50 protein-coding genes and 1 riboswitch (1 of these 51 cut by a window edge) are annotated in these 57286 nt (G+C 71.8%); of the genes, 12 read left to right on the top strand and 38 right to left on the bottom strand.

The window, feature by feature from the left end; translation table 11 throughout:
• Both ABT154_RS28835 and ABT154_RS28830 read right to left on the bottom strand, forming a co-directional pair.
• Positions 1–2121 carry the 5' end (the start) of a SpvB/TcaC N-terminal domain-containing protein gene (locus tag ABT154_RS28835; RefSeq protein WP_351860556.1) on the bottom strand. 6690 nt of this gene lie to the left of the window's left edge, so only the first 2121 of its 8811 coding nucleotides appear in the window; its start codon is at positions 2119–2121; the stop codon falls past the left edge of the window.
• A 283-nt stretch (positions 2122–2404) separates the two neighbouring features.
• A complete protein-coding gene (locus ABT154_RS28830; protein ID WP_351860555.1) occupies positions 2405–3817 on the bottom strand; it encodes a C39 family peptidase in 1413 nt (470 codons plus the stop codon).
• Positions 3818–4095: 278 nt separating this feature from the next.
• Between ABT154_RS28830 and ABT154_RS28825 the strand changes: the two genes are divergently transcribed.
• The gene (locus ABT154_RS28825; RefSeq protein WP_351860553.1) at positions 4096–4725 is read left to right on the top strand and encodes a uridine kinase family protein; all 630 of its coding nucleotides are present in this window, start codon (positions 4096–4098) and stop codon (positions 4723–4725) included.
• Between the two features lie 331 nt (positions 4726–5056).
• Entirely contained in the window at positions 5057–6976 is a 1920-nt protein-coding gene (locus ABT154_RS28820) for an AAA family ATPase (protein ID WP_351860551.1), read from the top strand.
• A 108-nt stretch (positions 6977–7084) separates the two neighbouring features.
• Here ABT154_RS28820 and ABT154_RS28815 read toward each other — a convergent pair whose 3' ends face one another.
• The 10 genes from ABT154_RS28815 to ribD all read right to left on the bottom strand — a co-directional run bounded on the left by ABT154_RS28815 (position 7085) and on the right by ribD (position 15687).
• The gene (locus ABT154_RS28815; protein ID WP_351860549.1) at positions 7085–8161 is read right to left on the bottom strand and encodes a hemolysin family protein; all 1077 of its coding nucleotides are present in this window, start codon (positions 8159–8161) and stop codon (positions 7085–7087) included.
• A complete protein-coding gene (locus tag ABT154_RS28810) occupies positions 8158–9591 on the bottom strand; it encodes a hemolysin family protein (RefSeq protein ID WP_351860547.1) in 1434 nt (477 codons plus the stop codon). The genes ABT154_RS28815 and ABT154_RS28810 overlap by 4 nt, the downstream gene beginning before the upstream one ends.
• Before the next feature lie 254 nt (positions 9592–9845).
• The gene (locus tag ABT154_RS28805) at positions 9846–10295 is read right to left on the bottom strand and encodes a PH domain-containing protein (RefSeq protein WP_317875545.1); all 450 of its coding nucleotides are present in this window, start codon (positions 10293–10295) and stop codon (positions 9846–9848) included.
• A gap of 39 nt (positions 10296–10334) precedes the next feature.
• Positions 10335–11183 carry an ATP phosphoribosyltransferase gene (hisG, locus tag ABT154_RS28800; protein ID WP_030551962.1) on the bottom strand — a complete coding sequence of 283 codons (849 nt, stop codon included), beginning with the start codon at positions 11181–11183 and terminating at the stop codon, positions 10335–10337.
• Positions 11184–11233: 50 nt separating this feature from the next.
• Positions 11234–11515 (bottom strand): phosphoribosyl-ATP diphosphatase, encoded by a 282-nt coding sequence (locus tag ABT154_RS28795; RefSeq protein WP_056566882.1) that lies wholly within the window; start codon positions 11513–11515, stop codon positions 11234–11236.
• 35 nt (positions 11516–11550) lie between these two features.
• Positions 11551–12036, bottom strand: a complete 486-nt coding sequence (ribH, locus tag ABT154_RS28790; protein ID WP_024760819.1) for a 6,7-dimethyl-8-ribityllumazine synthase — start codon at positions 12034–12036, stop codon at positions 11551–11553.
• Positions 12037–12066: 30 nt separating this feature from the next.
• Positions 12067–13344: a bifunctional 3,4-dihydroxy-2-butanone-4-phosphate synthase/GTP cyclohydrolase II gene (locus tag ABT154_RS28785; protein WP_351860544.1), complete on the bottom strand. Its 1278-nt coding sequence runs from the start codon at positions 13342–13344 to the stop codon at positions 12067–12069.
• Positions 13341–13934: a nicotinamide mononucleotide transporter family protein gene (locus ABT154_RS28780; protein WP_351860643.1), complete on the bottom strand. Its 594-nt coding sequence runs from the start codon at positions 13932–13934 to the stop codon at positions 13341–13343. Before ABT154_RS28780 ends, ABT154_RS28785 begins: the two co-directional genes overlap by 4 nt.
• A 44-nt stretch (positions 13935–13978) precedes the next feature.
• Positions 13979–14611, bottom strand: coding sequence for a riboflavin synthase (locus ABT154_RS28775; protein ID WP_351860542.1), 633 nt, complete (start codon positions 14609–14611; stop codon positions 13979–13981).
• 2 nt (positions 14612–14613) lie between these two features.
• Positions 14614–15687: a bifunctional diaminohydroxyphosphoribosylaminopyrimidine deaminase/5-amino-6-(5-phosphoribosylamino)uracil reductase RibD gene (gene ribD / locus ABT154_RS28770; protein WP_351860540.1), complete on the bottom strand. Its 1074-nt coding sequence runs from the start codon at positions 15685–15687 to the stop codon at positions 14614–14616.
• A 175-nt stretch (positions 15688–15862) separates the two neighbouring features.
• Positions 15863–15993: riboswitch (FMN riboswitch) on the bottom strand.
• A 242-nt stretch (positions 15994–16235) separates the two neighbouring features.
• Between ribD and ABT154_RS28765 the strand changes: the two genes are divergently transcribed.
• From ABT154_RS28765 to ABT154_RS28755, 3 genes are all read left to right on the top strand, one after another.
• Positions 16236–18602, top strand: coding sequence for a chitinase C-terminal domain-containing protein (locus tag ABT154_RS28765; RefSeq protein WP_351860538.1), 2367 nt, complete (start codon positions 16236–16238; stop codon positions 18600–18602).
• Positions 18603–18767: 165 nt separating this feature from the next.
• Positions 18768–19529: an SDR family oxidoreductase gene (locus ABT154_RS28760; RefSeq protein ID WP_351860536.1), complete on the top strand. Its 762-nt coding sequence runs from the start codon at positions 18768–18770 to the stop codon at positions 19527–19529.
• A gap of 101 nt (positions 19530–19630) precedes the next feature.
• Complete coding sequence (locus tag ABT154_RS28755) at positions 19631–19999, top strand: hypothetical protein (protein ID WP_351860534.1); 369 nt, start codon at positions 19631–19633, stop codon at positions 19997–19999.
• A gap of 69 nt (positions 20000–20068) precedes the next feature.
• On the opposite strand, the gene ABT154_RS28750 is transcribed toward ABT154_RS28755, so the two are convergent.
• A complete protein-coding gene (locus ABT154_RS28750) occupies positions 20069–21193 on the bottom strand; it encodes an ROK family transcriptional regulator (RefSeq protein ID WP_351860532.1) in 1125 nt (374 codons plus the stop codon).
• 106 nt (positions 21194–21299) lie between these two features.
• Between ABT154_RS28750 and ABT154_RS28745 the strand changes: the two genes are divergently transcribed.
• From ABT154_RS28745 to ABT154_RS28735, 3 genes are all read left to right on the top strand, one after another.
• Positions 21300–22514, top strand: a complete 1215-nt coding sequence (locus ABT154_RS28745) for an MFS transporter (protein WP_351860530.1) — start codon at positions 21300–21302, stop codon at positions 22512–22514.
• 110 nt (positions 22515–22624) lie between these two features.
• Positions 22625–24025 carry a uracil-xanthine permease family protein gene (locus ABT154_RS28740; RefSeq protein WP_351860528.1) on the top strand — a complete coding sequence of 467 codons (1401 nt, stop codon included), beginning with the start codon at positions 22625–22627 and terminating at the stop codon, positions 24023–24025.
• Positions 24026–24098: 73 nt separating this feature from the next.
• Positions 24099–24836 carry a DUF5995 family protein gene (locus ABT154_RS28735; protein WP_351860526.1) on the top strand — a complete coding sequence of 246 codons (738 nt, stop codon included), beginning with the start codon at positions 24099–24101 and terminating at the stop codon, positions 24834–24836.
• A 64-nt stretch (positions 24837–24900) separates the two neighbouring features.
• Here the strand turns inward: ABT154_RS28735 and ABT154_RS28730 are convergent, their stop codons facing one another.
• Together ABT154_RS28730 and ABT154_RS28725 are read right to left on the bottom strand one after the other, a co-directional pair.
• Complete coding sequence (locus ABT154_RS28730; protein ID WP_351860524.1) at positions 24901–26598, bottom strand: flavin monoamine oxidase family protein; 1698 nt, start codon at positions 26596–26598, stop codon at positions 24901–24903.
• Between the two features lie 60 nt (positions 26599–26658).
• Positions 26659–27465: a carbon-nitrogen hydrolase family protein gene (locus ABT154_RS28725; RefSeq protein ID WP_351860522.1), complete on the bottom strand. Its 807-nt coding sequence runs from the start codon at positions 27463–27465 to the stop codon at positions 26659–26661.
• Between the two features lie 286 nt (positions 27466–27751).
• On the opposite strand from ABT154_RS28725, the gene ABT154_RS28720 reads away from it, so the two are divergent.
• A complete protein-coding gene (locus ABT154_RS28720; RefSeq protein ID WP_351860520.1) occupies positions 27752–28306 on the top strand; it encodes a Repetin in 555 nt (184 codons plus the stop codon).
• A gap of 102 nt (positions 28307–28408) precedes the next feature.
• On the opposite strand, the gene ABT154_RS28715 is transcribed toward ABT154_RS28720, so the two are convergent.
• Positions 28409–28864, bottom strand: coding sequence for an Lrp/AsnC family transcriptional regulator (locus tag ABT154_RS28715; protein ID WP_015032260.1), 456 nt, complete (start codon positions 28862–28864; stop codon positions 28409–28411).
• Positions 28865–28874: 10 nt separating this feature from the next.
• On the bottom strand, positions 28875–30365 hold the full coding sequence (locus ABT154_RS28710) for an amino acid permease (RefSeq protein ID WP_351860518.1): 1491 nt from the start codon (positions 30363–30365) through the stop codon (positions 28875–28877).
• Positions 30366–30722: 357 nt separating this feature from the next.
• Between ABT154_RS28710 and ABT154_RS28705 the strand changes: the two genes are divergently transcribed.
• Positions 30723–31736: a GDSL-type esterase/lipase family protein gene (locus tag ABT154_RS28705; RefSeq protein WP_351860642.1), complete on the top strand. Its 1014-nt coding sequence runs from the start codon at positions 30723–30725 to the stop codon at positions 31734–31736.
• 172 nt (positions 31737–31908) lie between these two features.
• Here ABT154_RS28705 and ABT154_RS28700 read toward each other — a convergent pair whose 3' ends face one another.
• The 7 genes from ABT154_RS28700 to fmt all read right to left on the bottom strand — a co-directional run bounded on the left by ABT154_RS28700 (position 31909) and on the right by fmt (position 38790).
• Positions 31909–33351: a GuaB1 family IMP dehydrogenase-related protein gene (locus tag ABT154_RS28700; RefSeq protein WP_351860516.1), complete on the bottom strand. Its 1443-nt coding sequence runs from the start codon at positions 33349–33351 to the stop codon at positions 31909–31911.
• Between the two features lie 101 nt (positions 33352–33452).
• Positions 33453–33788 carry a barstar family protein gene (locus ABT154_RS28695; protein WP_351860514.1) on the bottom strand — a complete coding sequence of 112 codons (336 nt, stop codon included), beginning with the start codon at positions 33786–33788 and terminating at the stop codon, positions 33453–33455.
• Positions 33778–34239, bottom strand: coding sequence for a guanyl-specific ribonuclease (locus tag ABT154_RS28690; protein WP_351860512.1), 462 nt, complete (start codon positions 34237–34239; stop codon positions 33778–33780). Before ABT154_RS28690 ends, ABT154_RS28695 begins: the two co-directional genes overlap by 11 nt.
• Before the next feature lie 74 nt (positions 34240–34313).
• Complete coding sequence (locus ABT154_RS28685; RefSeq protein ID WP_502969610.1) at positions 34314–35330, bottom strand: sugar-binding transcriptional regulator; 1017 nt, start codon at positions 35328–35330, stop codon at positions 34314–34316.
• Between the two features lie 174 nt (positions 35331–35504).
• On the bottom strand, positions 35505–36188 hold the full coding sequence (gene rpe / locus ABT154_RS28680; protein ID WP_351860510.1) for a ribulose-phosphate 3-epimerase: 684 nt from the start codon (positions 36186–36188) through the stop codon (positions 35505–35507).
• Between the two features lie 151 nt (positions 36189–36339).
• Positions 36340–37752 carry an RsmB/NOP family class I SAM-dependent RNA methyltransferase gene (locus ABT154_RS28675; RefSeq protein ID WP_351860508.1) on the bottom strand — a complete coding sequence of 471 codons (1413 nt, stop codon included), beginning with the start codon at positions 37750–37752 and terminating at the stop codon, positions 36340–36342.
• 105 nt (positions 37753–37857) lie between these two features.
• Entirely contained in the window at positions 37858–38790 is a 933-nt protein-coding gene (gene fmt, locus ABT154_RS28670) for a methionyl-tRNA formyltransferase (RefSeq protein WP_351860506.1), read from the bottom strand.
• A 227-nt stretch (positions 38791–39017) separates the two neighbouring features.
• Between fmt and ABT154_RS28665 the strand changes: the two genes are divergently transcribed.
• Positions 39018–39533, top strand: coding sequence for a hypothetical protein (locus ABT154_RS28665; RefSeq protein ID WP_351860504.1), 516 nt, complete (start codon positions 39018–39020; stop codon positions 39531–39533).
• A gap of 147 nt (positions 39534–39680) precedes the next feature.
• On the opposite strand, the gene ABT154_RS28660 is transcribed toward ABT154_RS28665, so the two are convergent.
• The 14 genes from ABT154_RS28660 to pyrR all read right to left on the bottom strand — a co-directional run bounded on the left by ABT154_RS28660 (position 39681) and on the right by pyrR (position 56323).
• Entirely contained in the window at positions 39681–41819 is a 2139-nt protein-coding gene (locus tag ABT154_RS28660; RefSeq protein ID WP_351860503.1) for a primosomal protein N', read from the bottom strand.
• Between the two features lie 93 nt (positions 41820–41912).
• Complete coding sequence (gene metK / locus ABT154_RS28655) at positions 41913–43136, bottom strand: methionine adenosyltransferase (RefSeq protein ID WP_351860501.1); 1224 nt, start codon at positions 43134–43136, stop codon at positions 41913–41915.
• Positions 43137–43374: 238 nt separating this feature from the next.
• Positions 43375–44631, bottom strand: a complete 1257-nt coding sequence (gene coaBC, locus ABT154_RS28650) for a bifunctional phosphopantothenoylcysteine decarboxylase/phosphopantothenate--cysteine ligase CoaBC (protein WP_351860499.1) — start codon at positions 44629–44631, stop codon at positions 43375–43377.
• Between the two features lie 59 nt (positions 44632–44690).
• On the bottom strand, positions 44691–44963 hold the full coding sequence (rpoZ, locus tag ABT154_RS28645; protein WP_017242218.1) for a DNA-directed RNA polymerase subunit omega: 273 nt from the start codon (positions 44961–44963) through the stop codon (positions 44691–44693).
• 29 nt (positions 44964–44992) lie between these two features.
• A complete protein-coding gene (gene gmk, locus ABT154_RS28640) occupies positions 44993–45556 on the bottom strand; it encodes a guanylate kinase (RefSeq protein ID WP_317875003.1) in 564 nt (187 codons plus the stop codon).
• Between the two features lie 73 nt (positions 45557–45629).
• Positions 45630–45953 carry an integration host factor gene (locus ABT154_RS28635; RefSeq protein WP_017242220.1) on the bottom strand — a complete coding sequence of 108 codons (324 nt, stop codon included), beginning with the start codon at positions 45951–45953 and terminating at the stop codon, positions 45630–45632.
• A gap of 342 nt (positions 45954–46295) precedes the next feature.
• Entirely contained in the window at positions 46296–47126 is an 831-nt protein-coding gene (gene pyrF / locus ABT154_RS28630) for an orotidine-5'-phosphate decarboxylase (RefSeq protein ID WP_351860638.1), read from the bottom strand.
• Between the two features lie 53 nt (positions 47127–47179).
• Complete coding sequence (locus ABT154_RS28625) at positions 47180–48289, bottom strand: quinone-dependent dihydroorotate dehydrogenase (protein ID WP_351860496.1); 1110 nt, start codon at positions 48287–48289, stop codon at positions 47180–47182.
• A gap of 73 nt (positions 48290–48362) precedes the next feature.
• Positions 48363–51671, bottom strand: coding sequence for a carbamoyl-phosphate synthase large subunit (gene carB / locus ABT154_RS28620; RefSeq protein WP_351860494.1), 3309 nt, complete (start codon positions 51669–51671; stop codon positions 48363–48365).
• Positions 51664–52806 carry a glutamine-hydrolyzing carbamoyl-phosphate synthase small subunit gene (gene carA / locus ABT154_RS28615; protein ID WP_351860492.1) on the bottom strand — a complete coding sequence of 381 codons (1143 nt, stop codon included), beginning with the start codon at positions 52804–52806 and terminating at the stop codon, positions 51664–51666. Before carA ends, carB begins: the two co-directional genes overlap by 8 nt.
• Entirely contained in the window at positions 52803–53375 is a 573-nt protein-coding gene (locus ABT154_RS28610; RefSeq protein ID WP_351860490.1) for a PH-like domain-containing protein, read from the bottom strand. Before ABT154_RS28610 ends, carA begins: the two co-directional genes overlap by 4 nt.
• Complete coding sequence (locus tag ABT154_RS28605; RefSeq protein ID WP_351860489.1) at positions 53372–54685, bottom strand: dihydroorotase; 1314 nt, start codon at positions 54683–54685, stop codon at positions 53372–53374. Before ABT154_RS28605 ends, ABT154_RS28610 begins: the two co-directional genes overlap by 4 nt.
• Positions 54686–54687: 2 nt before the next feature.
• Positions 54688–55668, bottom strand: coding sequence for an aspartate carbamoyltransferase catalytic subunit (locus ABT154_RS28600; protein ID WP_351860487.1), 981 nt, complete (start codon positions 55666–55668; stop codon positions 54688–54690).
• Between the two features lie 88 nt (positions 55669–55756).
• On the bottom strand, positions 55757–56323 hold the full coding sequence (pyrR, locus tag ABT154_RS28595; RefSeq protein ID WP_351860485.1) for a bifunctional pyr operon transcriptional regulator/uracil phosphoribosyltransferase PyrR: 567 nt from the start codon (positions 56321–56323) through the stop codon (positions 55757–55759).
• 246 nt (positions 56324–56569) lie between these two features.
• Here pyrR and bldD point away from each other — a divergent pair, with 246 nt between their 5' ends.
• On the top strand, positions 56570–57070 hold the full coding sequence (gene bldD, locus ABT154_RS28590) for a transcriptional regulator BldD (RefSeq protein ID WP_015032294.1): 501 nt from the start codon (positions 56570–56572) through the stop codon (positions 57068–57070).
• Positions 57071–57286: the final 216 nt, after the last annotated feature.

Genomic DNA, 57286 nt, shown 5'->3' with positions numbered 1-57286 from the left:
GGCCGGCAGATCGGTGTAGGTGATCGCCGGGTCCCACGCCACGGTGTCGTACTTGCCGTCCAGAACGGACTGCGTACGGAAGTAGAGTGCGTCGCCCTTCTTCACCGGAATCGACGCCACATTGCCCGGGGTGAACTCGGTGTGGTCATCGGGGCCGATCCGCTGCGCCCAGAGTTCGGCGTCCTTGTGCTGGATGGTGACCCGCACGCCGTCGGCCTTGGTGTAGGCAGCCCGCGCCGGGGAGGCATCCTGGGTCAGCTGCACGCGGCCGTCCACGCGGACGTTGCCGTCGAAGGGCGCGACCCAGCGGCGCACCGTGTCGAGCAGCGGCGAGTTGTCCACCTGCTGGTTGAACTGCGCGGTCTGATCACCGACGATCTCGCCGGTCACCGCGCCGCCCCCGATCGGCACCGGGGTGCGGGTGGAGTCCGCGCTGTAGGCGGGTTGCCCCTCGGCGTCCAGGTAGCCGAACAGCACGCCGCCGTTGTTCACCAGGTCGGCTATGCCGTCGCCGTTGACGTCGCTGAAGAACCGGTCCGAGGTGGTCGTGGTGCCCACGAAGTCCAGCTGGGCCGAGGTGGTGAGGACGTACGACTCGACGCCGATGGTGCCGGACAGCGTGCGCTCGGTCGAGATTCCAGGGAGGCCGGTGAGCTTGATCGGCGTGTCGCCGAACTTCGGCTCACCCCCCGGTTTGGCCAGATTGGGCCGGTAGAAAACGTCGTTGTTCTTGCGGAACACCTTGTCCGGCAGGTTGTCGCCGTTCACATCGGTCAGCGTCGACAGGCCGTCGGACTGGCCCGCGCTGAACCCGACCTTCAAGCCGACGGCACCCTCCTTGGTCGTCAGCCCCTGCACGTTGTAGCCCGCGAACAGGTGCGCGCCGAAGCCGGCCGATGTGTTCGCCGAGATCGCGCTGGCCTCGCCCTCGCGGATGTTCACCCCGAGGTCGTCATCGGGCACCGACCAACCCGCGGCGTTGCCGAAGGCGTTGTAGTTGCCCGACTGGTCGCGCACATCGTCGAAGTAGTCGAACGTGTGAGTGTTGAAGAGCTGGTTGTTCTCGCCGAACTGCGACACCGAGGTGAGCAGTGTCTTGGCGAACGCGCCGGTCCGGTAGTTCAGCTCGTAGGCGCGGATCAGCTGGTCGTCCAGCTTGACCTCGACGCGCCTCAGCAGGTCGGCGGTGACCTTCTTGAACCCGTACTTGGCGTCGATCCGCACATCCGCCCGGCGGGGCTCGCCGCGCTCACGGTCACGGACGAACGTCACCGAGTATCTGCCGTCGGTGTCGCCGCGGCCGGTGTAGGTGATCTTCTGCGGGTACAGGTCGCTGCCCGGCACCGTGGAGCCCGCCGTACCGCCGTCGGTCACCTTGGCGTACCGGAAGCGCAGGACGTTGTCGTTGCCGTCGCGGACCTCCCGCGCCGCCCAGGTGGCGACGCGGCCCTTGCCGTCGGCCAGCGTGCTGTCGGCCGTCCCGCCGAAGAGCGTGCGGACACCCTGCTTGTCGGTGACCTCCCACCAGTAGTTCGTGGGGCTGTCCCCGTGGCGCACGATCCGGTCGAACCGGCCGCCCTCCACCCGCGAGTGGAACACCTTCTCCGCGGTGCGCGCCTGCAACGCGCTCCGGTGCGCCACCGGGGTCAACTGCTCACCGTTGAGGTGGTAGGTCTCGGTCTCCAGTCCGGCGTCGTAGCGCGGCACACCCCACCGTGTGTCGACCGTGACCATCGGGGTGGCGAGGTCCCACCCGACGCCGAGCCACCCGTTCGTCCCCGAGGAGTTGTAGGCGATGGCCAGATTCGGCTCCAGGCCGGCGCGGCCCTTCGGCACCTCCAGCGGGTACGACAATCGCGCGTCACCGCTGTTGTTCGCCGAGGGCGCCTCGACCAGGTTCACCCCGGAGCCGGGGTCGGCCGCCTTGACGTCCTTGATCTGGTTCGGGTTGAACGACGTGCCCTCAGGCCCCTCCGGCCCGGTGACCGCCGACCCGGCGTCCGGCACCGTCGCGGCGGCGCCGCGCAGCAGCTCGGGCGAGGTCAGCCCGGACATGGTGAGCACCATGGCCAGGATGATGGTCACGCCCGTCCGGCCGCGGACCACGCGCTGGACAGTCATCAAAGAGCCCCCGTACCGCCGGACGTCCCCGGAGCACGAGTCGTCCGACGACCCCCACCCCCTGTGTTACCGACGGTAGTTCGCGAGCGGGGTCGTTCGTACGGGCTTTCTGGACAAGACCCTCCCGTGCGCGGTCACGATCCGGCAACGGAAGTTCCGACCGGTGCGACCGGCTCGGGCATCGCTCGATCAAGGGTCACGGCGGACCGGGACGGCCCCCTCACGCAGGACGAGCGGTATCGCTGTCGTCAGGTCGTCGAGACGGCCGTCGTGCCGCACATGGTCACACCAGGCCGAGCGACCGCAGCACCCGGTGCTGGCCCGGGGTCGGTTCCGTGGGCCAGAAGATGTAGCAGACCCCGCCCGTACCGCCCCTGACCTTGCCGTTCGCGTCGTAGCGCTTGGTGCGCAGCCAGATGTTCTCCCACTCGCGTCGGCGGTAGACGTGGCGGACGGCCTCGTTGTTCGGGGAGGCGGGGTCGTTGGCGATGACGTCGCCTTCCGGGGTGAAGCCGATGACGGTCATCAGGTGGCCCGAGGTGCCGTATCCGGCGCCGGTCAGTTCGCCCTTCAGGAACGACTGGGACGTGACGGCCGGGATTCCGGCGCCGATCAGGGTCTCCAGTTCGGTCAGCGAGCGCAGCCGGGTGACCACGGCGTTCATGCCGGGGTACGTGGCCGCGTAGGCGGCGTTGAAGGGCCAGTTGCCGCAGCCCTCGTACTGGTGGTCGTAGGTGAAGCGGGCCGCGTGGCAGACCTGGGGGTCCGCGAAGTCCGGGTTCACCCAGGACAGCGCCTCGGCCGAGGGCCTCCGCCCCCAGTACTCGACGATCATCTGGGACGAGGTCGGGCTGCACCAGGCCTCGCCGCCGTTGTCGTACTCCGGGTACTGGCCGACGTGGGTGTTCTGCGAGTAGCGCGGGACGGTCAGTTCGCGGGCGGCGTCCGGCGCGGAGGCCGGGACCGTGAAGCGGTCCGGGATGTCCGAGGCCATCGCGCCGAGCCGCCACACCGTGGGCGTGAGGCCGCTCCCCGGCGTGCGGTACAGGGTGAGGCGCAGCCGGTACGAGGTCAGCCGCAGCCCGCTCGCCGCGTCGTCGATCGCGAAGGTGTCCGTCCACACCGTGCTCCTGCCGTCGGTCTGGTCGTCGACCGAGGTGCGCCGGATGTCGGCGTCACCGGCGGCCCAGCGGCCCATGACGTACCAGGGGGTCGCCGTGCCGTCGCCGTAACCGCCGGACAGTTCGACCTGGAGCCAGGTGCCGGCCGGGGTGTGGGCGTTCCAGGAGGCGATCACCTCGGTCGCGGGCACGGCCGGGGTGTGCGTCGGCGAGGTCCAGCTCGCGTACTCCCAGGTACTGGTGCGGCCGGTGTGCGGGTCCGTGTAGTCGGTACGGCCGGCGGCGGTGGCGATCTCCAGGCCGGGGCGGCGGCCCGCGACCGCCTTCGTCCCGGCCGCGCTGCCGCACCGCCAGTCCGTGTAGGAGGACCAGAACCGGTTGTCGACGAGCCCGGGGGCGGTGGGCACGCGGCCCCGCCCGTCTCCGTCGTCCGCTGCGCCGGTGGGGGCGGGGGGGCAGTCGGCGGCGCACCCGGCGGCCGGGGCCGCGGTGGCGGGCGCCGCGGCGGCCGCCGTTCCCGCGGCGGCGGCGAGCGCGGCGGTGAGGACGGTTCTGCGCGGGGTGGAGCTGGTCATGGACGTGACCCCCAGTCGAGAACGGTGGGCGTGCGGGCGGGCTCTACGGACCTGTGGCGGACCCGTGGGTGCGGGCCCTGGTACGCGGACCCATGACGTACGGGCCCAGGAGTGCGACCCCCGCCCCCGTGCCGCCAGGGCCGCGCGCCCACTATCGCCGGTCCCTCCGGCCCTCCGCCAGCACTTCGCCTCGCGTCGCCGGACCAATATTGGTGTCGACCACTGGCGCCGGTACCTCGTTGACCTGCGGCGGCCCCCCGTTCCCCTACCCTGGGGCCATGAACGACCTCGACCGCGCCGCGCACGCGCTGCTCCGGCTGCCGCCCTCCTGCGGGCCGGTCCGGCTGGTCGCGGTCGACGGCCACGCGGGCTCCGGCAAGTCCACCCTCGCGGCCCGGCTCTCGGCCGCACTGGGCGACGCCCCGGTGCTGCACCTCGACGACCTCGCCACGCACGAGGAGCTGTTCGCGTGGACCGGGCGGCTGCGCGAACAGGTCCTGGAGCCGCTCGCGAGCGGCGCGGACGCCTCCTACCGCCCGTACGACTGGCGGCTCCGGCGCTTCGGGGAGCCGAGGGCGCTGCCGCCGGCCCCCGTGGTGCTCGTCGAGGGCGTCGGCGCGGGCCGGCGGGAGGTACGGCCGTTCCTGTCGTGGCTGCTCTGGATGGAGCGAGGGCCGGAGGAGTCGTGGGCGCGGGGCCGGCACCGGGACGGGCCGGAGCAGGCCGCGTTCTGGGACGGATGGACCGTGGCAGAGACTCGCCATTTCGCCGAGGACCCCTCGCGAGCGTTCGCGGACACCCTGGTGCGCGAGTGTCAGAAGGGTTACGACTGGGTTCCCGGGCCCGCTGTGACAGCGGTCGCGGACCAGGCAATCACACACCGTAACGGCTTCATGTCCGTGAACTGAGGGGCCTCTCATCCGCTTCCGCAAGTGCCTCAACTCCGCTTGACCCAAGGGCCGTACAGGTCTTACGTTCTGATTGTGCGGCTTTTCGGAGTCGCCGCAGACACGAAGCCCCCGGTTGTTCCCCCGTGATCGGGGGCTTCGTTCTGCCCCCGAGGGTCTCCTCCGGGGCCTTTCGCGACCCCTTCGCGCCCCCTTTCCGACCCTTCACGCTTACCCAGGGTCACCGCTTCCGGATCATGCGCTTCTCCTTAAGCACGCACCCCCTGCGCAGGTACGATGCCCCCAGGTGCGGTCAAATCCCGTCCATGCGAAGACGGTTGTGGGGGACCCGATGGACATCGGCACGCAGGGCGCGCAGGCCCCCGCCGAACTCGCCTGGCTGCGCGGAGTCGACGCCTACACGATGGGCGCCTATCCGCAGGCGGAGGACGAGTTCCGGACGGCGGTACGGATCGACCCCGGAATGGCGGACGCCTGGCTCGGGCTGCACGCGCTCAGGGTAGACACCACGACCGCGCTGCTGCGCATGTACCGCAACCGCGACCGCTTCGGCGAGCAGCGCTCCCGGTACCGGCGCACCCTCAACTCCTGGTACTGGCTGGGCTGGTGGGTGCAGCCCGTCCTGGAGAGCCCGCGCGACCTGCTGCTCGCGCACGCCTCCCACTGGCTCGACGGCCGCCACGTACCGGAGCTCGACCGGGCCCTCGCCGGGATCCCCCCGGTCGACACCGACCCCCAGGTGCGCTTCCTGCACGCCTGCCGCGCCTATCTCGTCAAGGACTGGGACCAGCTCGTCCGGCACACCGAGACCCTCGTCGACGATCCGCTGCTCGGCATCGAGGCCGGACTCTTCGGCGGCATGGCCCGGGTCCGCCTGGAGATGTACGGGCAGGCCGAGCCGCTGCTCTCGGCCTCGCTGATGCGGTGCCGCAGCGAACAGCCCCAGCGCAAGGAGCTGCGCTACTGGCTGGCCCGCGCCCACGAGGGCACCGGGCGCAGCGCCGCCGCCCTGCCCCTGTACCGGGCCGTGCACCGGGTCGACCCGACGTTCATGGACACGGCCGCGCGGCTCGCGGCGATCACCGAGTACGACGGGTTCGAAGGGTACGACGGCCTGGACGACCCGACCGGACTCGCGACGGTCGCCCTCGGCACGCTCGGTGGAGGCCTCGGCCAGGACGCGGTGGACACCGTGCCGGGCACCGAGGCCGACACCGGCGGTCCGCTCGGCGACGGCTTGCGGCTCGCTCCCGAACCCGTACCCCCGGCCGCGGCCCCGCCGCCGGAGACCGTACGGCAGAAGGCCCCGCCGCCGTCCCAGCCGGCGCCTCCGCGCTTCCCCGCGGGTCCCACCGATCCGGTGCTGCTCGCGGAGGCGCTCGCCGAGCTGGAGGGCATGGTCGGCCTGGAGCCGGTGAAACGCCAGGTCAAGGCACTGTCGGCGCAGCTGGAGATGGCCCGGCTGCGCGCCGGGCTGGGGCTTCCGGTCCAGCCGCCCAAACGCCACTTCGTCTTCTCCGGGCCTTCGGGCACCGGGAAGACCACCGTCGCCCGCATCCTCGGCCGGGTGTTCTACGCCCTCGGGCTGCTCGGCGGCGACCATCTGGTGGAGGCCCAACGGGCCGACATGGTGGGCGAGTTCCTCGGGCAGACGGCGGTCAAGGCCAACGAGCTGATCGACTCGGCGGTCGGCGGGGTGCTCTTCGTCGACGAGGCGTACGCACTCTCGAACACCGGCTACAGCAAGGGGGACGCCTACGGCGACGAGGCCCTCCAGGTGCTCCTCAAACGGGCCGAGGACAACCGCGACCACCTCGTGGTCATCCTCGCCGGATACCCCGAGGGCATGGACCGACTGCTCAGCACCAACCCCGGGCTGTCCTCCCGGTTCACCACCCGGGTCGACTTCCCCTCGTACCGGCCGCTGGAACTGACGGCCATCGGCGAGGTGCTCGCGGCGGCCAACGGGGACGGCTGGGACGAGGAGGCGCGCGAGGAGCTGGGCTCGATCAGCGGGCACGTCGTCGAGCAGGGGTGGATCGACGAACTGGGCAACGGCCGCTTCCTGCGCACCTTGTACGAGAAGTCCTGCGCCTACCGCGATCTGCGGCTCTCGGACTACCCGGACACTCCGACCCGCGAGGACCTCGCGACCCTCCGGCTCGCCGACCTCATGCAGGCGTACGGCGAGGTGCTGTCGGGCCGCGGTCCGGTCGACCGCGGCCCCCAGCAGGAGCCTCCGGGGTACTAGGTCGTGGCGTCGAACTCCCTCCTGCCCCACGACGCCTGATACGCGCTCACGCCGCACCGGACGCCGCAGGGCCGCCCTTCGGGCGACGACGGGAGTGTGACGACGGCCCTAGGCCACGCCCCGGCCCGCCGTCGGCCGGGCGGCCCCGACCGGCGTCGTCGGCATGCGGTGCGCGGGGTCCCGGACCTCGCCCACCAGCATCTCCAGTACGTCTTCCAGGGCGACCAGGCCGAGCACCCGGCCCGAGCCGTCCGCGACCTGCGCCAGATGGGTCGCGGCCCTGCGCATCACGGTCAGGGCGTCGTCGAGGGGCAGTTCGGCGCGGACCGTCGCCATCGGGCGCCACAGCCGCTGGGGCACCGCCCGCTCCCGCTCCTCCAGATCGAGGACGTCCTTCACGTGCACGAAGCCCGCGAAGGTGGCGCCCTCCTCGGCGCGGACCGGGAAGCGCGAGTACCCGGTGCGTACGGTCAGCTCCTCGATCTCGCGCGGCGTGACCGTCGACGGGACGGTGACCAGGGAGGCGGGGGCGATGAGGACGTCCGTGACCGGGCGGGTGCCCAGTTCGAGGGCGTCCTCAAGGCGCTCCTGCTCGGCCGGGTCCAGCAGTCCGGCCTGGCCCGCGTCCTCGACGAGCCGGCCGAGCTGGGCGCTGGTGAAGACCGCCTCCACCTCGTCCTTCGGCTCGACCTTGAACGCCCGCAGGACCAGCCGGGCGCAGGCGCCGAGCGCGGCCGTCACCGGCCGGCAGAGCCGGGCGAAGCCGACCAGGCCGGGGGCGAGCCAGAGCGCGGTCCGCTCGGGCGCGGCCATCGCGAGGTTCTTCGGGACCATCTCGCCGATGACGAGGTGGAGGAAGACGACCGCGGCTAGGGCGATGACATAGCCGAGCGGATGGATCAGACCGTCCGGGACCCCGACCGCGTGGAAGACGGGTTCGAGGAGATGCGCGACGGTCGGCTCGGCGACCGCGCCGAGCGTCAGCGAGCAGATGGTGATGCCGAACTGCGCGGCCGCCATCATCTGCGGCAGGTTCTCCAGGCCGTGCAGGACCTGCTTGGCACGGGCGCCGCCCAGCGGTTCGATCTGGCTGCGGCGGACGGAGACGAGCGCGAACTCGGCCCCGACGAAGAAGCCGTTCGCCAGCACGAGGAGGACGGCGAAGAGAAGGGGAAGGGTGCTCATCGGGCCGCCTCCGCCGCCACGGGTACGGGAACGACGGCATGGCCGGGGGCCTCGCCCGCGGACCGGAACGCGCCCTGGTCCACCGCGTGGTCCGAGGCCGGGGCCGAAGCCTGATCGGCCGGGTCCGTCCGTACGATCCGGACGCGCTCGGCGCGGTAGCGGTCGACCTGGCGCACCGAGAGCCGCCAGCCGGGCAGCTCGGCCCGGTCGCCGGGGGCGGGGATGCGCCCGAGGAGATCGGCGACGAGCCCGGCCACGGTCTCGTACGGCCCGTCGGGCACGTCGAGGCCTATCCGGCGCAGGGTGTGGACCCGGCAGGAGCCGTCGGCCTCCCAGGCGGGGCGGCCGTCCTCGGCGGGGGCGGCGGCCAGCTCGGGGCGGCCGTCGGCCACGGTGTCGTGCTCGTCGCGGACCTCGCCGACGAGTTCCTCGACGATGTCCTCCAGGGTGACGACTCCGGCCGTGCCGCCGTACTCGTCGACGACCACCGCGATCGGCTGCTCCCTGCGCAGCCGCTCCAGAAGGGTCTGGGCGGGCAGCGTCTCGGGCACCAGGAGCGGAGGGACCGCGATGCGGCCGACGGGGGTGCGCAGCCGGGCGTGCGGGGCGACGGCCAGGGCGTCCTTGAGGTGGACCATGCCGACGATCTCGTCGATGCGGTCGCGGTAGACCGGGAATCGCGAGAGGCCGGTGGCCCGGGTGAGGTTGAGGACGTCGGCCGCGGTGGCGTCCCACTGGAGGGCGCTGACCTTCACACGCGGGGTCATGACCTGCTCGGCGGTGAGGCCGCCGAGGGACAGGGTCCGTACGAAGAGGTCGGCGGTGTCCTGTTCCAGGGCGCCGGCCAGGGCCGAGTGGCGGGCCAGGGAGACCAGCTCACCGGGGGTGCGGACCGAGTCCAGCTCCTCGGTGGGCTCGACGCCCAGGAGCCGGACGAGCCGGTTGGCGACCCGGTTGAGCACGGCGATCACCGGCCGGAAGGCGGCGGAGAAGCGGCGCTGCGGGGTGGCCACGAAGCGGGCGACCTGGAGCGGCCGGGAGACCGCCCAGTTCTTCGGCACGAGTTCGCCGACCACCATCTGGACGGCGGAGGCGAGCAGCATCCCGATCACCACGGCGATCCCGGAGACGGCCCCTTCGGGCAGTCCGGTCACGGTGAGCGGCCCGTGCAGCAGTCCGGCGAGCGCGGGCTCGGCGAGCATGCCGACGACGAGCGAGGTGATGGTGATGCCGAGCTGGGTCCCGGAGAGCTGGAAGGACAGCTCGCGCAGGGCGGTGACGACGGTGCGGGCGCGCCGGTCGCCGGCGGCGGCGGCCCGCTCGGCCTCGGCACGCTCGACGGTCACGAGACCGAACTCGGCGGCCACGAAGAAGCCGTTGGCGAGGATGAGGACGAATGCCGCGAAGAGCAGCAGAAGGGAAATGATCATGCCGCCGCCTCCTGGGAGGGGGCGGCGCAGGTACTACCGGACGATCCGTCCATTGCTGGAGGGAGTCACTCCTCGGGTCGAAGGGTGGTCTCGCGGGCCGCGGCTGCGGCCCTGCACACGCGAGACGGTGGTGCCGCTCGGCACCACCGTCTCCAGAGTAGTCACGCGAACGCCCCGAAGGGCAGGGGGTCGGCCCCGGATGGGGGACGGATCGGGGTTCTCCCGGCCGGGTCCCGCACTCCGAAGCTCCGGGTTCAGTCCTCGGCGCCCGTCCCGCGGCTGTCGGCCAGGGCCCGCAGGGCGCGGGCGTCCCGGATGGCCGACTCCTTGGCGATGCCGGGCTGGATGCCGAGCACCGGCAGGCTGGTGCCGTCGCTCAGGTCGAGGAAGACCCAGGGGTCGCCGGGGCGCAGGTTGACCTTGAGGATCTCCGCCCAGGCGAGGCGTCGCGTCCGGGTGATGTTGACGACCGTGACGCCCTCGTCGTCGGCGACGACCTTGGGGCGGCTCAGGAGGACGAGGACCCCGGAGAGCAGCGCGGCGGTGAAGACGAAGCTGACGCGCTCCCCCGGTCCGAGCCGCTCCAGCATCAGCGCCACGGCCGTGATGACGACGAACATCGCGGTGCCCATGGTCAGCAGGATCGCCCGGGTGCGCCCGGGACGGAAGGTGACCGGAAGGGCGGGGGGCTGTGCGGTGGACATCAGGGTTCCTCGGGGCCTCGGGGCGTGCGGACCGTACCGTCAGAGGCGGCAGGCGTGGATGGCGGTGGTGAGGATGGCGCGGGCGCCGATCTCGTACAGGTCGTCCATGATCCGCTGCGCCTCCTTGGCGGGGACCATCGCGCGGACGGCGACCCAGCCCTCGTTGTGCAGCGGGGAGACGGTCGGCGACTCCAGGCCCGGGGTGAGGGCGACGGCCTGCTCCAGGTGCTCGGCGCGGCAGTCGTAGTCCATCATCACGTACGAGCGGGCCACGAGGACGCCCTGCAGGCGGCGCAGGAACTGCTGGACCTGCGGGTGGTCGTCCGGGGCGCCGTGGCGGCGGACGACGACGGCCTCGGAGGTGAGGATCGGCTCGCCGATGACTTCGAGGCCGGCGTTGCGCAGGCTGGTGCCGGTCTCGACGACGTCCGCGATGACCTGGGCGACGCCCAGCTGGATCGCGGTCTCGACGGCGCCGTCCAGGTGGACGACGGAGGCGTCGATGCCCTGGTCGGCGAGGTGCTTGGCGACGATGCCCTCGTAGGAGGTGGCGATCGTCATGCCGCCGAAGTCCTCGGGGCCGTTCGCGGTGCCGGGCCGGGTGGCGTAGCGGAAGGTGGAGCGGCCGAAGTTCAGCGCGAGGATCTCCTCGGCGCTGGCGCCGGAGTCCAGGAGCAGGTCACGGCCGGTGATGCCGATGTCCAGCTTCCCGGAGGCGACGTAGATCGCGATGTCCTTGGGACGCAGGTAGAAGAACTCGACCTCGTTGTCGGGGTCGATGACCACCAGTTCCTTGGACTCCTTGCGCTGCCGGTAGCCGGCCTCATGGAGCATTGCCGACGCAGGTCCGGAGAGGGAACCCTTGTTGGGGACGGCGATGCGCAGCATGGGGTGAGCTTCCTTTGCCTGGGAGTGGTGGGGAGACCGAAAAGTCGTGCTCAGAGGTGGGCGTAGACGTCGTCGAGCGAGATCCCGCGGGCGACCATCATCACCTGGACGTGGTACAGCAGCTGCGAGATCTCCTCGGCGGCGGCTTCCTTGCCCTCGTACTCGGCGGCCATCCAGACCTCGGCGGCCTCTTCGACGACCTTCTTGCCGATGGCATGGACACCCTTGTCCACCAGTTCCGCGGTACGGGAGGTGGCCGGGTCGCCGGTCTCGGCCTTGAGCTTGAGCTCGGCGAAGAGCTCTTCGAAACTCTTTGAGGGTTTGTTCGCCATGATGGTCCTAAGAGTACGGGGTGAGGGTCGCGCACTCAGCGCCAGGGTTCGCTGACCGTGCGCAGCGTGGTGGCGGTGGCGACGGCGGCGGTGACGGCCTCGTGGCCCTTGTCCTCGGAGGAGCCTTCGAGGCCGGCCCGGTCGAGGGCCTGTTCCTCGTTGTCGACGGTGAGGACGCCGAATCCGACGGGTACGCCGGTGTCGATCGAGACCTGGGTGAGGCCGTGGGTGACGCCCTGGCACACGTACTCGAAGTGCGGGGTTCCGCCGCGGATGACGACGCCGAGGGCCACGATGGCATCGTAGCCGCGCCCGGCGAGGACCTTCGCCACGACCGGGAGCTCGAAGCTGCCGGGGACGCGGAGCAGGGTGGGCTCGTCGATGCCCAGCTCGCTCAGGGCGCGCAGGGCGCCGTCGACGAGGCCGTCCATGATCTTCTCGTGCCACTGCGCCGCGATGACCGCGACCCGGAGGTCGCCGCAGTTCTTCACGCTGAGGACGGGTGCGCCCTTGCCGCTCATGTCTCTCCTAGACGATTCGTGCGTACGGGATTACTGGTTGCCGCAGGTGGAGGCCGGGGAGCCGTCGAGCCAGGGCAGGTCGTGGCCCATCCGGTCCCGCTTGGTGCGCAGATAGCGGAGGTTGTGCTCCCCGGCCGTGACCGGCATGGGCTCGCGGCCCTCGACCGTCAGGCCGTGCCGGGTCAGGGCGTCGATCTTGTCGGGGTTGTTGGTCATCAGGCGCAGACTGCGGACGCCGAGGTCGGCCAGGATCTGCGCGCCTGCCGCGTAGTCGCGGGCGTCGGCGGGGAGGCCGAGTTCCAGGTTGGCGTCGAGGGTGTCGCGGCCCTGCTCCTGGAGCTCGTACGCGCGGAGCTTGGAGAGCAGGCCGATGCCGCGGCCCTCGTGGCCCCGGAGGTAGACGACGACGCCGCGGCCGGCCTCGGTGATCCGGTCCATGGAGGCCTGGAGCTGGGGGCCGCAGTCACAGCGCAGCGAGTGGAAGATGTCGCCGGTGAGGCACTCGGAGTGGACCCGGACGAGGACGTCGTCGCCGTCGCCGACCTCGCCGTGGACGAGGGCGACGTGCTCGACGCCGTCGACGGTGGAGCGGTAGCCGTACGCGGTGAAGTCGCCGTGCGCGGTGGGGAGCTGGACCTCGGCCTCGCGGCGGACGGTCGGCTCGGCGGAGCGCCGGTAGGCGATCAGGTCCTCGATGGAGATGATCGTGAGGCCGTGCTTGCGGGCGAAGGGGACCAGTTCGGGCAGGCGCAGCATGACGCCGTCCTCGCCGGCGATCTCGACGATGGCTCCCGCCGGGCGGAGGCCGGCGAGACGGGCGAGGTCGACGGCGGCCTCGGTGTGGCCGTTGCGGACGAGGACGCCGCCGGGCTTGGCGCGGAGCGGGAAGATGTGGCCGGGGCGGACGAAGTCGGCGGGCTCGTGGTGACCGCTCGCCAGCATCCGCAGGGTGGTGGCGCGGTCCGCGGCGGAGATGCCGGTGGTGACGCCGTGGGCGGGGGCCGCGTCGACGGAGACGGTGAAGGCCGTGCGCATCGACTCGGTGTTGTGCTCGACCATCTGCGGGAGCTGGAGGCGCTCCAGCTCCTCGCCCTCCATGGGGGCGCAGATCAGGCCGCGGCACTCGCTCATCATGAAGGCGACGACCTCGGGGGTGGCCTTCTCGGCGGCGATGACGAGGTCGCCCTCGTTCTCGCGGTCCTCGTCGTCGACGACGACGACGGGGCGGCCGGCGGCGATGTCCCTGACGGCCTGTTCGACGGGGTCGAGGGCGAGGTCGGTGGCGTCCCAGATCGGCAGCGCACTCATGCGTGGGCTCCTTCCAGAGCGGCGGGGGCGGTGCGCGTCCGGAGCCACCAGTCGCGCATGCCCCAGATGACCAGGGCGAAGTAGATGACGTAGACGAGGCCGGAGAAGGCGAGGCCGCTGTTGAAGGCGAGCGGGACCCCGACGAGGTCGACGAGGAGCCAGGCGAACCAGAACTCGACCAGGCCGCGGGCCTGGGCGATCATCGCGACGAGGGTGCCGACGAAGATGTACGCGTCGGCCCAGGGGCTCCAGGAGAGTGACGGGTAGAGCGTGAAGAGGCCGCCGACGGCGAGGGTGCCGAGGGCCGCGCCCCCGAGGAGCAGGCCGCGCTCCTTCCAGGTGGCGAAGCGGACGGCGATGGAGCCGTCCTGGGCCCGCTGCCGGCCCCGGTTCCACTGCCACCAGCCCCAGGCGGCGACGCCGATGACGAGGAGTTGCTTGCCGACGCCGCCGGAGAGGTGGGCGGAGGCGTAGGCGCCGACGAGGATGACGCCGGAGAGCAGCTGGGCGGGCCAGGTGAGGATGGAGCGGCGCCAGCCGAGCGCGAGGGCTATGAGGCCGATCGTGTTGCCGATCATGTCCGACCACATGATGTGCTGGCCGAAGACGGTGAACGCCTCGGAGTTGAGCCAGTTCACTTCTCGTTCTCCTTGGCGTCGGTGCCGGCGGTGGGGCCCGCGTCGGTGCCGAGCAGTCGCTCGACGTACTTGGCGATGACGTCCACTTCGAGGTTGACCGGGTCGCCGGACTGCTTGATGCCGAGTGTGGTCAGATCGAGCGTGGTGGGGATGAGGCTGATGGTGAACCAGTCGTCGGCGACCTCGACGACGGTGAGGCTGACGCCGTCGACCGTGATCGAGCCCTTCTCGACGACGTACCGGGAGAGGTGGGCGGGCAGGCCGACCCTGACCAGCTCCCAGTGCTCGGACGGGGTCCGCTCCAGGATGGTGCCGGTGCCGTCGACGTGGCCCTGGACGATGTGTCCGCCGAGCCGTCCGCCGAGGGCCATGGGCCGCTCCAGGTTGACGCGGGAGCCGACTCCGAGGGCGCCGAGGCTGGACCGCTTGAGGGTCTCGGCCATGACGTCGGCGGTGAACTCGCCGTGGCCGAACTCGACGACCGTGAGACAGACACCGTTGACGGCGATGGAGTCGCCGTGCTGGGCGCCTTCCGTGACCAGGGGGCCGCGCAGTCGGAAGCGGGAGGCGTCCTCCAGCTGCTCGACGGCGACGACCTCGCCCAGTTCTTCGACGATTCCGGTGAACACGGTCAGGCTCCCTTGAGGGTGGCGGTGATGCGGAGGTCGGTTCCGATGCGGGTGGTCTCGGTGATGTCGAGCCGCAACGCGTCGGTGATGGTGCTGATTCCCGCGTCGGCGAGGGCCGCGGGGCCCGCGCCGAGGAGGACGGGGGCGAGGTAGCCGACGACCTGGTCGACGGCGTCCGCGGCGACGAAGGCGCCCGCGAGGGTGGGGCCGCCTTCGAGGAGTACGGAGCGGACACCGCGCGCGTGGAGGGCGTCCAGGAGGGCGGGTACGGAGAGGCCGCGCTCGGCCCTGGGGAGGCGTACGACGTCCGTGAGGGTGGTCTCGGCGTCCTCGGCGACGGCGATCAGGGTGGGCGCGGCGTCGTCGAGAACCCGGGCGCCGGGCTTCACGGCGGTCGCTTCGGTGTCGACGACGACGCGCAGGGGCTGCACGGCGCCTTCGATCCCGCGTACGGCCAGGTGGGGGTCGTCGGTGCGGGCGGTGCCGGAGCCGACGACGACGGCGTCGGCCTCGGCGCGCAGCCGGTGGACGTCGGCGCGGGACTCGGCGGAGGTGATCCAGCGGGAGGTGCCGTCGGCGGCGGCGATCCGGCCGTCGAGGGTGGCGGCGTACTTCCAGCGGACGAAGGGGCGGCCGTGGCGTACGGAGGTGAGCCAGGCGATGTTGACCGCCTCGGCCTCGTCCGCCAGGAGGCCCTGCACGGCGGTGACGCCGGCCGCGCGCAGGGTGTCTGCGCCGCCGGTGGCCTGCGGGTTCGGGTCGCCGACCGCGTAGACGACCTGGCTGACCCCGGCCTCGATCAGGGCCTGGGCGCAGGGGCCGGTGCGGCCGGTGTGGTTGCAGGGTTCGAGGGTGACGTAGGCGGTGCCGCCGCGGGCGAGGACGCCTGCCTCGCGCAGGGCGTGCACCTCGGCGTGCGGGCCGCCGGCGCGCCGGTGGAAGCCTTCACCGACCGGGTGGCCCGAGGCGTCGGTGATGACGCATCCGACGACGGGGTTGGGGCTGGTGGCGCCGAGACCGCGTGCGGCGAGTTCGACGGCGCGTCGCATGGCGGTGATGTCGGCCTGCTGGGCCACCGGGTCCTCCTGCCTCTTCGGGCACGGACTCCGGGGCCTGTCGATGACGACAGAGAGCGGGAAGACGCCTCGCGCAGGGTGCGCCGAGGCCGCGTCCTCCGGGTACGCCGATCGAGGGGTCGATACGGCGGACCAGCGGACGTACGGCCGGCACACCCCTGACAGGGGTCGCCCGCCGCGCACTGCCTCCCATCCGGACTTTCACCGTCGGTCCAGGAATCTCACCTGGTCAACCGGCCGCTGGCTTGCGGACGGGTCGCGGACTATACCGCCGGTTCGGAATTACACCGACCCCGGAGTGCGCTGCTGCTGATACAGGGCCAGTGTGCCACGGCCCGCACGGGGCGACGTGACCGAGTTCCTGTGGTCTGGCTCACAGACTTCCACAGAATCCCTCTTTGGTCCAGACCTATTGACGCACTGGTCTAGTCCTCTTAATCTCCGTGTCACCTCCGAGGAACGGTCCGGCGGGGTGCGCACTCCACGGGCCCAACACGACCCACCCCCTTGTTCGTTGTGTATTACGACCTCCCCAGGAGGACCCGATCGTGTTGTCCCCCACCACGAAAAGAGCCTCGCTGCTCGCCTCCGGCGCGGCCGTCGCCGGACTGCTCCTCAGCTCGCTCGCAGGCGGCGTCTCGTACGCCGCCGACAACGAGTCCTGTCGCCCCGACGGGCTCTACAAGACCCCGGGCGTCGACGTCCCCTACTGCTCGGTCTACGACACCGAGGGCCGCGAGAAGATGGGCGCGGACCACCAGCGCCGGGTCATCGGCTACTTCACCGGCTGGCGCGACGGCAAGAACGGCCAGCCCGCGTACCTGGCCAAGGACATCCCGTGGGAGAAGATCACCCACATCAACTACGCCTTCGGCCACATCGGCTCCGACAACAAGCTCTCCGTCGGCACGGACGGCCCGAACAACGCCGCCACCGGGATGACCTGGCCCGGTGTCGCGGGTGCCGAGATGGACCCCTCGTACGCCTACAAGGGCCACTTCAACCTGCTCAACAAGTTCAAGAAGCAGCACCCGAACGTGAAGACGCTGATCTCGGTCGGCGGCTGGGCCGAGACCGGCGGCTACTTCGCGGACAACGGTGACCGGGTCAACTCCGGCGGCTTCTACTCGATGGCCACCAACGCCGACGGTTCGGTCAACCAGGCCGGGATCGACACCTTCGCCGCGTCGTCCGTCGACTTCATCCGCACGTACGGCTTCAACGGCGTCGACATCGACTACGAGTACCCGACGACCATGAAGGACGCCGGGAACCCGCTCGACTGGCAGCTCGCCAACGCGCGCCGGGCCGGACTCGTCCAGGGCTACGCCGCCCTCATGAAGTCCCTGCGCGAGAAGCTGGACGTGGCCGGCGCCGCCGACGGCAAGCACTACCTGCTGACCGTCGCCGCCCCCTCCTCCGGCTACCTGCTGCGGGGCATGGAGACCTTCCAGACGCAGAAGTATCTGGACTACGTCAACATCATGTCCTACGACCTGCACGGCGCCTGGAACGAGTACGTCGGTCCCAACGCCTCCCTCTTCGACGACGGCAAGGACGGCGAACTCGCCGCGGCCAACGTCTACGGATCGGCGCAGTACGGCAACATCGGCTACCTCAACACCGACTGGGCCTACCACTACTTCCGCGGCTCGATGCCGGCCGGCCGCATCAACATCGGCCTGCCGTACTACACCCGCGGTCACAAGAACGTGCAGGGCGGCACCGACGGCCTGTGGGGCAAGGCCTCCGCGACCACCTGCCCGGCCGGCGCGGGTCTGACCAAGTGCGGTGACGGCGCCACCGGCATCGACAACCTCTGGCACGACAAGGACACCAACGGTGTCGAGTCGCCCGCGGGGTCCAACCCGATGTGGCACGCCAAGAACCTCGAGAAGGGGATCGTCGGCGACTACGTCACGCAGTACGGCTTCCCGGCGAACACCACCCTGACCGGCACCTACGCCCGCAAGTACGACTCGACGCTGGTCGCGCCGTGGCTGTGGAACGCGCAGAAGAAGGTCTTCCTCTCCACCGAGGACGAGCAGTCGGTGGCCGCCAAGGCCGACTACGTCGTGAACAAGGGCATCGGCGGCACCATGGTCTGGGAGATGGCCGGTGACTACGCCTGGAACGCCACCAAGGGCCAGTACGAGATGGGCTCGACGCTCACCTCGCTGATGTACGACAAGTTCAAGGCGGCCACCCCGTACGGCGCGAAGAAGTCCAACGCGACGCTGCCGACGCAGGCCGTGAAGATCGACGCCCAGTTCACCGAGTTCAAGCTGGGCGACTCGAACTACCCGATCACCCCGAAGATCAAGATCACCAACAACACGGCGACGGCACTGCCGGGCGGCACGGAGTTCCAGTTCGACTACGGGACCTCGGCCCCGGCGAACGCCTCCGACCAGTCGGGCTTCGGCACCAAGGTGATCAGCAGCGACCACACGGGCAGCAACGTGGGCGGCCTGAAGGGCGACTTCCACCGCGTCTCCCTGAAGCTCCCGGCCTGGCAGTCGCTGGCCCCGGGCGCGACGGTCGACCTGGCGTTCAACTACTACCTGCCGGTGTCCACCCCCTCCAACTGGACGGTGAACTTCAACGGCACGACGTACGCCCTCGCCGGTGACCTGGCGCGCGGCACGACGGTGGTGGAGCCGGGCTCCACGACGCCGCCGACGACGCCGCCGACCACCCCGCCCACGACCCCGCCGACGACTCCCCCGACCACGCCTCCGACGACGCCGCCCACGGGCTGCACCGCCCCTGCGTACGTGGCGGGCTCGGTCTACAACGCGGGCAACGAGGTCTCCCACAAGGGCCACAAGTGGAAGGCCCAGTGGTGGACGCAGAACGAGGAGCCGGGCACGACCGGCGACTGGGGCGTCTGGAAGGACCTCGGCACCTGCTGAGCGACCACCGGGGCACGCTGACGCACCGCTGAGGCACCCCCGATGAAGATCCCCGGCGGCGGACACTCACGGCCCTTGCCGCCGCCGGGCCCCCGCCGCGCCGCGCTTCCCTGTCCGGGGCGCGGCGCGGTCGCGTTCCCGCGCCCGTGGCGGCAGGCTGGAGGCATGGGGACGATCCTGGTGACCGGTGGCACCGGCACCCTCGGCCGGCCCGTCTGTGAGCTGCTGCGCGCGGACGGCCACGAGGTACGGGTCCTCAGCAGACACTCACCGCCGTACGCGGTCGACCTGCGCCGGGGCGGACCGCTCCTGGACCGGGCCGTCGACGGGGCGGACGCGGTCGTCCACTGCAGCAACATCCCGCGCGGGGACAAGGAGGCCGCCCGACTCCTGATCGAGGCCGCCCGGCGGGCCGACGTGCCGCACCTGCTGTACATCTCGATCGTCGGCGTCGACCGGGTGCCGCTCGGCTACTACCGGACCAAGTACGCCGTGGAGCGCATGATCCAGGGTTCGGGCATCGGCTGGACGCTGCTGCGGGCCACCCAGTTCCACGACCTGGTCCTGCGGCTGCTCCAGGGCCTCGCCAAGCCGCCCGTCATGCTGCTTCCCCGGGACGTCCGGGACCAGCCGCTGGAGGTGACGGAGGCGGCGGCGCGCCTCGCCGAGCTGGCCGCGCGGCCTCCGGCGGGCCGGGTGGAGGACATGGGCGGCCCGGAGATCCGCACCTTCGCCGAGCTGGCCCGCTCCTACCTGCGGGCGAGCGGACGCCGGCGCCGCCTCCTGGAGGTGCCGTTGCCGGGTGGCACCTACCGGGGGCTGCGGCGCGGCGGGCACCTGGCGCCGGACCGCGCGGTGGGCCGGGTGACCTTCGACGAGTTCCTGGCACGCCGGTTCGGCGGACCGGAGGAGACGGCGGGCGACTAGCGGCTGGGCCGGGCCGGAGGGGCCGGCGGGCGAACAGCGGCTCGCCTGGCGGAGGAGACAGCGGCGAAATCTCGTTCCGGCCGTCGCTCGCCCGACACGGGATGTTCTGGTCCCAGCCGCAGGACCAGACGCCGCACCATCCCCAGGAGCCGCCGACCGGCCCCCATCTGATGGACCCGTCGATCGTGCGGCCCTGTCCCCGTGCCGTCGCGGGCACCCCGGAGCAGCGGCAGTACGACAGCGCGACGGGGACGTTCACCCTCCGGTACAGCGCCCGCCGCGCCGATTCCGGTCAGCCGTTCGCCCCGGGCGCCGTGACCGAGGTGTTCCTGCCGCAGAGCAACTACCCCGGCGGCTACCGGGTCGAGACCCAGGGCGCCGAGGTCGTGTCGTCACCCGGTGCCCGGGTGCTTCAGCTCACCACCACCCCCGGGCAGGACACCGTGCGGGCGACCGTGCCGCGGGGGTGACCGGCGCCTGGACACCGGAGAACGCCGAGGCCACACCCGGCCTCGCGGTCCGGCCCCGGAGTCCCCGGCCTACGGGAACAGCGCTTCCTGTGCCGCGTCCCTGGCGCGCAGCAGTGCGCCGCGCTGGACCGCCGCGTCGCCCAGCTCGGTCGCCCGGACCTGGGTGCGGAGCGGCGACAGGGTCGCGAGGGCCGACTCGACGCGGGCGGCGAGTTCGGCGCCGCCCTGGTGGCCGGTCTCACCGCCGAGGACCACGCAGCCGGGGTCCAGGACGGAGACGACCGCGGCCGTGCCGACGGCGAGGCGGTGGGCGAGGGCGTCGAGGAAGGGGCCGTGGCCCGAGGCGAGCGCCCCGGCAGGGTCGAGGCCGTGCGCGGCGGCGAGGGTGTGGACGGCGCCCGCGCAGGCCAGCTCGTGGAAGCCGCCGTCGCAGCCGGTGGCCGAGGGCAGCCCCGAGGTGCCGGGGACCGGCAGGAAGCCGATCTCGCCGGCGCCGCCCGAGGCGCCGCGGCGGAGCCGCCCGTCGAGGACGACGGCGGCGCCGACGCCCTGGCCGAGCCAGAGCAGGACGAAGTCCTCGCGGTCGCGGGCCGCGCCCTCGCGCAGTTCGGCGACGGCGGCGAGGTTGGTCTCGTTCTCGACGAGGACGTGGGCGGGCAGCCGTTCCTGGAGGACGCCGACGAGGCGCCGGTGCCAGGCGGGCAGCCCCGAGGAGTCGCGCAGTTCGCCGGTGGCCGGGTCGATGAGGCCGGGCGCGCCGACGGCGACGCTGTGCAGCCGGTCGGCGCAGGCCTCCTTGACGGTCCGCTCCAGCAGGGTGACCGCCTTCTCGACGGCGGCGCCGGTGCCGCTGCCGTCCCCGACGGGGACGGAGGCCTCGGCGAGGGTGGTGCCCAGCAGGTCGGCGACGGTGACGGAGACCGAGCGGGTACGGACGTCGAGGGCGGCGAGGTGCGCGCGGTCGGCGACGAGCCCGTACAGCTTGGCGTTGGGGCCGCGCCGCTCGGCTCCGGACTCCCCGACGACATGGATGAGCCCGGAGCCCTGGAGCCGTTCGACGAGATCGGCGACGGTGGGGCGGGAGAGTCCGGTGAGGGTCTTGAGCTGAGTGGCCGTCAACGGGCCCTCGTCCTGGAGCAGTCGCAGGGCGAACCGGTCGTTGATGGCTCGTGCGGTGCTCGGGGATGCGGCCATGCGGCGATCCTCTCAGACGCGTCCCGGCGGGGGCCCATCCTGTGGGCTATTTATCAGGCAGGGTTCCTGATAGTTTACGCGCCACACCACGACCCGGGGAGGACCCATGGCGGCGGAGACCGTCACCAGCACCGAACGCCTGCGGCGGGCGCGCTTCGCCGTCGCCGCCGTCTTCTGCGTCCACGGCGCGGTCACCGGCAGCTTCGCCACCCGCATCCCCTGGATCCAGGAGCACGCGGGCGTCAGCGCCGGACAGCTCGGGCTCGCGCTCGCCTTCCCCGCGCTCGGCGCCTCCCTGGCCATGCCGCTCGCCGGGGCCGTCTCCCACCGCTTCGGCGCCCGCACGGCGCTGCGCGGACTGCTCGCCCTGTGGACGCTCGCGCTGACCCTGCCCTCGCTCGCCCCGAACATCTGGGGCCTGTGCGGCGCGCTCTTCGTGTACGGCGCCACCGCGGGCATGTCCGACGTCGCCATGAACGCGCTCGGGGTCGAGACCGAGAACCGGCTCGGCAGGTCCATCATGTCCAGCCTGCACGGCATGTGGAGCGCGGGCGCCCTCATCGGCTCCGCCGCCGGCACGGTCGCCGCCCACCTCGGCGGCGACGCCCGTGTCCACCACCTGATCGCCGCCCTGGTCCTCACCGCGCTCGGACTGCTCTTCTGCCAGGGCGTGCTCGACATCCACAGCACCCCGGACGAGGAGCCGCCGCCGCGCTTCTCGCTGCCGCCGAAGTCCGCGCTGATCATCGGCGCGGTCGGCTTCTGCGCGGTGTTCGCCGAGGGCGCCAGCCTCGACTGGTCGGCCGTCTACCTCCGGGACGAGCTGGGCGGCTCCGCCGGTGCCGCGGCGGCCTCCACGACCGCCTTCGCGCTGACGATGACCGTGGCGCGGCTGGCCGGCGACCGGGTGGTGGACCGCTTCGGCGCGGCCCGTACCGTACGGGTCGGGGGCGTCGTCGCCACCCTCGGCGGGGTCATGGTCGTCCTCGCCCCGCACGCCGCCGTCGCCATGGCCGGATTCGGTCTGATCGGGCTCGGGGTCGCGGTCGTCGTCCCGCTCGCCTTCGCCGCGGCCGGGCGCAGCGGCCCGAACCCCAGCCAGGCCATCGCGGGCGTCGCCACCATCACGTACACCTCGGGGCTCATCGCGCCCTCGGCGATCGGCGGCATCGCCGACGCGACCTCCCTGGTGCTCTCGTTCGGCCTGGTCACGTTGCTCACCCTGGGGCTGGTGCTCGGCGCGGGGGTGCTCAGGTCCGGCGGGCGGGAGACGGCGGCGAAGACGCCCGCGCCCGAGAAGGCCTCGGGTCCGGTCGCGTAGAGCGAGAGGGGAGGCGGTCGCGTCTCCGCACCCTCCGGCGGCGCATACCATATGGCTGATCTTTTGCGGTCATGACACGGCCGCCGGAACCGTAGAACGGGAGCGACCTCATGAACCTCGGCGTGCGCTGGACCTTGCACGGCGACGGGAAGACACCCGCTCCCGGAGCCGTCGTCCGCCCGGACGAACGGCTCACCTGGCCCCGTACGGTCGGCCTCGGCGCCCAGCACGTGGTCGCGATGTTCGGGGCGTCCTTCGTCGCCCCGGTCCTCATGGGCCTGGACCCGAACCTGGCGATCATGATGTCGGGCGTCGCGACCGTGATCTTCCTCCTCGCGACCCGCGGCACCGTCCCCTCCTATCTGGGCTGCTCGCTCTCCTTCGTCGGCGTCGCCGCCGCGATCCGCGCCTCCGGCGGCACCAGTGCCACCGTGACCGGCGCGGTCCTCGTGGTCGGCGCGGTGCTCTTCCTCGCCGGTCTCGCGGTACGGAAGTTCGGCGCGCGGATCATCCACGCGGCGATGCCGCCGGTGGTGACCGGCGCCGTGGTCATGCTGATCGGCTTCAACCTGGCCCCGGTCACGGCGTCGACGTACTGGCCGCAGGACCAGTGGACGGCCCTCCTCGTGATGCTGTTCACGGGTCTCGCCGTCGTCTGTCTGCGCGGCTTCTGGTCGCGGATCGCGATCTTCCTCGGCCTGGTCTTCGGTTACGGCATCTCCTGGGTGTTCGACCTCGTCTTCGGCAAGATCCACTCGGTCTCCCCGGGCGGCCAGGTCACCGACCACTGGCGGCTCGACCTCTCCGGTGTGTCCAAGGCCGACTGGATCGGTCTGCCCTCGTTCCACGGCCCCAGCTTCGAGTGGTCCGCGATCCTGGTCGCGCTGCCCGTCGTCATCGCCCTGATCGCCGAGAACGCCGGGCACGTGAAGGCCGTCGGCGAGATGACCGGTGACAACCTGGACGACCAGCTCGGCACCGCGATCGCCGCCGACGGCGCCGCCTCGATGCTGTCGACGGCCGTCGGCGGCCCGCCGAACACCACGTACTCCGAGAACATCGGCGTCATGGCCGCCACCCGGGTCTACTCGACGGCCGCCTACTGGGCCGCCGCCGGCTTCGCCCTGCTCTTCGGCCTCTGCCCGAAGTTCGGCGCGGTCGTCGCCGCCATCCCCGGCGGTGTCCTCGGCGGCATCACCGTGATCCTCTACGGCATGATCGGCCTTCTCGGCGCCCAGATCTGGATCAACGCCAAGGTCGACCTGCGCAACCCGCTCAACCTGGTCCCGGCCGCCGCGGGCATCATCATCGGCGTCGGTGGGGTGAAGCTGACCTTCACCGACAGCTTCGAACTGGGCGGCATCGCCCTCGGCACGATCGTCGTCATCACCGGCTACCACGTGCTGCGCGCCTTCGCCCCGGCCCACCTCAAGCAGCAGGAGCCGTTGCTCGACTCCGGCACCAGCTCGTACGAGAGCACGTCCGACGAGGCCCCGACGTCGAAGAACTGAGTGATTCGCCCGTTCTGGGGAAGCCTGGCCCGGAACGTTCCCCCGGTGGCCCGGCTGCTGGGAGCCTGCCCCCATGGCGCAGACCCAGCAGATCGGACAGCGGCTCGCGAGGAACGAGCGGATCGGGCAGCAGCTCGGGCCGTTCCTGGCGGTCGACCCCGTCGTGGACCGATTGCGGGCGCTGCGCTCCGCCTGGCATCCGGCCGACGGGGTCGCCGTCTTCAACCGGGTCTATCTGACCGTGACCGAGGAGATCGGCCACGCCATCGAGGCGGGCGGCTTCGCCGACCGGCGGGCCGCCACCACCCTGGACGTACGGTTCGCCCAGCGCTATCTCTCCGCGGTCGACGCCGTCGCGAGCGGCGGCCCCGCCCCCGCCTGCTGGCGGCCCCTCTTCCACTACCGGCGCCACCCCGGCGTACGGCCGCTGCAGTTCGCGCTCGCCGGGATCAACGCCCACATCGGCCACGACCTGGCGCTCGCGGTCGTCGACGCCTGCCGCGACCTGGAGTGCGCGCCCGCCGACCTGGAGGACGAGTTCGACCGGGTCGGCGACATCCTGGACCTCCTGGAGGAGCGCATCCGGGAGGAACTGATGCCGGGTCCGGACCTCCTGGAGATCGCGGACCCGCTCACCCATCTGCTCGGCTGCTGGAGCCTGGACCGGGCCAGGGACGGGGCCTGGCTCGCGGCGCGCTCGCTGTGGCAGCTGCGCGGGCTTCCCGAACTGGCCGAGGAGTTCACGGAACGCCTCGACCGGTCGGTCGGCCTGGTGGGGCGGATGCTGCTCACACCTCTGACCTGGCCCTGATACCGCTCGGCCCCGGCCCGGATGCCACCGGCTCCCGGCAGCGGCCGGGAGCCGGTGGCCGGGATCAGTCCTCCGGCAGCTCGACCGGGGCGATCTCGTCGTACAGGTCGCCCGGGCCCGGGTTGGTGGCGTCGGTGCCGCCGCCGAAGTGGTGCATCACGCCCCAGACCGCGTTGAGCGCCGTCTGCACCGCGCCCTCGGCCCAGCCGGCCGTCCAGGAGATGTCGTCGCCCGCGAGGAAGATGCCCCGCTTGTCCTCGGGCAGCCGGTCCTGCATGAAGTGGGTGAACAGACGCCGCTGGTAGCGGTAGTGACCGGGCAGGTTCGCCTTGAAGGCGCCCATGAAGTAGGGCTCGTTCTCCCAGGAGACCGTGACCGGGTTGCCGATGATGTGCTTCCGGATGTCGACCTTCGGGTAGATCTCGCCGAGCGACTTCAGCATGACCTCCATCCGCTCGTTCGCTGACAGCGGCAGCCACTTCAGGCTGTCGTCGCACCAGGTGTACGAGAGGCAGATGGTGGCCGGCTTGTCCGGGCCGTCGTCCAGGAGGTAGGTGCCGCGGGTCATCCGGTCGGTCAGCGTCATCGACATGACGTCCCGGCCGGTGTCCTCGTCCTTGTCCAGCCAGAACGGCCGGTCCACGGGCACGAACAGCTTCGACGACTCCATGTAGTGGGTCCGCTCGATCGCCGTCCAGTGGTCGATCGGGAAGAGCGAGTCGTCACAGGCGATCTTGGAGAGCAGCATCCAGGACTGCGCGGTGAAGATCGCCGCCGGGAAGGTACGGATGTCGCCGGAGGCGTCCGTGACGGTGATCCGGTTGCCGGCGGTCCGGTTGAGCCGGGTCACGGCAGGCCTCGGGGCGCCCTCGTGGAGGGAGCTGAGGGAGGTGCCCTGCGCCCAGTGGATGATCTTCTGCGGCTCGCGCTCCCAGAGGCGCACCGGCAGCTGCTGCGAGCCGCCGACGATGCCGCGGTGGTGGTCGTCCGCCTCGGTGTAGACGACGCGGAGGATCTCCAGGATGGAGTTGGGGAAGTCGGTGTCCCAGCCGCCGGTGCCGAAGCCGACCTGGCCGAAGATCTCACGGTGCCGGAAGGACTTGAAGGACTCGGACTCGCAGAGGAAGCCGTAGAAGGTCTGGTTGTCGAGCTTCTCGACGAGCTTCGCCCAGATCTCGCGGATGCGCGGGACGTCGCGCTCGCGCATGGCCTGGTTCATGTCGGAGAAGTCGGCGCCCTCGTCCAGACAGGCGTTCCACGCGTTCATCACATCGCGGTAGACCTGCGGGAGGTCGTCGACGGTGGTGGCGTAGTGCGACTCGCCCTTGAGGTCGACGACGGTCGACGGGGTCGACTCGGCCAGCGGGTTCGGGAACGGCGTGGTCTCCAGGCCGACCAGGTCGATGTAGTGCTGGAGGGCGGTCGACGAGGGCGGGAAGCGCATGGCGCCCATCTCGGCGGTGAGTCCCTCGGTGGCGGTGCCCTCGAAGCCGACGGTGCGCAGCCGGCCGCCGATCTGGTCGGCCTCGTAGACGACGGGCTTGAGGCCCATCTTCATCAGCTCGTACGCGGCGATGATGCCGGAGAGCCCGCCGCCGATGACGGCGACCTCGGTGCCGTGCTCGGTGGCCGGTATCTGGCCGAGTCCGGCCGGGTGGGCCAGGAAGTCGTCGTAGGCGTACGGGAAGTCCGGACCGAACATGGTGATCGGCGGCTGGCCGTCGCTGTGGGGGACGGCGGTCGTGGGCACCGTGGACGTCATGGGGTACGGACTCCTTGCACGCAAAAAAGAAAGAGGCAGGTCGGGAAGCTCGGGGACGGCTCAGACGAGGGGGCCGTAGAGGCCGGGCCGCCGGTCGCGGAGGTAGGGGTTCTCCGCGCGGGAGGCCGCGAGGAAGGCCGTGTCGACATCGCCGACGACGAGGTCGTCGCCGCGTCCGGCGCGGGCGCGGGCGGTGCCGTCGGGCCCGGCCAGGGTGGAGAGGCCGACGAACTCGAAGTCGCCCTCGGGGCCGGTGCGGTTGGCGTACGCGATGTAGAGCTGGTTCTCGAAGGCGCGGACCGGCACCACGGACAGCGGCACGATCTCGGCGGGGTGCATGAGCGCGGTCGGTACGAGGAGGAGTTCCGTGCCGGCCAGCGCGTGTGCCCGCACGTTCTCGGGGAACTCGACGTCGTAGCAGATCATCATGCCGACGGTGATCCCCTCGATCTCCGTCTGGACGACCGCCCGGTCACCGGGGGTGAACCACTTCGACTCGAAGCCCCCGAAGAGGTGGGTCTTGCGGTAGTTCGCCAGCGGGACGCCGTCGGCGCCGATGAGCTGGGCGGAGTTGTGGAGGACTCCGTGGCGCTCGGTGTTCCGCTCCGGGTAGCCGTAGCCGACGGCCAGCCCGTGGCGCACGGCGACGGCCGCGACGGCGCGGGCGGAGGGGCCGTCGGCGGGCTCGGCCAGTCGGGCCATGTCGTCACCGATGGCGTACCCGGTGAGGAAGAGCTCGGGGGCGAGCAGCAGGCCCGCTCCGGCGGCGGCGGCGCGGGCGGCGGCCTCGTCGAGGATCTTGAGGTTGGCGGCCACGTCACCGAGCTCACCGGAGCTCTGGAGCAGGGCGGTGCGCAGCGCGGGCATGGGCGGTCCTCGGAGGTCGGAGCGGAGGGGGAAGACGTCAAAAACGGTACGGTTCCGCACTCCTTCGGGACAAGGAGGCAGCGTTGCGGACCGACCGTCGAACCGTTGCGCGATCGGCCTGGGCGGCGGCGATTCGTTGCGCGGGGCTCCGCCCGGGGGTGTACGGCTCCCCCGCCGCGCGGCGGAGACGAGGACCGTTCTCCGGCGCGACGACCCGGCGGGGGCCGCGCGGAAGAGTGGTCCTCGTCCGGAAGACCTGCCGGACGGCCTGCCGAGAGGGACCACGATGAACCGTCGCACGAAGACCGTCGCCGTAGCCGTCGCCGTACTGCTGACCTTGGGGGCCGGGGGCATCGCCGCCGCCGCGGGGGGAGACACCGGGCACGGGGACGGTGGTGTCCGGGAGGCCGCCGCGCTGACCGGGACGGCCAAGCTGTACCGGCCGGCCGGGGACGACATCACGTTCGGATTCGACGCGCATCTGGCGGCGAAGGACAACAAGGATCCGCAGGCCGCGACCGGCACCTTCCGGTTCAGCCACTACAAGGACGGGAAGGGCGGCTACGCGGTGGCGAAGGTCGACTGCCTCACCACGGGGGGCAGGGTGGCGGTGGTGACGGGTGTCGTCACCGAGACCGACGTGGACGCCTTCCGGAACAAGCGGGTCGGGATCTCGGTGCACGACGACGGCAAGCGGGACCGGCTCGGCTACAGCTGGGTCGGGCGCGATACGAACCTGGAGGTTCCGCCGTGCCTCAGCTCCGCGCCCTTCGAGCAGGTGCAGGCCGGAACGGGCGACTTCCATGTGCTGCCGTGGAAGCTGGAGTACCCGACCGAATAGTCCCGGACGGGACCGAACAGACCGCCCCACGGGGGTGGGCGGGCGAAGGGCGGTGCGGGAACCACGGCCCGCACCACCCCGGCCCCTGACCCCTGTGCGGGCTTACGCGGGCGAGCCCGAGGAGAAGCGCCGCAGCAGCGGCGAGAGCACCAGGACGGACTTGGTGCGCTCCACGAACGGCTCGCCCGCGATCCGCTCCAGGACGCGTTCGAAGTGGCGCATGTCCGAGGCGAAGACCTGGACGACGGCGTCCGCGTCACCGGTGACGGTCGACGCGGACACCACCTCGGGGTACCGCTCCAGACCCCGCCGGATGTCGTCCGGCGAGGTGTTGTGGCGGCAGTAGATCTCGACGAAGCCCTCGGTCTCCCAGCCGAGGGCCGCCGGGTCCACCCGTACGGTGAAACCGGTGATGGCGCCCTCGGCCCGGAGCCGGTCCACGCGCCGTTTCACGGCGGGCGCGGAGAGTCCGACGAGCGAGCCGATATCGGCGTAGCTGCGGCGGGCGTCCTCCGCGAGGGCGTGGACGATGCGTTCGTCGAGGTCGTTGAGTCGCACTACGGGTGGATCACTTCTCTGTCGATACCGCTGGTTCCGCGGGCGCCGCCGTGGCCAGTCGGGAGCGGCGCATTCCGTACAGGAAGTAGAACACGAGCCCGGCGGCCATCCAGCAACCGAAGACCACCCAGGTGATGGCGTCGAGGCTGAACATGTTGTAGGCGCAGAAGACGAAACCGAGGACCGGGAAGACCGGCCCGAGCGCCACCTTGAAGGTGCGCGGCAGGTCGGGGCGGGTGTAGCGGAGCACGATGACCGCGATGTTCACCAGGCCGAAGGCGAAGAGGGTGCCGATGCTGGTGGCGTCGACGAGCTTGCCCAGCGGGATGAGCGAGGCGAGCAGGCCGCAGAAGAGCGACACGATGACGGTGTTCACGCGCGGGGTGCCGGTCTTGCGGCTGACCCTGCCGAAGACCTTGGGCACGAGGCCGTCGCGGGACATCGCGAAGAGCACCCGGGTCTGGCCGTAGAGGACGGTGAGGACGACGCTGGCGATGGAGATGACCGCGCCGGCGGCGAGCATGGTGCCCCAGAAGGTCTGCCCGGTGACGTCGTTCATGATCGCCGCGAGCGTGGCCTCGGAGCCCTCGAACGCCTTCCAGTCCCACGCCCCGACCGCGACGGCGGCGACCAGGACGTAGAGGACGGTGACGATGAGCAGCGAGAGCATGATCGCGCGGGGTAGGTCGCGCTTGGGGTTCTTCGCCTCCTCGCCGGCCGTGGATGCGGCGTCGAATCCGATGTAGGAGAAGAACAGGGTGGCGCTCGCGGCGCCGACGCCGGTCATGCCGAGCGGCATGAAGTCCTTGTAGTTGCCGGACTTGAAGCCCATGAAGCCGATCGCGCAGAAGATCACCAGGGTGACGATCTTCACCGCGACCATGATCGTGTTGACGACGGCGGACTCGCGGGCGCCGCCGAGCAGGAACACCATGGCGAGCATCACGACGATCAGGCCGGGCAGGTTGATGACCCCGCCCTCGCCGGGCGCCGACGACAGCACCTCGGGGATGGTGACCCCGATGGTCCCGTCGAGCAGTTCGTTGAGGTACTCGCCCCAGCCGACGGCCACGGCGGCGACGGAGACGCCGTACTCCAGGACCAGGCACCAGCCGCATACCCAGGCGACGAGTTCGCCCATCGTTGCGTACGCATACGAGTACGAGGAGCCGGCGACCGGTATGGAGCCGGCCAGTTCGGCGTACGAGAGCGCGGAGAAGAGGGCCGTGAGGCCGGCGATCACAAAGGCGACGGTGACTGCGGGGCCGGCCTTCGGGACGGCGTCGCCGAGGACCACGAAGATGCCCGTGCCGAGCGTGGCACCGATGCTGATCATGGTCAGCTGCCACATGGAGAGCGAGCGACGGAGACTGCCGCCTTCACCCTGCCCACCCTCCGTGACCAGCCGTTCCACCGGCTTGCGCCGGGTGAGTGCACTGAGGGGGGAGGTCGTGCGGACGGCCGTTTCGTCGACCGGTGGGGCTGCACCGTGATCCAGCACTGCGGAGGCTCCTTATCGCTGCCTGTAGGCGGAGCGGGGACCGCGGCGGTACGCGGGCATGACAAGTCAGCCCACATGGGGAAGGGGGAACCGCCGAGCAGGCGGTCACCGCCACTCCTGGTACGGGGCATGAGCCTAAGGGGCAGGGGTTCGCACTCGTAATGCAGGGTTGTTGCGCAGTACCGGATGATCATTGCGCGCTTGCCACACAGACGGGGAAACATTGCGCTCCCCCGCATGAATCCACACATGGGGGGTGTGAACGGGTCCACGCGCGCGCATTGACTCCTCGTGTCCGATGACCCACGCTGCGAGCCCTCGACGCCCGACGAGACGACCCCACGAACGGAGGCCCGGGTGGGCTGGCTCGACCCCGCACCCTTCCTGCGCGGCACGGCCTGGCTCCACGGGAACCGCCCCGTGCGCGCCGATCCCGCCGATCTGGAACGGCTCCCCCGGGACATCGCCGCACGCGCCGCGCTGCCCATCGGCGTACGCATCGAGTTCACGGCGGCCCCCGGCACGCGCGCGGTGCTGCTGCGCTACCGGGCGGACCTTCCCGGTCCGGGCGACCCACTGGCCGGGCTGCGCCACTGCTTCGCCCTCTGGAGCGGCACCCGGCTGGTCGGCGAGACCTGTGCCGCCCCCGCTGCTGAGGCCACCGTCACCCTCCCGCTGCCGCCGGGCGGCGGCGTCTTCGCCGTGCACCTCCCGGAGGGCCAGGCACCCGTCCCGCTCGCCCTGCGGGCCCTCGGCGGGGCGCTCTCGCCCGCTCCGGCCCGGCCCCGCTGGCTCGTCCACGGCGACTCGATCACCGAGGGCTGGTGGTCGACCCGGCCCGCCCACTCCTGGCCCGCGACGGCGGGACGGCTCCTCGGCCTCGACCCGGTCAACCTCGGGTACGCGGGCGGGGCGCGCGGCGAACTCCCGCTCGCCGAGCATGTGGCGCGGCTCGAAGGCGAGCTCATCACCCTCGCCTTCGGCACCAACTGCTGGTCCACGGTGCCCGCGACGGCGGACTGGTTGTACGCCACCGTCCGGGCCTTCGTCGGTCTGGTCCGCCGGGGCCACCCGGACACGCCCCTGCTGATCGTCTCGCCCGTTCTGCGCCCGGAGGCGGAGCACACCCGCAACGCCCTCGGCGCGACCCTGACGGACCTGCGCGGGGCGATGGAGCGCGCGGGGCGGGACCTGGCCGCCGAGGGCGACACGGGCCTCCACGTCCTCCCGGGACGCCCGCTGCTGGGCCCGGAGCACCTGGCGGACGGGCTGCACCCGGACGACCGGGGCCACGCCAGGATCGCGACGGCGGTGGCGGAGGCCCTGCGGCCGTACGTGCCCGCCGGCCGGCCGGCGCCGTCAGGGACCTGACGGACCTGATCCCCGTACGGTCTCCACGGTCCACGCGCCGACCGTACGGGAACGCCGTGGGCCCCCGGGAGGGTTCTCCCGGGGGCCCACGGCGTCACGGCGTGACGGGACCGGCCTGTCGTCAAACTCCCCGCCTGCTCCACGGGCGACGACGGGATTGTGACGACCGGCCCTAGCTCCAGCTGGCGTGCAGCGGCTTGCCCTCGGCGTAGCCCGCGGCGGACTGGATGCCGACGACGGACTTCTCCTCGAACTCGGCGAGCGAGCCGGCACCGGCGTAGGTGCAGGAGGAGCGGACGCCCGCGATGATCGAGTCGATCAGGTCCTCGACGCCCGGACGGGCCGGGTCGAGGAACATCCGCGAGGTGGAGATGCCCTCCTCGAACAGCGCCTTGCGGGCGCGGTCGTACGAGGACTCGTCGCTCGTGCGGTTGCGGACGGCGCGGGCCGAGGCCATGCCGAAGGACTCCTTGTACGCACGCCCCTTGGCGTCCTGCTGGAGGTCGCCCGGGGACTCGTACGTACCGGCGAACCAGGAGCCGATCATCACGTTCGAGGCACCGGCGGCGAGCGCCATGGCGACGTCGCGCGGGTGACGGACACCGCCGTCGGCCCAGACGTTCTTGCCGTACTTCTTCGCCTCGGCGGCGCACTCCAGGACGGCCGAGAACTGCGGGCGGCCGACGCCGGTCATCATGCGGGTGGTGCACATGGCGCCGGGGCCGACGCCGACCTTGATGATGTCGGCGCCCGCCTCGATGAGGTCCTTGACGCCCTCGGCGGCGACGATGTTGCCCGCGACGATCGGGACCTGCGGGTCGAGCGCCCGAACGGTCCGGATCGCGCTGATCATCGACTCCTGGTGGCCGTGCGCGGTGTCGATGACGAGCGTGTCCACGCCCGCGTCGAGCAGCTGCTTGGCCTTGCCCGCGACATCGCCGTTGATGCCGACGGCGGCCGCGATGCGCAGCTGCCCCTTGGCGTCGACGGCGGGGGTGTAGAGGGTCGCGCGCAGCGCGCCCTTGCGGGTCAGGATGCCGACCAGCTTGCCGTCGGCGTCGACCGCGGGGGCGTAGCGGCGGTTGGCGGAGTCGAGCGTGTTGAACGCCTCGCGCGGGTCGATGTCCGCGTCCAGGAGCAGCAGGTCCTTGGACATGACCTCGGAGAGCTGGGTGAAGCGGTCCACACCGGACAGGTCGGCGTCGGTGACGACACCGATCGGGCGCCGGTTCTCGTCGACGACGACACCGGCGTCGTGGGCCCGCTTCGGCAGCAGGGAGAGCGCGTCGGCGACGGTCTGGTGGGGCTCCAGGACGATCGGGGTGTCGAGCACGTGGTGACGGCTCTTGACCCAGGCGATGACGTCGGTGACGACCTCGATCGGGATGTCCTGCGGAATGACGACCATCCCGCCGCGACGGGCGACGGTCTCGGCCATGCGGCGGCCGGCGACGGCGGTCATGTTGGCCACGACCAGCGGGATCGTGGTCCCGGTCCCGTCCGGTGAGGAGAGGTCCACCGCCTGGCGGGAACCGACGGCCGAGCGGCTCGGCACCATGAACACATCGTCGTACGTCAGGTCGTAGGGCGGCTTGACGTCATTGAGGAAACGCACGTGCTGACATCCCAGTCGTTCGGATCGGCCCCTAGGCATTTCAGCCAGGGGAAAAAGCACGTAGTTCATTCTCCCACGGGTGTACGAATACCAGTCCCGGGCTAATCCTCCGAGCCTCGCGACAGGTGCTTCGTCGGATCCTCCGAAGATCCCCCGAGGGAGAGGAGGACGGCGAGCCGGGTGGGGCGCTCGTCGACGGCCGTGGCGAAGACCTCCTGGGCGGTACGCCACTCCTGCGGGCGGACCCGCGCGTACTCCTGCCAGCCGGTGACCACGAGGGCGACCGGCTCGGGCAGGTCGGTGAGGGAGTCGGCGAGGGCGTCCCAGTTGCGGCCGAACCACGAGGGCAGGGCGAGCGCGGCGGCGCACCGGTCCATCAGGGCGGCCTTGTCGGTGACGCCGCTCAGATCGAGGACGACGGAGTCGTCAATGCCCATCCGCGACCACCTCCCGGAAGGTCTCGTAGTGGTCGTCGGTCCAGTAGGTCTCACCGCTGCGCCCGGTGACGATCCGGCGGGCGCCCCGGTCGCGTTCGCCGGGGGTCTTCACCGTGTACTCGTGGTAGTAGCCGCGCTCCTTGCGTGGAAGGACCCGCTCGAAGTTCGAGAAGACCGTGCCGTCCTTGGCGTACGGGTAGGGTCCGCCGCGCGCGATCAGGTCGAGGGTCTTCCGGGCCTCGGGCGGCAGGTCGGCGGCCCGGACGACGGGAAGGCCGGAGGTGCCGGTGGGGACGCCGGGGGTACCGGTGGGCACGGCGGCGGAGCGGGTGGCTCCGTGCGTGGGTCCGGGCTGGGCGTCGCCGCCCGCCGTGGAACAGCCGGCGAGGGACCCGGCCAGGAAGAAGGAGAGGACGAGCGCGAGGAGCACGCGCAGGGGCCGGAGCAGCATTCCCCGAACATATCGTTACGGGATGGCTCCGGCCCCTCGGCGGTGTCGCTCGCGTGGATCGACGGCTGCCGCGTTCAGCTGCCGTCCGGGTCCGCCCGGTCGAGCGCCGGGTGTGTACCCGGGCTGGAGTCGGTGAGCAGGTAGTCCGCGGCGGCGCGGTCGGTCACCAGGCTGGTGACGAGGCCGGAGCGGAGCACCGCGCCGATCGCAGCCGCCTTGCGCTGGCCGCCGGCGATGGCCACGACCTCGGGGATCCGGCGCAGCCGGTCCGCCTCGACGGTGATGCAGCGCTCGCCCAGGTCACGGCCGACGCGGCGCCCCTCGGAGTCGAAGAGGTGTGCGGACATCTCGGCGGCGACGCCGAGCGAGGCGTAGTGGGCGCGCTCCTCGTCCGAGAGCATGTCGTGGACCGTGGAGATGCCCGGCTCCCAGGAGCCGATGGAGACGCAGGCGACGGTCACCTTGTCGAAGTACTCGAAGGCCCGCGCGATGCCGGTCTGGCTGCGCAGCGCGGCCGCCGTCGCCGGGTCGGGCAGCAGCATGGGGGCGTAGATCGGGTGGGCCTCGCCGCCGGAGACCTGGGCCGCGCGGCGGACCGCCTCGACGGAGCCGCGCTCGGCGGTGCCTGCGTCGTACACCCCGGTGAGCTGGACGACGGTGCACGGGGGCAGCCGGTCGAGGGCGGCCGCCATGTGGATGGTGGAGCGGCCCCAGGCCAGGCCCAGCACGTCTCCCTCGGTGACCAGCTCGCCGAGCAGGTCGGCCGCGACCTCGCCGAGGTTCTCCGGGTCGGGCGACTCGTCCTCGCCCTCCGCCGGGGACTCGACGACGACGGCGTGGCGGAGCCCGTAGCGGGCGCGGAGCGCGTCGGAGCGTTCGGCGTCCAGCTCGGCCGGCACGCGGATCTCGATCCGTACGAGGTCGCGCTCCAGGGCGGTCTCCAGCACCCGGGCCACCTTGAAGCGGCTCACGCCGAACTCCTCGGCGATCTGGATCTTGGACTTGCCCTCCAGATAGAAGCGGCGGGCCATGGCCGCCGCCTGCACCAGCTCCGCGGGGCCCATCCGCAGGGCTGATCGTCCCGCCGACATACCCGCCACCGCGATCTCCTCACTGCTGTTCACGTACCGCTGTCGCTGTTCACGTACCGGTGTCTCGTACCCGGTGTCGTTCACACTCTGGACTCGCCGTTCATCCTGTCAGATCCGGCGGGCCTTGATCAGTCCTGTCGGCGGCCCGACGGACCGCGTTCATCCGCCGGAGGCTCAGTGGCCACACGCCCAGGGGGCGGACGCCGTGGCGGCCCGCGCGCGAGCCCTGAGCGAGGCGACGGCGGCGGCCGGGTCGGCCGCTCCGTAGACCGCGGAGCCCGCGACGAAGACATCGGCGCCGGCCTCGGCGCACCGCTCGATCGTGGACTCGGCGACCCCGCCGTCGACCTGGAGCCAGAGCTCCAGACCGTGCTTGGAGATCAGCTCACGGGTGCGGCGGATCTTGGGGAGCATGATGTCGAGGAAGGCCTGGCCGCCGAAGCCGGGCTCGACGGTCATGATCAGCAGCATGTCGAGCTCGGGGAGCAGGTCCTCGTACGGCTCGATCGGGGTGGCCGGCTTGAGCGCCATCGAGGCCCGCGCGCCCTTGGCCCGGATCTCCCGCGCGAGGCGGACGGGCGCCGCGGCGGCCTCGACGTGGAAGGTGACCGACCCGGCGCCGGCCTCGACGTACTGGGGCGCCCAGCGGTCGGGGTCCTCGATCATCAGATGGCAGTCGAGGGGGGTGCCCGTCGCCCGGGCGAGCGACTCCACGATCGGCACGCCCAGGGTCAGGTTGGGCACGAAGTGGTTGTCCATCACGTCGACGTGCAGCCAGTCGGCACCGTCGACGGCCTTCGCCTCATCGGCGAGCCGGGCGAAGTCCGCGGACAGGATGCTGGGATTGATCTGCGCCATGTGCCAAGCCTCCCACGTTCTTGGGCACTTCTTTGCCGCTCGGCGGTTTCGAATCCGGTCCAGACCAATTTCGGTACGAACCGACGAGCCCGGGACCTGGACGGACCGGGAGATTGCGGTCAGATGGTCGAAGGGGCCGGGGTCCCGAAGGTCACGCGGTCCGGCGGAGCAGCGCCAGGTACATGGCGTCCGTACCGTGCAGATGCGGCCACAGCTGGACGTCGGGTCCTTCGCCGATCGCGGGGACGCCCGGCAGCAGCGGACGGGCGTCGATCAGCTCGGCGCCGCCCACCTTCTTCAGGACGTCGTCCACGACCACCCGGGTCTCGGCCAGGTGTGGCGAGCAGGTCGCGTACCCCACGATCCCGCCGACGCGGACGGCGCTCAGCGCCTCCGTCAGCAGGGCGCGCTGGAGCGGCGCGAAGCCGTCCAGGTCCTCGGGGCGACGGCGCCAGCGGGCCTCGGGGCGACGGCGCAGGGCGCCGAGGCCGGAGCAGGGCACGTCCATCAGGACCCGGTCGAAGGAGCCGGGGCGCCACGGCGGGCGGGTGCCGTCGGCGGCGATCACCTGGTACGGGCCGGGGTTGCCGGCGAGGGCGCGCTCGACCAGGCGGGCGCGGTGCGGCTGCTTCTCGGAGGCGAGAAGGGCGGCGCCGCGCTGGGCGGCGAGGGCGGCGAGCAGCGCGGCCTTGCCGCCGGGGCCGGCGCAGCCGTCCAGCCAGCGGGTGTCGGGGCCGTCGAGCGGCGCGTTGGCGAGGGCGATCGCGACGAGCTGGCTGCCCTCGTCCTGGACGCCCGCCCGGCCGTCCTTCACGGCCTCGATGGCGCCGGGCTCGCCGCCCTCGGCCATCCGGACGGCGTACGGCGACCAGCGGCCCGGCAGGCTCTCGGTGGCGTCGGCGAGCTCGTCGGTGGTGGAGCGGCCGGGGCGGGCGACGAGAGTGACCTCGGGGCGCTCGTTGTCGGCCTCGAGGAGGTCCTCGATGCCGGCCCGGCCGCCGCCGAGGGAGTCCCAGAGCGCCGAGACGACCCAGCGGGGGTGCGAGTGGACGACGGCGAGGTGGTCCTCGGGGTCCTTGTCGTACGGCGGGGCGACCTGCGCCACCCAGGCGTCGAGGTCCTGCGCCGAGATCTTCCGCAGGACGGCGTTCACGAACTTGGCCCGCCCGTCGCCCAGCACCACCCGGGCCAGCTCGACGCTGGCGGAGACGGCGGCGTGGGTGGGGATGCGGGTCCCGAGCAGCTGGTGCGCGCCGAGCGCGAGCACATCGAGCACGGGCGGGTCGACCTCGCGCAGCGGCCGGTCGATGCAGGCGGAGATGATCGCGTCGTACGTGCCCTGGCGGCGCAGCGTCCCGTAGACGAGTTCGGTCGCGAGGGCCGCGTCACGCCCGTCGAAGTCGCCCTTCTCCCGGGCCTTCCTGAGCAGCGGCGGAAGCACCAGGTTCGCGTAGGCGTCCCGCTCGTCCACCGCCCTCAGCGCCTCGAAGGCGAGCATCCGGACGGGGTCCTTCTGGGGCCGCCGGTAGGGCTTGTGGGGACGACGACGTGCCTGCTCGCTCAAAGGTGCTCCGCGTGACGAAATGAAGAGGTAGAACCCCCCAAGCCTACGTCCGCCGCGCCCCCACCCGTTCCCGGGCCCGTCCGTGGCCGTCCGGGGCCGTCCTGCCTACGCGCCGAGCCGCTCCCCGGGTGCGATGCGCACGCCCCGGGCCCAGTCCGCGGCCTTCATCGGCTTCTTGCCCTGGGGCTGGACCCAGAGGAGTTCCACGGCGTGCGAGCCGGTGCCCGCGTAGACGTTGTTCTTGCCGGCCGCGAGCTCGCCGGGGGTGAGGTCGTCGCGGTCGGGCAGCGGGGTGACCTGGATCAGCTTGAGGCGCTCGCCGCGGAAGAGGGTCCAGGCGCCGGGGGCCGGGGTGCAGCCGCGGACCACCCGGTCCACCCGGAGGGCGGGGGCGGCGAAGTCGACGTGGGCGTCCTCGACCTGGATCTTCGGGGCCAGGGTGATGCCCTCGACGGGCTGCGGGACGGCCTGGAGGGCGCCGTCCTCGATGCCGTCCATGGTCGCGGCGAGCAGCCCGGCGCCCGCGAACGCGAGCCGGGTGAGCAGGTCGCCACTGGTGTCCGTCGGCCGGACGTCCTCGGTGACGACGCCGTAGACCGGACCCGAGTCGAGGCCCTCCTCGATCAGGAAGGTGGACGCGCCCGTCACCTGGTCACCCGCCATCAGGGAGTGCTGCACGGGCGCCGCGCCCCGCCAGGCCGGCAGCAGCGAGAAGTGCAGGTTGACCCAGCCCCGGGCGGGGATGTCGAGGGCGGCCTTGGGCAGCAGCGCGCCGTACGCGACGACCGGGCAGCAGTCCGGGGCGATCTCCCGCAGCCGGGCGAGGAAGTCCTCGTCGCGGGGCCGGGTCGGCCGGAGGATCTCGATCCCGGCCTCCTCCGCCCGCTGGGCCACCGGACTGGCGACGAGCCGCCGGCCGCGTCCCGCGGGCGCGTCCGGCCGGGTGACCACGGCGGCCACCTCGTGCCGCCCGGAGGCGAGCAGGGCGTCCAGAGCGGGAACGGCGACCTCGGGGGTGCCTGCGAAGACGAGCTTCATGGGTGGCGACTGCCTGTCTCTCCGGGGGCTTTGCGGGCAGCGCACCAGTCTAGGCGCCCCGCGCGGAGGGGGCGTACGGGAGGACGAGCGCCCCACGCATATGCGTGTACGCCCCCGCAGCGTGACCCAACTCCCGGTGGCGCGTTGGTCAAGAGAGATTGACCGAATCGGGTCGCTGTTCCCCCCAGCGGCCCTTCCCCTTACACGCCGGTTCGAGAGGCTTTCACATGGCCGACCACGCAACCCACGACGCCCAGGCTCGGGCGAGTCTGCACCTGTTGGTGCGGGACATCGAGCGGGTCCGGCGGCAGGTGGACGCACTGCGCACGCTCACGGCCCAGCTGGGCAATGTCTACCGCCCTCGCCGCTCCGGTCCTTCGACGGGCTTCGTCGTCTACGGGCGGGCCCCCGCCCCGACCGTACGTCTCGCGCAGGAGCTGCGGGACAGCGTCGAGACCCTGGTGACCGCCGCGGTCGACTTCGACCGCTCGCTCGGCTTCTCCTGGGACGCCGTGGGCTCCGCGCTCGGTGTCACCAAGCAGGCCGTCCACCGCCGCTACGGCTCCCGGCGCGCACCCCAGCCGGGCGCCGTCGACCAGGAACCGATCGTGGAGCCGGGTACGACCCGTGCGCTCCCCACCGTCCCCGCCGCCCGTTCGATGCCCCCGCAGCCCACCTCGGGCAGCGCCTCCCTGCGCGAGGAGCCCCGCCCGACGGCCTTCCCGGGCCCGCGCAACGGCTGACGCCAGGGATCCGTAGGACCGCCCGCCCTCCCGGGGCGTACGGGAATCCGAGCCCGCCCTCCGGGGACGTACAGAAATCCGAGACGGAAGACATCCGAGACCGTCCGTCCCTCCCCGGGGCGGGCGGTCCTCATGTGCGCGGACCCCTCAGCCGATGTCCGGCGGATCGACCCTGATCCGCACCGGGTCCCCGCCGCCCCGCGCGAGCCGCCCCGCGCGAGCCTGCTTCAGGGCCGCCGCCAGCGCCGCGCCGCTTCCCGGCGGGACCCGGACCAGGGCCCGGTCCCACTGCTCGCCTGGCGGCGGGTCACCGGGGCGGCGCGGGCCGCCGGGGCGGACGACGGGCAGCGGCACCGGGCCGAGGATCTCCGCGTCGCCGGGCAGTCCGGCCCCCGCGAGGAAGCCTTCGACGGCCTCCGGAGGGCCCGTCACCGCGGCCATCCGGGAGACCGGCGGGAAGCCCAGTTCGGCGCGCTCGGCCAGTTCCCGCTGGGCGTGTCCGACCGGGTCCCAGCGAACCAGCGCCTGGACGGGCCGGAGCGTCGGCTCGGCCACCACGACGACCGTGCCGCCCTCGGGCTGGCCCCGTACCAGCGAGGCCGCGTCGATCCAGCGGCGCAGCGCCTCCTCGCCCGCCCGAAGATCGGGCCGGCCGAGCATGGCCCAGCCGTCGAGGAGCAGCGCCGCCGCGTAGCCGCCCTCGGCGACGGGTTCGGCGCCGGGTGTGGACACGACGAGCGCGGGCCGTCCGGGCACGCTGTCCAGGACGTGGTCGCGGCCCGAGGTGCGGACCGGCACGGCGGGGAACGCCCGGCCCAGTTCCTCGGCCGTCCGCCGGGCGCCGACCACCTGGGCCCGCAGCCGGTTCGAGCCGCATTCCACGCAAGTCCAGTCGGGGGCGCCGCGTCCGCACCAGCCGCAGCGCAGTTCCTGCTGTTCGGGGGCCTCCAGAGGGCCGGCGCAGTGGCGGCAGCGGGCGGGCGTCCGGCAGCGCTCGCAGGCCAGCCTCGGGACGTATCCCCGGCGGGGCACCTGCACCAGGACCGGCCCGGTCCTGAGGCCTTCCCTGACGGCCTGCCAGGCGAGGGAGGGCAGCCGGGCGGCGCGCGCGGCCTCGTCGCGGGCGAGTTCGCCGTCGCCGACGGTCCGGATCAGCGGGGCGGCCCTGCGGACCTGCTCGCGTCCCGCGCCGATCGGTTTGGCCCAGCCGGACTCGACGAGCTGGGCGGCCTCGACGGTGCAGCTGGTGCTGCCGAGGAGGAAGGCGCACCGGTCGTGGGCGGCGCGGAGCAGCAGCACATCGCGCGCGTGGGGCTGCGGGGCGTGGGGTTCGCTGTGGCTGCCGTCGCCGTCGTCCCAGATGACGGCGAGCCCGAGGTCGCGGACGGGTGCGAACATCGCGGCGCGGGTGCCGACGACGGCCCGCACCGCCCCGCGCCGCACCGCGAGCCACTGGGCGTACCGCTTCTCGGGGCCCGCCTCGGCGGTGAGCAGCGCGTGCCGCCCCTCGCCGAGGACGGAGGTGAGGGCGGCGTCGACCCGGGCCGCCGCCCGTCCGTCCGGTACGACGACGAGCGCGCCCCGGCCCGAGGCGAGGGTCGCGGCGACGGCGCGGGCGATCTCCTCGGCCCAGTGCGGCCCGGGCAGCGCGTTCCACACGGCCCGGGGCGCGCCGCCGCGCGCGAGCGAGTCCAGGAACGCCGGCCCCCGCTCGTACCGTGTCCAGGTCCCCGGCTCCGGCGGGGCAGGCGGCGGCAGCGGTGCGGGCGAGGGGCGGCCCTCTGCGCGGGCGCTGCGCGGCGGGACGGCGAGCTGGAGGACGTCGGCGAGGCTTCCGGCGTACCGGTCGGCGACGGCGCGGGCGAGCCCGAGCAGCTCGGGGCCGAGTACGGGTTCGGGTGAGACGACGTCGGCGAGGGCGGCCAGCGGCCCGGAGTAGTCGGAGGCGGCCAGGCGCTCGACGAGGAACCCGTCGATGAGCCGGCCGCCCTCCCGCCGTCCGTTCTTGACCTGGTGCGATCCGGCGCCGAAGCGCACGCGGACGCGCACCCCCGGCTGCGCGGCGCCGTCCAGCTCCTCGGGGACGGCGTAGTCGAAGAACTGGTCGAGGTGGAGCGCCCCCTTGTTCACGACGACCCGCGCCACGGGCAGCTCCTTGGCCAGCGCGGCCCCCCGCCAGGTGCGCGGCTTGGCCCGCGGCACCTTCGCCTTGCGCACGGTCTCCCGGATGAGCGCGAGCTGCTCGGGCTCCTCGGGCGCGTCGCCGTTCTCGTTCTCGCTGCTCACAGCCTCATACCTACCAGACGCCACCGACAGCCGGGCACGGCCGAAGCCCGGCACCCCTTCGCGGGATGCCGGGCTTCGGTCGTGTACGGGCGATTACAGACCGGCGGCCTGCCTGAGGGCGTCGACGCGGTCGGTGCGCTCCCAGGTGAAGTCCGGCAGCTCGCGGCCGAAGTGGCCGTAGGCGGCGGTCTGGGAGTAGATCGGCCGGAGCAGGTCGAGGTCGCGGATGATCGCGGCCGGGCGGAGGTCGAAGACCTCGGCGATGGCGTTCTCGATCTTCTCGTTCTCGACGGTGTTGGTGCCGAAGGTCTCGACGAAGAGACCGACGGGCTCGGCCTTGCCGATCGCGTAGGCGACCTGGACCTCGCAGCGCGAGGCGAGGCCCGCGGCGACGACGTTCTTGGCGACCCAGCGCATGGCGTAGGCGGCCGAGCGGTCGACCTTGGACGGGTCCTTGCCGGAGAAGGCGCCGCCGCCGTGGCGGGCCATGCCACCGTAGGTGTCGATGATGATCTTGCGGCCGGTGAGGCCGGCGTCGCCCATCGGGCCGCCGATCTCGAAGCGGCCGGTCGGGTTCACCAGGAGGCGGTAGCCGTCGGTGTCGAGCTTGATGCCGTCCTCGACGAGCTGCTTGAGCACGTGCTCGACGACGAACTCGCGGATGTCGGGCGCGAGCAGCGACTCCAGGTCGATGTCGGAGGCGTGCTGCGAGGAGACGACGACCGTGTCGAGCCGGACGGCCTTGTCGCCGTCGTACTCGATGGTGACCTGGGTCTTGCCGTCGGGGCGCAGGTACGGGATGGTCCCGTTCTTGCGGACCTCGGTGAGGCGGCGGGAGAGCCGGTGGGCGATGTGGATCGGCAGCGGCATCAGCTCGGGGGTCTCGTCCGACGCGTAACCGAACATCAGGCCCTGGTCGCCCGCGCCCTGCTTGTCGAGCTCGTCGTCGTCGTCCCTCTGGGAGGACCCCTCGACCCGCTTCTCGTACGCGGTGTCCACGCCCTGGGCGATGTCCGGGGACTGAGATCCGATGGACACCGACACGCCGCAGGAGGCGCCGTCGAAGCCCTTCTTCGAGGAGTCGTAGCCGATCTCGAGGATCTTGTTCCGGACGAGGGTCGGGATGTCCGCCCACGCCTTGGTGGTCACCTCACCGGCGACGTGCACGAGGCCGGTGGTGATCAGCGTCTCGACGGCGACGCGCGAGGTGGGGTCCTCCCGCAGCAGTGCGTCGAGGATGGTGTCGCTGATCTGGTCAGCGATCTTGTCGGGGTGTCCCTCGGTGACGGATTCCGAGGTGAACAGACGACGGGACACAACGCTCCCTGGGGTTGCAGCGGCTGCTGGCTATTCGTTGAGCGGACCGGCAGGGGGCTGCGCCCCAAGACGTTCCGCGGACAGTCTATCGGTCGTGGTCGGGGGATGGACCAGGTGTCTCGCCTGGCGAATGCCCCGCGAGGGTGGATCCCGCCCCGTCACAGGATGTCCGTCCCCCGATGGGGCGCACATCACACGCGCCCCTCCGGGTTACCGCTGCCCCGGGGAGCGCGATGTGTCAGGCCGTGGCGCGCAGCCGCGGCAGGACCAGGTCCCAGACCGTCTCGGCCAGGGCTTCCTTCGGACCGTACGGTACGGGGGTCTCGGCGCCGTCCGAGGCGAGGACCACGGCCTCGTTCTCCTCGGAGCCGAAGGTCTTGCGCTCCCCCACCTCGTTCACGACGAGCAGGTCGCAGCCCTTGCGGCGGAGCTTCTCGCGTCCGTTGGCGAGGACGTCGTCGGTCTCGGCGGCGAAGCCCACGACCACCTGTCCGGGCAGGGCGCGCTCGGCGGCCAGCTCGGCGAGGATGTCGGGGTTGCGGACCAGTTCGACGGTGGGCGCGCCGCCGTCGTCCTTCTTCTTGATCTTCCCCGCGGCGTAGACGGCGGGCCGGAAGTCGGCGACGGCGGCGGCCATCACGACCGCGTCGGCGTCGGCGACGGCCTTGAGCACGGCCTCGCGGAGCTGGAGGGCGGTGCCGACGTGCACGACGTCGACACCGGCCGGGTCGGGGATGCCGGCGTTGGCCTCGACGAGGGTGACCCGGGCACCCCGGGCGGCGGCGGCCCTGGCGAGGGCGTACCCCTGCTTCCCCGAGGAACGGTTGCCCAGGTAGCGGACCGGGTCGAGGGGTTCGCGGGTGCCTCCGGCGCTGACCACGACATGGCGGCCGGCGAGGTCGGGGGCGGGGGCGCCCCGGGTCAGCACCCGCCGGCAGACCTCGAAGATCTCGCCCGGGTCGGGCAGCCGGCCCTTGCCGGTGTCGACGCCGGTGAGTCGGCCGACGGCCGGCTCGATGACGACGGCGCCGCGGCGGCGGAGGGTCGCCACGTTCTCCTGGGTCGCCGGGTGCTCCCACATCTCGGTGTGCATGGCGGGGGCGAAGACGACGGGACAGCGGGCGGTGAGCAGCGTGTTGGTGAGCAGGTCGTCGGCGAGGCCGTGGGCGGCCTTGGCGAGCATGTCCGCGGTGGCGGGGGCGACGACGACGAGGTCGGCGCCCTGGCCGATGCGGACGTGCGGGACCTCGTGGACGGAGTCCCACACCTCGGTCGACACGGGGTGTCCCGAGAGGGCGGACCAGGTGGCCGCGCCGACGAAGTGGAGGGCGGAGTCGGTGGGCACGACCCGGACGTCGTGGCCCGACTCGGTGAGCCGGCGCAGCAGCTCGCACGCCTTGTAGGCGGCGATGCCCCCACTGACCCCCAGGACGACCTTCGGCTTGGCTGCTGCGCCCACTGCTGCTCCCCGCGCTCGGATGCGTACGACTTCCATGAGACACCACAGGCCCGGCGGATGTTCCGCCGGGCCTGTGGTGACGAACGTTGACGTGCTTACTGAGCCGGGCCCTCGATGGCCTCCGACGTCAGCAGACCCGCGTTGATCTCGCGCAGCGCGATCGAGAGCGGCTTCTCGTGGACGTGGGTGTCGACGAGCGGGCCCACGTACTCCAGGAGGCCCTCGCCCAGCTGGGAGTAGTACGCGTTGATCTGGCGGGCGCGCTTGGCGGCGTAGATCACGAGGCTGTACTTCGAGTCCGTGGCCTCGAGCAGCTCGTCGATCGGCGGGTTGATGATGCCCTCGGGCGCGGTCATCGAAGAGGACACGCTCTACCTTCCGAAGATGGAAAAAGAAATCAGACTACGTTCATCAACGTTAGCAGCTCACGTGCGACGTCCTCGACGGAGGTGTTGACGAGCGTGGTGTCGAACTCCGACTCGGCGGCCAGCTCGACCTTCGCGGCGGCGAGACGGCGCTCGATGACCTCGGGCGACTCGGTGCCGCGGCCGGTGAGCCGGCGGACCAGCTCGTCCCAGCTCGGCGGGGCCAGGAAGACCAGCTGGGACTCGGGCATCGAGTCCTTCACCTGGCGGGCGCCCTGGAGGTCGATCTCCAGGAGGACCGGCTCCCCGGAGTCCAGGCGGTCGAGGACCGCGCCGCGCGGGGTGCCGTAACGGTTGCCCGCGAACTCGGCCCATTCGAGGAGCTCACCGTTGGCGATCAGCTTGTCGAACTCGTCGTCCGTCACGAAGAAGTAGTGAACGCCGTGCTTCTCGCCGGGGCGGGGCTTCCGTGTCGTCGCCGACACCGAGAGCCAGACCTCGGGGTGGACCTTGCGCATATGAGCGACGACCGTGCTCTTGCCGACCCCGGAGGGGCCGGAGAGCACGGTCAGCCGCGGACGTGCCTCTGCTGCCATGCAGCGATTATTCCAGCTCCACCGGTGTGCCCGGGACGCGTGTCCCGGATCCGGCGGCCGGACCGGCGCCGGATCAGGCGCCGGTGCTGCCGAACTCGCGCTCCAGGGAGGCGATCTGGTTGGAACCGAGACCGCGCACACGGCGGCTCTCGGAGATGCCGAGGCGCTCCATGATCTGCTTGGCGCGGACCTTGCCCACGCCGGGCAGCGACTCCAGCAGTGCGGAGACCTTCATCTTGCCGATGACGTCGTTCTCCTGTCCGGTCTTGATGACCTCGTGGAGAGAGGCTCCGGAGTGCTTGAGTCGATTCTTGATCTCGGCCCGCTCCCGGCGAGCCGCGGCGGCCTTTTCGAGCGCGGCTGCGCGCTGTTCAGGGGTAAGGGGCGGAAGAGCCACGCCTACGTCACCTCGGATGTCGATCTGTCGGATACGGACCGGTGAGGAACCCAGCGCCCCACACCAGTGGAGCAACGTTCAACGGAGTGGCCGTTGAACGCCTGCTCTGCCCCGGAGACTAGCGGCCGAGGCCGCTCCAGTCAGCGAGAACAGCGGAAAAGTCCTGGTCAGCATCGACCGACCAGGACTTTTCCGGCAAAACGACCCGGTTTTGGGCCAAGTTTTCGTCAAGGAGTGAGACGGCCCGGTAAGACGGTTCGTCTCGCCGGGCCGAAACACCTCGGACATCACACCCCGTCCGCTCCGACCTGCGGATTGACCGCGGACCCGGGCGGACGTCGCTCAGCCGCCGACCGCGACGCGGATCTCGTCCGCGTACCGGAGGGCGGAGTCCCGCAGAGCCGCCGCGTCCGGACCGTGCCGCAGCACTCCCCGACTGACGTTCGGGACGACGTTGCGGACCGCTTCGCCGAAGACGGCGGGGAGGTCGGCCGGGGTCGCGCCCTGCGCGCCGATGCCGGGGGCGAGGAGCGGGCCGTTGATGTCCAGGTCGAACGAGGACAGGTCGCCGAGGGTGGCGCCCACGACCGCGCCGAAGGAGCCCATCGGGGTCTCCCCCGCGTTCTCCTCGGCGAGGTGGGCGAGCATGGTCGCGCCGATCGTGCGCCCGTCCTCACGCACCGCCCGCTGGACCTCCGAGCCCTCCGGGTTGGAGGTGAGGGCCAGGACGAAGAGCCCGGCGCCGGACTCGCGCGCCAGGTCGACGGCCGGCTTGAGGGAGCCGTAGCCGAGGTACGGGGAGACCGTGAGCGCGTCGGAGAAGAGCGGGGAGTCCTTGCGCAGGAAGGTCTCCGCGTAGGCGGCCATGGTGGAGCCGATGTCGCCGCGCTTGGCGTCCATGACGACCAGGCCGCCGGCCGCGCGCAGATCGACGGTGGCGCGCTCCAGGACGGCGATGCCGCGCGAGCCGAAGCGCTCGAAGAAGGCGGACTGCGGCTTGAAGACGGCGACGGTGTCGGCGAGCGCCTCCACGACCGTGAAGGTGAACCGCTCCAGACCGGCGATGTCGTCGGTCAGACCCCAGGAGTCGAGCAGGGCGGCGTGCGGGTCGATGCCGACGCAGAGCGGGCCGCGCTCGTCCATGGCGGAGCGCAGGCGGGTGCCGAAGGCCAGGGGCCGCCCGGAGGGCGTCGATGAGGGGCGGTGGCCGGGCGACGGGAGGGCGGTCACTTGGCGGCCTTTCGGTTGTCGGCGCCGACGGCCTCGGCGAGGGTGGCGTACGGGGAGGCGGCGAGGCGCGCGGCGAGGCCCTTGTGGATCGCGCGGGCGTAGAACGGGCCCTCGTAGATGAAGGCGCTGTACCCCTGGATCAGGGTGGCACCGGCGAGGATCCGCTGCCAGGCGTCCTCGGCGTTCTCGATGCCGCCGACGCCCACCAGGACCAGGCGGTCGCCCACGCGCGCGTGGAGCCGCCTGAGGACCGCCAGGGAGCGCTCCTTGACGGGCGCGCCGGACAGCCCGCCGGTCTCCTCGACCAGCGCCGGGTCGGACTTCAGGCCGAGGCCCTCGCGCGCGATGGTGGTGTTGGTGGCGATGATGCCGTCGAGACCGAGCTCCAGGGCCAGGTCGGCGACCGCGTCGACGTCCTCGTCGGCCAGGTCGGGGGCGATCTTGACCAGGAGCGGGACCCGGCGGTCGGTGACCGTGCGGTCGGCGGCCTCCCGTACGGCGGTGAGGAGCGGGCGCAGGGACTCGGTGGCCTGGAGGTTGCGCAGCCCGGGGGTGTTCGGCGAGGACACGTTCACGACCAGGTAGTCGGCGTGCGCGGCGAGGCGCTCGGTGGACTTCACGTAGTCGGCGGCGGCGTCGGCCTCGGGGACGACCTTGGTCTTGCCGATGTTGACGCCGACGGTGGTCCTGAAGACCGCCTCGCGGGCGCCCAGGCGCTCGGCGACGGCGGCGGAGCCCTCGTTGTTGAATCCCATGCGGTTGATCAGGGCGCGGTCCGGGATCAGCCGGAAGAGGCGCTTCTTGGGGTTGCCGGGCTGGGCCTCGCCGGTGACCGTGCCGATCTCGACGTGGTCGAAGCCGAGCATCGACATGCCGTCGATGGCGACGGCGTTCTTGTCGAAGCCGGCGGCGAGCCCGAAGGGGCCGTGCATGCGCAGGCCGAGGGCCTCGGTGCGCAGCTCCTCGTACCGGGGCGCGAGGACGGCGGCGACGAAGGTCCGCAGGACGGGGGTCCGGGCGGCGAGGCGGATCCAGCGGAAGGCCAGGTAGTGGGCCTTCTCGGGGTCCATCCGCTTGAAGACCAGGTGGAAGAAGAACTTGTACATGCTGAGTGGCTCCAGGTCATGAAGAGGGGGACACCGCAGATCCTGCCGGTGTCCCCCCTCTCCGTACGGGCTGCTAGTCGCGGGCCGCGGTCAGGTGCTCCGCGTGCTCCTGGAGCGAGCGGACGCCCACGTCGCCCCGGTTGAGCGCGTCGATGCCCTGGACGGCCGCGGCGAGCGCCTGGACCGTGGTGAGGCAGGGGACGCTGCGCGCCACCGCGGCCGTACGGATCTCGTAGCCGTCGAGGCGGCCACCGGTGCCGTACGGGGTGTTGACGATCAGGTCGACCTGGCCGTCGTGGATGAGCTGGACGATCGTCTTCTCGCCGTTCGGGCCCTCGCCCTCGCTCAGCTTGCGGACGACCGTGGCGTTGATGCCGTTGCGCTTGAGGACCTCGGCGGTGCCGGAGGTGGCGAGCAGCTCGAAGCCGTGGGCGACGAGCTCGCGGGCCGGGAAGATCATCGAACGCTTGTCGCGGTTGGCGACCGAGATGAACGCGCGGCCCTTGGTGGGCAGCGGGCCGTAGGCGCCGGCCTGCGACTTGGCGTAGGCCGTGCCGAAGACCGCGTCGATGCCCATGACCTCGCCGGTGGAGCGCATCTCCGGGCCGAGGACGGTGTCGACGCCGCGGCCGTGCACGTCGCGGAAGCGCGACCACGGCATCACGGCCTCCTTGACGGAGATCGGCGCGTCGAGCGGCAGGGTGCCGCCGTCGCCGGTCCTCGGCAGCAGGCCCTCGGTGCGCAGCTCTGCGATGGTGGCGCCGAGCGAGATGCGCGCGGCGGCCTTCGCCAGCGGGACGGCGGTCGCCTTCGAGGTGAAGGGGACGGTCCGGGAGGCGCGCGGGTTGGCCTCCAGGACGTAGAGGATGTCGCCGGCCATCGCGAACTGGATGTTGATCAGACCGCGCACGCCGACGCCCTTGGCGATGGCCTCGGTGGAGGCGCGCAGCCGCTTGATGTCGTAGCCGCCGAGGGTGATCGGGGGCAGGGCGCAGGCCGAGTCGCCGGAGTGGATGCCGGCCTCCTCGATGTGCTCCATGACGCCGCCGAGGTAGAGCTCGGTGCCGTCGTAGAGGGCGTCGACGTCGATCTCGATGGCGTCGTCGAGGAAGCGGTCGACCAGGACCGGCCGGGTGGGGCTGATCTCGGTGGACTCGGCGATGTAGGAGGACAGCCGGTCCTCGTCGTACACGATCTCCATGCCGCGGCCGCCGAGCACGTACGAGGGGCGTACGAGGACGGGGTAGCCGATCTCGTCGGCGATGGCCTTGGCGCCGGCGAAGGTGGTGGCGGTGCCGTGCTTGGGGGCGGGGAGGCCGGCCTCGGCGAGGACCTGGCCGAAGGCGCCGCGGTCCTCGGCGGCGTGGATGGCCTCCGGGGAGGTGCCGACGACCGGCACGCCGTTGTCCTTGAGCGCCTGCGACAGGCCCAGCGGGGTCTGGCCGCCGAGCTGGACGACGACACCGGCGACGGGGCCGGCCAGGGTCTCGGCGTGGACGATCTCAAGCACGTCCTCGAGCGTCAGCGGCTCGAAGTACAGACGGTCGGAGGTGTCGTAGTCCGTGGACACGGTCTCCGGGTTGCAGTTGACCATCACGGTCTCGTAGCCGGCGTCGCTCAGGGCGAAGGAGGCGTGGACGCAGGAGTAGTCGAACTCGATGCCCTGGCCGATGCGGTTCGGGCCGGAGCCCAGGATGATCACCGCGGGCTTGGTGCGGGGCGCGACCTCGGTCTCCTCGTCGTACGAGGAGTAGAAGTACGGGGTCTTGGCGGCGAACTCGGCGGCGCAGGTGTCGACCGTCTTGTAGACCGGGCGGACGCCCAGGGCGTGCCGGACCTCGCGGACGACGTCCTCGCGCAGACCGCGGATCTCGGCGATCTGGGCGTCGGAGAAGCCGTGGCGCTTGGCCTCGGCGAGGATCTCCGGGTGGAGCTTCTCGGCGGCGGCCAGCTCGTCGGCGATCTCCTTGATCAGGAAGAGCTGGTCGACGAACCAGGGGTCGATCTTCGTGGCGTCGAAGACCTCCTCCGGGGTGGCGCCGGCGCGGATGGCCTGCATGACGGTGTTGATGCGGCCGTCGGTCGGGCGGACCGACTCGCGCAGCAGTTCGGCCTTGTCGCCGGGCTCGCCGACGAAGGTGAACTGCGAGCCCTTCTTCTCCAGGGAGCGCAGGGCCTTCTGCAGCGCCTCGGTGAAGTTGCGGCCGATCGCCATGGCCTCGCCGACCGACTTCATGGTCGTGGTCAGCGTGGAGTCGGCGGAGGGGAACTTCTCGAAGGCGAAGCGCGGGGCCTTGACGACGACGTAGTCGAGCGTGGGCTCGAAGGACGCCGGGGTCTTCTCCGTGATGTCGTTCGGGATCTCGTCCAGCGTGTAGCCGACGGCGAGACGGGCCGCGATCTTGGCGATCGGGAAGCCGGTCGCCTTGGAGGCGAGCGCCGAGGAGCGGGAGACGCGCGGGTTCATCTCGATGACGATGATCCGGCCGTCGACCGGGTCGATCGCGAACTGGATGTTGCAGCCGCCGGTGTCGACGCCGACCTCGCGGATGATCGCGATGCCGATGTCGCGGAGCCGCTGGTACTCGCGGTCGGTGAGCGTCATCGCCGGGGCGACGGTGATCGAGTCACCGGTGTGGACGCCCATCGGGTCGAAGTTCTCGATGGAGCAGACGACCACGACGTTGTCGTTCTTGTCGCGCATCAGCTCCAGCTCGTACTCCTTCCAGCCGAGGATGGACTCCTCCAGGAGGACCTCGGTGGTCGGCGAGAGGGTCAGGCCCTGGCCGGCGATGCGGCGCAGCTCCTCCTCGTCGTGGGCGAAGCCGGAGCCGGCGCCGCCCATGGTGAACGAGGGGCGGACGACGACGGGGTAGCCGCCGAGCGTGTCGACGCCCTTGATGACGTCGTCCATGGTGTGGCAGATGACCGAGCGGGCGGACTCGCCGTAACCGATCTTGGCCTTGACGGCCTCGACGACGCCCTTGAAGAGGTCGCGGTCCTCGCCCTTGTTGATGGCCTCGACGTTGGCGCCGATGAGCTCGACGCCGTACTTCTCCAGGACGCCCTGCTCGTGCATGGAGATCGCGGTGTTCAGCGCGGTCTGGCCGCCGAGGGTGGGCAGGAGGGCGTCGGGGCGCTCCTTGGCGATGATCTTCTCGACGAACTCGGGGGTGATCGGCTCGACGTACGTGGCGTCGGCGATCTCCGGGTCGGTCATGATCGTGGCCGGGTTGGAGTTGACCAGGATCACCCGCAGGCCCTCGGCCTTGAGGATGCGGCAGGCCTGGGTGCCGGAGTAGTCGAACTCGGCGGCCTGGCCGATGACGATCGGGCCGGAGCCGATGACCAGGACGGACTGGATATCGGTGCGCTTAGGCACGCTCGGCCTCCATGAGGGCTACGAAACGGTCGAAGAGGTACGCGGCGTCGTGCGGGCCCGCGGCCGCCTCGGGGTGGTACTGGACGGAGAAGGCCGGCTGGTCGAGCAGCTGGAGGCCTTCGACGACCTGGTCGTTCAGACAGACGTGGGAGACCTCGGCGCGCCCGTAGGGCGTGTCGGAGACCTTGTCGAGGGGCGCGTCGACGGCGAAGCCGTGGTTGTGCGCGGTGACCTCGACCTTGCCGGTGGTGCGGTCCTGGACCGGCTGGTTGATGCCTCGGTGGCCGTACTTCAGCTTGTAGGTGCCGAAGCCGAGCGCGCGGCCGAGGATCTGGTTGCCGAAGCAGATGCCGAAGAGCGGCGTCTTGCGCTCCAGGACGGCCTTCATGACGGAGACGGGGCCGTCGGCCGTGGCCGGGTCGCCGGGGCCGTTGGAGAAGAAGACCCCGTCGGGCTGGACGGCGTAGATGTCCTCGGCGGTGGCGGTGGCGGGCAGCACGTGGACCTCGATGCCGCGCTCGGCCATCCGGTGCGGGGTCATGCCCTTGATGCCGAGGTCGACGGCGGCGACGGTGAACTTCTTCGTGCCGATCGCGGGGACGACGTAGGTCTCCTTGGTGGCGACCTCGGCGGAGAGGTTCGCGCCCTTCATCTCGGGGGCCTGGCGGACCTCGGCGAGCATGGTGCCCTCGTCGGGGAGCGCGTTGCCCGAGAAGATGCCGACGCGCATGGCGCCGCTCTCGCGCAGGTGGCGGGTGAGGGCGCGGGTGTCGATGCCGGAGATGCCGACGACGCCCTGGTTGCGCAGTTCCTCGTCCAGCGAGCGGCGGGCGCGCCAGTTGGAGGAGACGCGGGCGGGGTCGCGGACGACGTAGCCGGCGACCCAGATGCGGCCGGACTCGGGGTCCTCGTCGTTGACGCCTGTGTTGCCGACGTGCGGGGCCGTCATGACGACGACCTGGCGGTGGTACGACGGGTCGGTGAGGGTCTCCTGGTAGCCGGTCATGCCGGTGGAGAACACGGCCTCGCCGAAGGTCTCCCCCACGGCCCCGTAGGCGCGGCCGCGGAAGATGCGGCCGTCCTCCAGGACGAGTACGGCGGGAACCTTGCTGGTTCCCCGGGTGGAGGTCGTCATCGTGCGATGCCTTCCGTCGTGTTGGTCATGGAGTTGATGGCCTCGACCCAGGCGGTGTGCTCGGCCGCCCGGTCGGACCGGAAACCGGAGTCGAGCAGTGTGCCGCCGTGCGCCCAGGTGACGATCAGCAGGCCGCCCTCGGCGAGGACCTTGCCCGCGATGCCCTTGTCGAGGCGGGCCTCGCGCAGGGCCTCGGCCGGGACGAAGAAGTCGTTCGCCCCGGGGCGTACGACCGCCAGCCCGGCGTCGGTGAGCGTGAGCTCGACGCGGCTGCGGGAGCCGAGGCCGTGGGCGACGATCCGGTCGAGCCACTGCCCGGCGGTCGTGGACCCGTGGTAGCGCCCGCTGAGAGTCAGTCTGGCCGGACCGGCCGCCTCGGGCGCGGTGGGGAGCTCGGGCAGGTCCGACTGGATGCTGCCGCGCCACTTCCAGCCCTGGCGCATCAGCCAGTAGACGAAGGCGACGAAGAGCAGCAGTCCGGCGACCCAGCCGATCCTTCCGGCCCAGTCGGTCACCTCCGCCGACTTCTGATCGGCTGCCTCTGCGGCGATTGCGATGAGTGGTGTCACGCCAGCTTCCCGTCCACGACCGTTGCCCGGCCCCGCAGGAAGGTGTGGGTGACGCGTCCCGGCAGCTCACGGCCCTCGTAGGGGGTGTTGCGGCTGCGGGAGGCGAAGTCCGCGGGGTCCACGACACCACGGTAAGCCGGATCGACCAGCGTCAGGTTCGCGGGCTCACCAGCCGAGACGGGTCGTCCGTGGCCGGTGGCCCGTCCGATGCGGGCGGGGGCGAAGGACATCCGGTCGGCGACGCCGGCCCAGTCGAGGAGGCCGGTCTCGACCATCGTCTGCTGGACGACGGAGAGCGCGGTCTCCAGGCCGACCATGCCCATGGCGGCCGCGGCCCACTCGCAGTCCTTGTCCTCGTGCGGGTGCGGGGCGTGGTCGGTGGCGACGATGTCGATCGTGCCGTCGGCCAGCGCCTCGCGGAGCGCGAGGACGTCCTTCTCGGTGCGCAGCGGCGGGTTGACCTTGTAGACCGGGTTGTACGAGCGGACCAGCTCGTCCGTGAGGAGGAGGTGGTGCGGGGTGACCTCGGCGGTGACGTCGATGCCGCGGGACTTGGCCCAGCGGACGATCTCGACGGAGCCGGCGGTGGAGAGGTGGCAGATGTGGACGCGGGAGCCGACGTGCTCGGCGAGGAGGACGTCGCGGGCGATGATCGACTCCTCGGCGACGGCGGGCCAGCCGCCGAGGCCCAGCTCGGCCGAGACGATGCCCTCGTTCATCTGGGCGCCCTCGGTGAGGCGGGGCTCCTGGGCGTGCTGGGCGACGACGCCGTCGAAGGCCTTCACGTACTCCAGGGCGCGGCGCATGATGACCGCGTCGTCGACGCACTTGCCGTCGTCGGAGAAGACGGTGACGCCGGCGGCGGAGTCGTGCATGGCGCCCAGCTCGGCGAGCTTCCTGCCCTCCAGGCCGACGGTGACGGCGCCGATGGGCTGCACGTCGCAGTAGCCGGACTCCTTGCCGAGCCGGTAGACCTGTTCGACGACGCCGGCGGTGTCGGCGACCGGGTGGGTGTTGGCCATGGCGAAGACGGCGGTGTAGCCACCGGAGGCGGCGGCGCGGGTGCCGGTGAGGACGGTCTCGGAGTCCTCGCGGCCGGGCTCACGCAGATGGGTGTGGAGGTCGACGAGGCCGGGCAGCAGGATCTGGCCGTCGGCCTCGATCACGGTGGCGCCCTCGGCGGACAGACCGGTGCCACTCCAGTCGATTTCGCCCTGCCGGCCGGTGGCGACGATGGTCTCGCCGTCGATCACCACGTCCTGGACGGCGCCGCCCAGCACCTGCGCACCGCGGATAAGGATCTTGCTCATGGTTACTTGCTCTCCTCGGTACGGGTGTGGCTGACGGCGGACTCGTTGCCGCCCAGAAGCAGGTAGAGGACGGCCATCCGGACGGAGACGCCGTTGGCGACCTGCTCGACGACCGTGCAGCGGTCGGAGTCGGCGACCGCTGCGGTGATCTCCATGCCGCGGACCATCGGGCCGGGGTGCATGACGATGGCGTGCTCGGGCATCTTCGCCATCCGCTCGCCGTCGAGCCCGTAGCGGCGCGAGTACTCGCGCTCGGTCGGGAAGAAGGCGGCGTTCATCCGCTCTCGCTGCACACGCAGCATCATCACCGCGTCGGACTTCGGCAGCACGCGGTCGAGGTCGTAGGAGATCTCGCAGGGCCAGGTCTCGACGCCGACGGGGACCAGGGTGGGCGGGGCCACCAGGGTGACCTCGGCGCCGAGGGTGTGCAGCAGGTCGACGTTGGAGCGGGCGACCCGGCTGTGCAGGACGTCGCCGACGAGCGTGATCCGCTTGCCGGCGAGGTCGCGGCCGAGGCCGGTGTCGCGGCCGACCAGGCGGCGGCGCATGGTGAAGGCGTCCAGCAGGGCCTGGGTGGGGTGCTGGTGGGTGCCGTCGCCGGCGTTGATGACGGGGGCGTCGATCCAGCCGGAGGTGGCGAGGCGGTACGGGGCTCCGGAGGCGCCGTGCCGGATGACGACCGCGTCGACGCCCATGGCCTCCAGGGTCTGCGCGGTGTCCTTGAGGGACTCGCCCTTGGAGACGCTGGAGCCCTTGGCCGCGAAGTTGATCACATCGGCGGAGAGACGCTTCTCGGCGGCCTCGAAGGAGATCCGGGTACGGGTGGAGTCCTCGAAGAACAGGTTGCAGATGGTCCGGCCGCGCAGGGTCGGCAGCTTCTTGATGGGCCGGTCGGCCACCCGGGCCATCTCCTCGGCGGTGTCGAGGATCAGGACGGCGTCGTCGCGGGTGAGGTCGGCGGCCGAGATGAGGTGACGCATCATCGGGTTGTCTCTCCGTGGTGGGGAGGGTGTGAGGGCATGCGGGGGCGCAGGGGTGTGCCCCGGCCCCGCGGGGGAAGGACCGGTCCGGCTAGGCGGCGGGCCTGGAACCGAGCAGGACGGTGTCGCGGCCGTCCTCCTCGGCGAGCTGGACCTTGACCGTCTCCCGCAACGACGTGGGGAGGTTCTTGCCGACGTAGTCGGCGCGGATCGGAAGCTCGCGGTGGCCGCGGTCGACGAGGACGGCGAGCTGGACGGCGCGCGGGCGGCCGATGTCGCCGAGGGCGTCGAGGGCGGCGCGGATGGTGCGGCCGGAGAAGAGCACGTCGTCGACGAGGACGACGAGACGGCCGTCGACGCCGTCGGCGGGGATCTCGGTGCGGCCGATGGCGCGGGCCGGCTTCAGGCGCAGGTCGTCCCGGTACATGGTGATGTCGAGGGATCCGACCGGGACCTCGGTGCCGGTGATCGATTCGAGCTTCTCGGCGAGCCGGCGGGCGAGGAAGACGCCGCGGGTGGGAATGCCGAGGAGAACCACGTCGTCGGCGCCCTTGGCGCGCTCGACGATCTCGTGTGCGATGCGGGTCAGGACCCGCGCGATGTCCGGGGCCTCGAGAACGGGCCGTGCCTCATCGCCGTACTGCTGCTGAGTGTCCATGAAAAAACGGACCTCCTTCTCCGCCTCACGGGACGGCTCTTAAAGGACGTCGGATTTGCGACATCAACGATACCAGGGGGCCGACGCGGACCTCCTCGCCCCCCTCGCACCACTCCGGGCGCCGTCCCCCGGGAGGAGGCGGTACGGACCATTCGGCTTGACGGGAAAGAGTAACGCTGCGTAACCTCACAGTGAGTTACCAGCCGCGCGGCGCAGCCGCATGTCGTCACAGCGTCCGGGAGCGTTATGTCCAGCGAATACGCAAAGCAGCTCGGGGCCAAACTCCGCGCCATCCGCACCCAGCAGGGTCTCTCGCTCCACGGGGTGGAGGAGAAGTCCCAGGGCCGCTGGAAGGCCGTCGTGGTCGGTTCGTACGAGCGTGGCGACCGCGCGGTGACCGTGCAGCGTCTTGCCGAGCTGGCCGATTTCTACGGGGTGCCGGTGCAGGAACTGCTGCCGGGCACGACCCCGGGCGGGGCCGCCGAGCCGCCGCCGAAGCTGGTCCTCGATCTGGAGCGCCTGGCACACGTGCCGCAGGAGAAGGCGGGCCCGCTCCAGCGCTACGCCGCGACGATCCAGTCGCAGCGTGGTGACTACAACGGCAAGGTGCTGTCGATCCGTCAGGACGACCTGCGCACCCTCGCCGTGATCTACGACCAGTCCCCCTCGGTCCTCACCGAGCAGCTCATCAGCTGGGGCGTCCTCGACGCGGACGCGCGCCGCGCGGTCGCCCACGAGGAGAACTGACCCCCTTCGGGGACAGAGCAGAAACGTACCGCCGGGCCCGTGGACGTCATCCGACGTCCACGGGCCCGGCGCTTTTCGTCCCACCCGCCGCACGGCACCCCCGAGGACGCCGAAGGGGCCCCCAGCACGAGTGCTGCGGGCCCCATCGGCAGCCGGTGGGGGCTACGGGCACATACCGCGGCGGGCCGGCGCCGACGCGGCGGGGCGGCCATGAAG

Origin of the sequence: Streptomyces sp. NPDC001728, from assembly GCF_040297565.1 — a bacterium.
Lineage (GTDB): Bacteria > Actinomycetota > Actinomycetes > Streptomycetales > Streptomycetaceae > Streptomyces.
Note: the sequence above shows the minus strand (reverse complement) of the source record. Positions and strands in the feature narration are given on the sequence as shown.

What these genes read in the sequence shown, in the direction of transcription:
- ABT154_RS28625 (WP_351860496.1), bottom strand. Translation starts at nt 48,289, where the DNA reads ATGTACAAGTTCTTCTTCCACCTGGTCTTCAAGCGGATGGACCCCGAG.
- ABT154_RS28750 (WP_351860532.1), bottom strand. Translation starts at nt 21,193, where the DNA reads ATGGCCGCATCCCCGAGCACCGCACGAGCCATCAACGACCGGTTCGCC.
- ABT154_RS28600 (WP_351860487.1), bottom strand. Translation starts at nt 55,668, where the DNA reads ATGATGCGTCACCTCATCTCGGCCGCCGACCTCACCCGCGACGACGCC.
- ABT154_RS28795 (WP_056566882.1), bottom strand. Translation starts at nt 11,515, where the DNA reads ATGGCGAACAAACCCTCAAAGAGTTTCGAAGAGCTCTTCGCCGAGCTC.
- pyrR (WP_351860485.1), bottom strand. Translation starts at nt 56,323, where the DNA reads ATGGACACTCAGCAGCAGTACGGCGATGAGGCACGGCCCGTTCTCGAG.
- ABT154_RS28755 (WP_351860534.1), top strand. Translation starts at nt 19,631, where the DNA reads ATGTTCTGGTCCCAGCCGCAGGACCAGACGCCGCACCATCCCCAGGAG.
- ABT154_RS28785 (WP_351860544.1), bottom strand. Translation starts at nt 13,344, where the DNA reads ATGAGTGCGCTGCCGATCTGGGACGCCACCGACCTCGCCCTCGACCCC.
- rpe (WP_351860510.1), bottom strand. Translation starts at nt 36,188, where the DNA reads ATGGCGCAGATCAATCCCAGCATCCTGTCCGCGGACTTCGCCCGGCTC.
- ABT154_RS28810 (WP_351860547.1), bottom strand. Translation starts at nt 9,591, where the DNA reads ATGATCATTTCCCTTCTGCTGCTCTTCGCGGCATTCGTCCTCATCCTC.
- ABT154_RS28830 (WP_351860555.1), bottom strand. Translation starts at nt 3,817, where the DNA reads ATGACCAGCTCCACCCCGCGCAGAACCGTCCTCACCGCCGCGCTCGCC.
- ABT154_RS28720 (WP_351860520.1), top strand. Translation starts at nt 27,752, where the DNA reads ATGAACCGTCGCACGAAGACCGTCGCCGTAGCCGTCGCCGTACTGCTG.
- ABT154_RS28665 (WP_351860504.1), top strand. Translation starts at nt 39,018, where the DNA reads ATGGCCGACCACGCAACCCACGACGCCCAGGCTCGGGCGAGTCTGCAC.
- ribH (WP_024760819.1), bottom strand. Translation starts at nt 12,036, where the DNA reads ATGAGCGGCAAGGGCGCACCCGTCCTCAGCGTGAAGAACTGCGGCGAC.
- ABT154_RS28740 (WP_351860528.1), top strand. Translation starts at nt 22,625, where the DNA reads ATGAACCTCGGCGTGCGCTGGACCTTGCACGGCGACGGGAAGACACCC.
- ABT154_RS28695 (WP_351860514.1), bottom strand. Translation starts at nt 33,788, where the DNA reads ATGGGCATTGACGACTCCGTCGTCCTCGATCTGAGCGGCGTCACCGAC.
- ABT154_RS28690 (WP_351860512.1), bottom strand. Translation starts at nt 34,239, where the DNA reads ATGCTGCTCCGGCCCCTGCGCGTGCTCCTCGCGCTCGTCCTCTCCTTC.
- bldD (WP_015032294.1), top strand. Translation starts at nt 56,570, where the DNA reads ATGTCCAGCGAATACGCAAAGCAGCTCGGGGCCAAACTCCGCGCCATC.
- ABT154_RS28725 (WP_351860522.1), bottom strand. Translation starts at nt 27,465, where the DNA reads ATGCCCGCGCTGCGCACCGCCCTGCTCCAGAGCTCCGGTGAGCTCGGT.
- ABT154_RS28730 (WP_351860524.1), bottom strand. Translation starts at nt 26,598, where the DNA reads ATGACGTCCACGGTGCCCACGACCGCCGTCCCCCACAGCGACGGCCAG.
- carA (WP_351860492.1), bottom strand. Translation starts at nt 52,806, where the DNA reads ATGACGACCTCCACCCGGGGAACCAGCAAGGTTCCCGCCGTACTCGTC.
- ABT154_RS28605 (WP_351860489.1), bottom strand. Translation starts at nt 54,685, where the DNA reads ATGAGCAAGATCCTTATCCGCGGTGCGCAGGTGCTGGGCGGCGCCGTC.
- gmk (WP_317875003.1), bottom strand. Translation starts at nt 45,556, where the DNA reads ATGGCAGCAGAGGCACGTCCGCGGCTGACCGTGCTCTCCGGCCCCTCC.
- ABT154_RS28780 (WP_351860643.1), bottom strand. Translation starts at nt 13,934, where the DNA reads ATGTGGTCGGACATGATCGGCAACACGATCGGCCTCATAGCCCTCGCG.
- hisG (WP_030551962.1), bottom strand. Translation starts at nt 11,183, where the DNA reads ATGCTGCGCATCGCCGTCCCCAACAAGGGTTCCCTCTCCGGACCTGCG.
- ABT154_RS28735 (WP_351860526.1), top strand. Translation starts at nt 24,099, where the DNA reads ATGGCGCAGACCCAGCAGATCGGACAGCGGCTCGCGAGGAACGAGCGG.
- ABT154_RS28760 (WP_351860536.1), top strand. Translation starts at nt 18,768, where the DNA reads ATGGGGACGATCCTGGTGACCGGTGGCACCGGCACCCTCGGCCGGCCC.
- fmt (WP_351860506.1), bottom strand. Translation starts at nt 38,790, where the DNA reads ATGAAGCTCGTCTTCGCAGGCACCCCCGAGGTCGCCGTTCCCGCTCTG.
- ABT154_RS28825 (WP_351860553.1), top strand. Translation starts at nt 4,096, where the DNA reads ATGAACGACCTCGACCGCGCCGCGCACGCGCTGCTCCGGCTGCCGCCC.
- ABT154_RS28805 (WP_317875545.1), bottom strand. Translation starts at nt 10,295, where the DNA reads ATGTCCACCGCACAGCCCCCCGCCCTTCCGGTCACCTTCCGTCCCGGG.
- ABT154_RS28815 (WP_351860549.1), bottom strand. Translation starts at nt 8,161, where the DNA reads ATGAGCACCCTTCCCCTTCTCTTCGCCGTCCTCCTCGTGCTGGCGAAC.
- ABT154_RS28745 (WP_351860530.1), top strand. Translation starts at nt 21,300, where the DNA reads ATGGCGGCGGAGACCGTCACCAGCACCGAACGCCTGCGGCGGGCGCGC.
- ABT154_RS28685 (WP_502969610.1), bottom strand. Translation starts at nt 35,330, where the DNA reads ATGTCGGCGGGACGATCAGCCCTGCGGATGGGCCCCGCGGAGCTGGTG.
- coaBC (WP_351860499.1), bottom strand. Translation starts at nt 44,631, where the DNA reads ATGGAAGTCGTACGCATCCGAGCGCGGGGAGCAGCAGTGGGCGCAGCA.
- ABT154_RS28820 (WP_351860551.1), top strand. Translation starts at nt 5,057, where the DNA reads ATGGACATCGGCACGCAGGGCGCGCAGGCCCCCGCCGAACTCGCCTGG.